Source organism: Meinhardsimonia xiamenensis, assembly GCF_900102905.1.
In the GTDB taxonomy this organism is placed as follows: domain Bacteria; phylum Pseudomonadota; class Alphaproteobacteria; order Rhodobacterales; family Rhodobacteraceae; genus Meinhardsimonia; species Meinhardsimonia xiamenensis.
The window spans coordinates 1-49,459 of the sequence record NZ_FNFV01000010.1; the positions used below are offsets into that span (position 1 = coordinate 1).

Here is a 49,459-nt window from a genome sequence, read left to right on the forward strand (position 1 = left end):
CGCCTCGGTGAAACGGCTTTTCCTCATGTCGTCTGCTCCTTCAGGGTTGAGCAGACTCTACATCATGGTGAGGGATTTTGCGGGGGGCAGGTCAATCAGCACCGAGCCCTCGGGCTTGATCTCGCCGCCGATCACCTCCCAGGCGTTCACCGCGTGCGGACAGGGCGCGCGCTCTTCGAAAAGGGTCGTCGAGGGCAGCCCACCCGTGGCGATGACCACCACATCGGGCGCGTCGGCCAGCACGTCCTCCTCCCCGGCCAGGCGGTTGAAGTGAAAGCGCACCCCGCGCGCCTCGCAGCGTGCCATGCGCCAGTCGATGATGCCGACAAGCTCGCGCCGGCGCGGCAGCCGGCAGGCAAGGGTGAGCTGGCCGCCGGGGCGGGGGGCGGCCTCGAAGACCACCACCTCATGGCCGCGTTCGGCGGCGAGCCGCGCCGCTTCCAGCCCGCCGGGCCCGGCCCCCACGACGACCACCCGCCGGCGCGCCTCGGCGGGCGCGATGACATGGGGGAGCGCAACTTCGCGGCCGGTGGCGGGGTTGTGGATGCACAGCGCCGGCTCGCCCTGATAGATGCGGTCGAGGCAATAGGTGGCCCCGACACAGGGGCGGATCTCGTCTTCGCGCCCCTCGGCGACGAGCCGCGCGATATGCGGCTCGGCGATGTGGGCGCGGGTCATGCCGACCATGTCGAGAAGCCCCGACGCGACCGCGTGCCGTGCGGTCGCCACATCGGCGATGCGCGCGGCATGGAAGGTGGGCAGCCCGATCTCGGCGCGCAGGCGCCCGGCGAAATCGAGATGCGGCGCGCCGGCCATGCCGGCGATGGGGATGACCTCGGTGAGCGCGGCGTCGGAGTGGATGCGGCCCCGGATGACATTGAGAAAATCGACCTGACCGGTCGCCTTCAGACGGCGCGCGATCTCGAGCCCGATTTCGGGGGTGATGCCGCCGGGGTGCATCTCGTCGGCCACGAAGCGCACGCCGACGAGAAAGTCGCGCCGCACGCGGGCCCGGATCGCCGCGATCACATCGAGCCCGAAGCGCATGCGGTCCTCGAGGCTCTCGCCGCCCCAGGGCGGGTCGAGCTCGTTCGTGAGCGGCGAGAAGAACTGGTCGATCAGATGGCCGTAGGCCTCGATCTCAATGCCGTCCATGCCGCCTTCCTGCATGCGCTCGGCGGCGTCCGCGAAATCCTCGACGATGCGGGCGATGTCCCAGTCCTCGATCAGCTTGGGAAAGGCGCGATGGGCGGGCTCGCGGTGGCGCGTCGCGGAGACGACGGGCAGCCAGTCGCCGGTATCCCAGCGCGCACGGCGGCCGAGATGGGTGAGCTGGATCATCACCGCCGCGCCCTCGGCGTGCACGGCATCGGTCAATTGCCGGATCCATGGCACGACCTCGTCCTTCCAGGCGAGAATATTGCCGAAGGCGGGCGGGCTGTCGCGGCTGACCACGGCCGAGCCTGCCGTCATGGTCAGCGCGATGCCGCCGCGCGCGCGCTCCACATGATAGGCGCGGTAGCGCTCCTTGGGCATCCCGTCTTCGGTGTAGGCCGGTTCATGCGCGGTGGTCATCAGCCGGTTGCGCAGCGTGAGCGGGCCAAGCCGGAAGGGCTGGAGGAGGGGATCGGAGCTCATGGCGCCCATTGGTGGCAGGAGGCCGCCGGCTGTCAATCGCCGCCTGCCTGACTGCCGGCCCCTGGTCGCGGGTCGTGCGCCTCTTCGCCCCGACCAGCTTGCCCGCCACGACCTTCGATGTTGCGCAAGGCGTGTCGCTCTGCGCGTCGGAGTGGCCTCTATGAAGTGGCTCCGAAGCTCCCCGAAACGACATCCCCCGCTGCTCGAACACCGAAAATTCCCTTGCCGGGGGGGTCCGACGGCCCGGACACTGCCTCCGGTTGCCCGAAGCCGGGTCACGTCGCGGCGGCGCGCATCAGCATGCCGTAGAGGTCGCGCGGCTCGTCGGGGTCGGCCAGCAGATCAAGCGGCTGGGCAAGTCCGCTCGCCTGCACCTCGCGCCAGGCCCAGTTGAGCGCCGCGAAGTCCTCCACCGCGAATCCGACGCTGTCGAAAAGCGTTATCTCGTCGCGCCGCCTGCGGCCGGGGGCCTTGCCGCTGAGCACCTGCCAGAACTCGGTGACCGGATGATCGGCGGGGAGCTGCTGGATCTCGCCCTCGATGCGTGTCTGCGGCGCGAACTCCACGAAGATGCTGGCACGCGTGAGGATGTCGCGGGCCAGTTCCGTCTTGCCGGGGCAGTCGCCGCCGACGGCGTTGATGTGCACCCCCGCGCCCACGTGATTGTCGGAAAGCACCGTGGCATTGCGCTTGTCGGCGGTGCAGGTGGTGATGATGTCGGCGCCGGCCACCGCCTCGGCGACGTCCGCGCAGGGGATCAGCTTCAGCCCCGAGCCGGCGAGGTTGCGCATTACCTTGGCGGTCGCTTCGGGGTCGATGTCGTAGAGCCGCACCGTGTCGATCCCGCACAGCGTGCGGAACGCCAGCGCCTGGAACTCGGCCTGCGCGCCGTTGCCGATGAGCGCCATGACCCGCGAATCGGGCCGTGCGAGGCGGCTGGCGGCAAGCGCGCTCGTCGCCGCCGTCCGCAATGCCGTCAGGATCGTCATCTCGGTGAGCAGGAGCGGGTAACCGGTGGCCATGTCGGCCAGAAGGCCGAAGGCCACAACCGTCTGGAGCCCCTCCCTGAGGTTCTTGGGGTGGCCGTTGACATACTTGAAGGCATAACGCCGCCCGTCGGAGACCGGCATCAGCTCGATCACGCCGACGGGGGCATGGCTGGCCACGCGCGGGATCTTGTCGAACTCCTCCCAGCGGGCGAAATCGGCCTCGATCTCGGCGGCGATTCCGGTGATCGCAGCCTCGACGCCGATGCCGTTGACGAGCCGCATCATGTTCTCGACGCTGACGAAACTGACCAGCGCGCGTTCGGAGGGAGCGGCGGCGGGGCGCGGTTTGGTCTCTGTCATGCGGCAAAGCTCCTTGTGGGGCGGTCGAAGACCCGGCGGCCGAAGGCCGAGGCGGCAAGATCGACCATCAGCTGCGCGGTGCGGCCGCGCTCATCGAGAAAAGGGTTCAGTTCGACGAGGTCGAGCGAGGTCATCAAGCCAGAGTCGTGAATCATCTCCATGACCAGATGCGCCTCGCGCACGCTCGCCCCGCCCGGAACCGTGGTGCCGACCGCAGGCGCCACCGAGGGGTCGAGGAAATCGACATCGAGCGAGACATGCAGCATCCCGCCCGCGGCGGCCACGCGCTCGAGGAAGGCGGCGAGGGGGCGGGCGATGCCCTCCTCGTCAATCCGCCGCATGTCGACGACGCAGGCGGGGCTGCCCGTGAGCGCCTCCCGTTCGGCCGGATCGACCGAACGCAGGCCGAACAGCGCCACATTGGCCTCCGGCACAGGCGCGACGAGAGGCGGAAAGGCGTCGAAGCCGGCCCGGCCGGTGACGTAGCCAAGGGGCGTTCCGTGCAGGTTGCCGGAGCTCGTGGTCAGTGGCGTGTGGAAATCCGCGTGGGCGTCGAGCCAGAGCACGAAGAGCGGGCGGCCTACCTCGGCGGCATGGGCTGCCGCGCCCGCCACCGTACCGAGCGAGAGGGCGTGGTCGCCGCCGAGAAACACCGGCGTGCCCTCGGCCAGAGCCGCGCGCGCCGCCTCAAAGAGGCGCGTCGTCCAGGCGACGGTTTCGGCGAGGGCGAAGATCCGCGGGTTCGGGCTGGGGATCACCGGCGGCGGCCCGGCTGTCAGGTTGCCGTCATCGCGCGGTGCGAGTCCGAGCTCGGCGAGCGCCTCGGCGAGCCCGGCCGTGCGCAGCGCATCGGGGCCCATAAGGCAGCCGCGGCGGCGCTTGCCGCAGTCGAGCGGCGCGCCAAGCAGGATCACGGGGCGATCGGTCATCGGTGCGTCCTCCGTCTTGCTCTGGCCATTTCCGCGCGTTTTGTGGCAGGGAGAAGCCGATATACTGGCCATTCTGCTTGTCATTTTTGCCATTGTGGCTCATTCATCTGCCGAAATGGACGAAACCGACCGAAAGCTTCTGTCGCTCTTGCGCCGCGACGCGCGCGCATCGCTCTCGGAGCTTGCCGACGCTCTCGGTGTGACCCGGGCCACCGTGCGCGCCCGCATCGACCGGATGCGGGCGCGTGGCGAAATCGAGGGATTTACCGTTGTCACCCGGGGCGGGGACGAGGCCGCGCCGGTGCGCGGGCTGATGATGCTCGCCATCGAGGGGGCAGGGGCGGGACGGTTGACCGAGAGGCTGCTCGGCTGGCCCGAGGTGGTGGCCGTGCACTCCACCAACGGCCGGTGGGATCTGATCGTCGAGATCGGCACCGACACGCTTGCCGCGCTTGACCGGGTTCTTGCCGAGATCCGCGCTCAGCCCGGGGTCCGGTCTTCGGAGACGAGCCTGCTTCTGACCACGCGGCGGGGTGCCGGCGGACGGCCGTGAGCCGTGGGGCGCGGCTGGCGCCGCGTGCCTGCGGCGCGGGTATTTGCACCAGGGTGATGGTGTCAGGAGCGCTCGCGGTAGTGGGCGAGCACGAAGAGGCGGATGGCGGTGGCAAGCCCGGTGTCGAGATCGCGCGCGGCGTCGATCTCGGCGGCGAGCGCGTTGACCGACTGGCCACGCGCGGCGGCGATCTCGCGGAAGGCGTCCCAGAAGGGGTCTTCGAGCGAGACGCTGGTGCGGTGGCCGCGCAGCGTGAGCGAGCGCTTGCGGGGGCGGGCGGCGGTCATTCCTCGTCCCGGCGGTGCGCGTCGAGATGGCGCGCGGCCCGCTCGGCAGCGAGGCGCTCGCCCGCGCGCTCGGCCTTGCTGCGGCCGTGCTTGAGGGCATTCGCCTCGGCCCGCGCGCGCTTCTCGGTGCGCGCCCGGGCCTTGCGGGCCTTCGAGAGCGAGAGAATCTTCGCCATCGCCCCCTCGGCGCTCAGTCGGCGGGGCCGATCATCTTTTCAGGCCGCACCACGCGCTCGAAGGTCTCTTCGTCGACATAGCCGAGGCGGATTGCCTCCTCCTTCAGCGTGGTGCCGCGCTTGTGGGCGGCCTTGGCGACCTCGGCGGCCTTGTCATAGCCGATGACGGGGGCAAGCGCGGTGACCAGCATCAGGCTCTCGCGCATCAGCTGTTCGATGCGCGCGACATTGGCCTTGAGCCCGTCGAGCAGGCGGCGGGTGAAGCTGTCGGTCGCATCGCCCAGAAGCTGGATCGACTGCAAAAGGTTGTAGGCCATCATCGGGTTGTAGACGTTGAGCTCGAAATGGCCCTGGCTGCCGGCGAACCCGATGGCGGCGTCATTGCCCATCACATGAGCGCAGACCTGGGTGAGCGCTTCGCACTGGGTGGGGTTGACCTTGCCCGGCATGATCGAGGAGCCGGGCTCGTTTTCGGGCAGGATCAGCTCGCCAAGCCCCGAGCGGGGGCCGGAGCCGAGGAAGCGGATGTCGTTGGCGATCTTGTAGGCGGCGGCGGCGACCGTCTTGAGCGCGCCCGACAGGAACACCATCGCGTCATGGGCGGCGAGCGCCTCGAACTTGTTCGGCGCGGTGACGAAGGGCAGGCCGGTGATGGCGGCGATGCGCGCGGCCACGGCCTTGTCCCAGCCCTTTTTCGTGTTGAGCCCGGTGCCGACGGCGGTGCCGCCCTGGGCGAGCTCGTAGATGCCGGGCATGGCGGCCTCGACGCGCGCGATGCCGTTGCGGATCTGCTGGGCGTAGCCCGAGAATTCCTGCCCCAGCGTCAGCGGCGTGGCATCCTGTGTGTGGGTGCGGCCGATCTTGATGATGTCCTTGAACTCTTCCGATTTCTTCTCGAGCCCCGCGAGCAGCGTCTTGAGCCCCGGCATCAGCACGTCGCGCACCATGGTGGCGGCGGCGATGTGCATGGCGGTGGGGAAGGTGTCGTTGGAGGACTGGCCCATGTTCACGTGATCGTTGGGGTGAACCGGATCCTTCGAGCCCATCTTGCCGCCGAGCATCTCGATGGCGCGGTTGGCGATCACCTCGTTGGCGTTCATGTTCGATTGCGTGCCCGAGCCCGTCTGCCAGACGACGAGCGGGAAGTGGTCGTCGAGCTTGCCGTCGATGACTTCCTGGGCGGCGGCGATGATGGCATCGGCGATCTTCGGGTCGAGCCGGCCGAGCGCCTTGTTCTCCTCGGCGCAGGCGCGCTTGATGACGCCGAGCGCGCGGATGATCGCGGTGGGCTGCTTTTCCCAGCCGATCGGGAAGTTCATCAGTGAGCGCTGGGTCTGCGCGCCCCAGTAACGGTCGGCGGGCACCTCGATGGGGCCGAAGCTGTCGGTCTCGATGCGGGTGGCGGTCATGCCCTCTGACTCCTGCGAAAAATCCGTCCGCCGTGCTATAGGAAGCACGGCTGCGCTTGGCAATCACCGGGCGTGCCCGCTAACGCTACCGGGAACGCAAACAGGAGCCGGCGGCCGCCTTGTCACCTGCGGAAGCGGTCGAGGCTGACGACCTCGGCCTCGGGGCGGGAGGGCGTGGCGTCATCGCTGGCTTCCTCTACGGGCGCCTCATCTCCCCCGCCATCATCGTCGGGGCCATCGTGGCTTTCGAAGCGCAGGCCGAACTCGACCGAAGGGTCGACGAAGGTGCGGATGGCATCGAAGGGAATGTAGAGCGGCTCGGGCCGGTCGCCGAAATTGAGCGTGACGGCAAAGCCCTCGTCATCCACCTGCAGCCCGTCGAACCAGTGCTGCATCACCACCGTCATCTCCTCGGGGTAGCGGTCCGCGAGCCAGTCGGCAAGCTGCACGCCGCGATGGCGGGTGTCGAAGGTGATGAAGAAATGGTGCTCGCCCGGCAAGCCCTCGGCCTCGACCTGCCGCAGAACCTGCCGGATCAGCCCGCGCATGGCCGCGTGCATCAGTGCGCCGTAATCGATCGAGCGTGCCATGAAACCCTCTTGCCTCGTGCCGCCGGGCCGTGGCCCGATTGGCGCCAGCATAGGAGATTCGCGGCCGTTGAAAACCCCGTGCGATGCCGTTGCCGCCGCCGCCCGTGCCGCGGTGTCGGATGCTGTGTCGGCGCGAGGGCAGGAAGGCGCAAGGGGGGAGACATGCATTTTGCGCGCGAGGAGTATCTAGAGCGCATCGCCCGCGCCCGCGCGGCGATGGAGCGCGCCGGCATCGAGCTTCTGGTCACGGTCGATCCGTCCAACATGGGCTGGCTGACGGGATATGACGGCTGGTCCTTCTACACGCCGCAGGCGGTCCTGCTCGCGCTTGACGGTGACCCGGTCTGGTGGGGGCGGGGGATCGATGCGCCCGGCGCGCGGCGCACGGTGTTCATGGAGGATCACGCCCAAAGCGTCGTCGGCTATTCGGACGACTGGGTGCAGAACCCCCCGCGCCATGCTGCCGAGGAGCTTGCCCGGCTGATCGACGAACGCGGCTGGGGCGGGCTCAGGATTGGCGTGGAGATGGACAACTACTACTACTCCGCTACCATGCATCACCGGCTGGTGGCCGGGTTGCCGCGGGCAAGGTTTCTCGACGCCACGGGGCTTGTGAACTGGTGCCGGGCGGTGAAGTCGTCGGCCGAGATCGAGATGATCCGGCGCGCGGCGCGCATCGTGGAGGCGATGCACGAGCGCATCCTCGCCGTGGCCGAGCCGGGGATGCCGAAGAACGTGCTTGTCGCCGAGATCCAGCATCAAGGCACGCTGGGGGCGAAAGGCTACTGGGGCGATTATCCGGCGATCGTGCCGATGACGCCCTCGGGGCTTGACGCCACGGCCGCGCATCTGACCTGGGACGACCGCCCCCTCAGGCGCGGCGAGGCCACCTTCTTCGAGATCGCCGGCGTGCATTGCCGCTACCATTGCCCGCAGTCGCGCACGCTGTTCTTCGGGCCACCTCCGAAGCATTACCGTCAGGCCGAGCGCGCGGTGCTGGCGGGGCTCGAGGCCGGAATGTCCGCCGCGCGGCCGGGCGCAAGCTGCGAGGATGTGGCCGCGGCGTTCTACGCCGCTCTTGCCGAGCACGGCTTTTCCAAGGACAGCCGCTGCGGCTATTCCATCGGCATGAGCTATCCGCCGGACTGGGGCGAGCGCACCATGTCCTTTCGATGGGGAGACAAGACCGTGCTCAGACCGGGGATGGTCTTCCATTTCATGCCCGCGCTCTGGCTTGATGACGGCGGGCTCGAGATCTCCGAGCCCATTGTCATCACCGAAGACGGTGCCGAGCGGCTCACCCACACGCCGCAGGAGCTATTCGTGAAATGAGCACGAACCCGATCACCGCGACGGTGGATTTCGAGGCGCGCGGCGTCCAGCACGGGTTCCTGCGCCTGCCCGCCAGCCGCGACGAGAGCGCCTGGGGCAACGTGATGATCCCGGTCACGGTGGTCGCGGGCGGCGCGGGGCCGACGGCGCTCATCACCGGGGGCAATCACGGCGACGAATACGAAGGGCCGATCGCGATCATGGACCTTGCCCGGCGCCTGCGCGTCGAGGAGGTGGCGGGGCGGGTGATCCTCATTCCGCAGATGAACGCGCCAGCCTTCCGCGCCGGCCGGCGGACATCGCCGCTCGACGGCGGCAACCTCAACCGCGCCTTTCCCGGTCGCCCCGACGGCAGCGCCACCGAGAAGATTGCCGACTACTTCACGCGCCAGCTTCTGCCCATGGCCGATTTCGTGCTCGACTTCCACTCGGGCGGGCGCACGCTCGACTTCCTGCCCTTTGCGGCGGCGCATGTGCTGGAGGACAAGGCGCAGGAAGAGGCCTGCATGGACGCAATGCGCGCCTTCAACGCCCCCTTCTCGATGCGGCTGCTCGAGATCGACGCGGGCGGCATGTATGACAGCGAGGCGGAGGCACAGGGCAAGGTCTTCGTGACCACCGAGCTTGGCGGCGGCGGCGCGGCGCGGGCCGAGATGGTGGCGGTGGCGCGGAAGGGCTTGCGAAATTTCCTCATCCACGCCGGGATTCTTGATGGAGAGCCTGAAATCGCGCCAAGCGTGATGCTCGACATGCCCGATGCGGACTGCTTCACCTTTGCCGAGACGGCGGGCGTCTTCGAGCCGGCGGTCGATCTTGGCGCGCGCGTCAGGGCCGGCGAGGTGCTGGCGCGCGTCTGGCCGGTGGAGGCGACGGGGCGGGAGCCGGTGGAATACCGCGCAAGGCGCGAGGGCATCTTCGCCGCGCGCCACTGGCCGGGGCTGGTGGGGCAGGGCGACTGCCTTGCGGTGGTGGCGGAGGTGGTTGAGGAGCTTTCGTGAGCGCTTTGCGAAGCGGCGCGCTCAAAGGTCGTCCGCCCCGGTCACGCGCCGGCTGGTGGTGAAGGCGCGGTCGAGCTCGGGGTTCAGCTCCAGCCCAAGCCCCGGCCCCGGCGGCACGGTGATGCGGCCGTTCGCGACCGGCGGCAGGGCGGTGACGAGGTCGCGATACCAGCCCCGGTAATAGGCGCGCACGCTTTCCTGGATGAGCGCGTTGGGTGCGTTGAGCGAAAGATGCGTCGAGGCGGCAAGCACCACCGGCCCGGTGCAGTCATGCGGCGCGATGGGCAGGTGCCAGGCCTCGGCCATGGCCGCGATCTTGCGCGCCTCCGACAGCCCCCCGCACCAGCTGATGTCGAGGTTGAGAATGCCGGCCGCATCGGTCTCGAGCAGGTCGCGAAAGGCCCAGCGGCTGCCGAGCGTCTCGGACGCCGCCACCGGCGCGCGCGAGGCGGCGGCATAGCGCCTGAGGCTTGCGAGGCTGTCCATGCGGATCGGATCCTCGTGCCAGAAGGTGCCGTAGGGCTCTAGGGCGCGGGCGATCTCGATGGCGGGCAGAAGCTGCCACATCAGGTGGAACTCCACCATGATCTGCATGCGGTCACCCACCGCGCGGCGGATCTTCTCGAAGGGCTCGAGCGCGGCCTTCATCTCCTCGGGCGTGATGGCAAGCCCCTCGTTGCGCTCGGCCGCCTCGTCGAAGGGCCAGATCTTCATTGCCGTGATGCCCTCCTCGAGCAGCGAGAGCGCAAGCTCGTCGGCGCGGGTGAGAAAGGCGTCGAGATCGTCAAGCGCGCCCGCCTCGCCGCGCCCGTAATTGGCCGTGGTCTGGCCCTTGGCGCGCTTCATGTAGGCAGGCCCCGCGCAGGTGTTGTAGGTGCGGATGTCGGGCCGCGTGAAGCCGCCCAGAAGCTGGGCAATCGGCTGGCCGGTGGCCTTGCCGAAGAGATCCCACAGCGCGATGTCGAAGGCGGAGGCGGCGCGCGACTCCACGCCGGTGGAGCGGTAGCCGAGATAACCCACCAGATCCTTCGACAGCCGGTCGATGGCCAACGGGTCGCGGCCGATCACCTTTGGCGCGACCGTCTCGTGGATCTGCGCCTCGACGGCGGCGGCGCCGAAGAAGGTCTCGCCAAGGCCGGTGAGCCCCTCATCGGTGTGGACCAGGATCCAGATCAGATTGGGCCGCTCGGCGACGCGGACGGTCTCGATGGCGGTGATCTTCATGGCCGCTCCTCCCGCCGGCAGCATCGGCGCCGGCGGGAGGCGGGTCAAGACGGGTGCGGCGCGCGCGCGCTGCGCGCGCCCGGGCCGGGTTCAGCTCGCCTTGGCGAGGTTTCTCAGCACGTAGTGCAGCACACCGCCGTGCTCGACATATTCCTTCTCCACCTCGGTATCGATCCGGCACTTCAGCTCGATCTCGCGGGTGGAGCCGTCGGCGTAGGTGATGGTGCAGGGCACCAGCGACAGGGGCTGCAGATCGCCCTCGAGCCCGTGGATGGTCACGGTCTCGTCACCGGTCAGCTTCAGCGTCTTGCGATTCTCGCCGCCGGTGAACTCAAAGGGGATCACCCCCATGCCGACGAGGTTGGAGCGGTGGATGCGCTCGAAACTCTCGGCGATCACCGCCTTCACGCCCAGAAGCGCGGTGCCCTTCGCCGCCCAGTCGCGCGAGGAGCCGGCGCCATACTGCTCGCCCGCGATCACCACGAGCGGCACGCCGCGCTCCTTCCAGGCCATGGCGGCATCGAAGATCGGCACCACCTCGCCGTCGGGGCTCTTGGTGTAGCCGCCCTCCACGCCCGGCACCATCTCGTTGCGGATCCGGATGTTGGCAAAGGTGCCGCGCATCATCACCTCGTGGTTGCCGCGCCGCGCGCCGTAGGAGTTGAACTCGCGCGGCGGGACCTGATGCTCGATGAGATACTTCGCCGCCGGCGAGTTGGGCGCGATGGCGCCTGCGGGCGAGATGTGGTCGGTGGTGATCATGTCGCCCAGGAGCGCCAGGATGCGCGCGCCCTCGACATTCTCGATCCGGCCCGGCTCCGGCCCCATGCCCTCGAAATAGGGCGGCTTGCGCACATAGGTCGAGGTCGGCGGCCAGTCGTAGAGCTCGCTCTCGGCCGTCTCGATGGCGCGCCAGCGCTCGTCGCCCTTGAAGACATCAGCGTATTTCTTCTGGAAGGCCTCGCGCGTCACCGTCTTTTCGACGATCGCGGCAATCTCCGCCTGGCTCGGCCAGATGTCCTTCAGGAACACCGGATTGCCGTTCTTGTCGGTGCCGATGGGGTCGACCGCGAGGTTGACGTTCATGTCGCCCACCAGCGCATAGGCCACGACAAGCGGCGGGCTGGCAAGGAAGTTGGCGCGCACGTCAGGGCTGATGCGGCCCTCGAAGTTGCGGTTGCCCGAGAGCACCGAGACGGCGATCAGGTCATTGTCGTTGATGCATTTCGAGATCTCGGGCTGCAGCGGGCCGGAGTTGCCGATGCAGGTCGTGCAGCCATAGCCGACGACGTTGAAACCGATGGCATCGAGATGCTCCTGAAGCCCGGACGCCTCGAGATACTCGCTCACCACCTGGCTGCCCGGCGCGAGCGAAGTCTTCACCCACGGCTTGCGGTTGAGGCCGAGCTCATGGGCCTTCTTCGCGACAAGCCCCGCGCCGATCATCACGTAGGGGTTCGACGTGTTGGTGCAGGAGGTGATCGCGGCGATCACGATCGAGCCGTCGCGCAGCTCGTAATCGGCGCCCTCGACGGGCGCGGACTTGCGCGGGTCGGCCGGGATCGGATCGGCCGCCGGCGCCTCGTCGAGCATCTCCTTGGCATCGAGCGTCTCGTCCTCGCCGCGGAACTCGGAGACCACCTCGAAGAACCGCTCGGCGGCCTTCTCCAGCGGCACATGGTCCTGCGGGCGCTTCGGGCCGGAGACGGCGGGGACCACCTCGCTCATGTCAAGCTCGAGCGTGTCGGAATAGACCGGCGCGTAGTCCGGGCCGCGCCACAGGCCGTTTTCCTTGGCATAGGCCTCCACGAGCGCGATGCGCGCCTCGTCGCGGCCGGTCACGCGCAGGTAGCGCAGCGTCTCCTCGTCCACCGGGAAGAAGCCGCAGGTGGCCCCGTATTCGGGTGCCATGTTGGCAATGGTGGCGCGGTCGGCGAGCGGCAGCCGGTCGAGACCCTCGCCGTAGAATTCCACGAACTTGCCGACCACGCCCTTGTCGCGCAGCATCTTGACCACCTTGAGCACCAGGTCGGTGGCCGTGGTGCCCTCGCGCATCTCGCCGGTGAGCTTGAAGCCGACAACCTCGGGGATCAGCATCGAGATCGGCTGGCCGAGCATCGCCGCCTCCGCCTCGATGCCGCCGACGCCCCAGCCGAGCACGCCAAGGCCGTTGACCATGGTGGTGTGGCTGTCGGTGCCGACGAGCGTGTCGGGGTAGGCAACCGTCTCGCCGTTCTGGTCGGTGTCGGTCCAGACGGTCTGGGCGAGATACTCGAGGTTCACCTGGTGGCAGATGCCGGTGCCGGGCGGCACCACGCGGAAGTTGTCAAAGGCGGTCTGCCCCCATTTGAGGAAGGCGTAACGCTCCATGTTGCGCTGGTATTCGCGCTCCACGTTGAGCTGGAAGGCGCGCGGATTGCCGAACTCGTCAACCATCACCGAGTGGTCGATGACCAGATCCACCGGGTTGAGCGGGTTGATCTTTTCGGGGTTGCCCCCGAGCCCCACGATGCCGTCGCGCATGGCCGCGAGGTCCACCACCGCCGGCACGCCGGTGAAGTCCTGCATCAAGACGCGCGCAGGCCGATAGGCGATCTCGCGGGGGTTCTTGCCCCCGTTCTTCGCCCAGTCGGAGAAGGCGCGGATGTCGTCGGTGGAAACGGTGCGCCCGCCATCCTCGAAGCGCAGCAGGTTTTCCAGCACCACCTTCAGTGCGGCCGGAAGGCGGGAGAAATCGCCAAGGCCCGCGGCCTCGGCGGCCGGAATGGAGTAATAGGCGACGGTGGCGCCGCCGGCGGAAAGCGTCCTGCGGGTGGCTGACGAATCCTGCCCAACGGTGATCGGCATCTCGAGAGTCCTCCGTGCATGGGGTGGAGCGTGTCCAGTCGCAGCCCCTCTATTGCGCGCTCCCCCGGCGCGCAAGGGCTGTCGGCCGCGCTTGTATACCATTGTGCACCATTCCTGCAAGACGCCCACCGGATGGCCGTCCCGGCAGGCGCGACGCCCTGGGGCGCAATCCTGCAGGCCATCTCGCCAATCGTTGATTGGCCGCGAGCGGGGTGGCGGGCTAGGTATGGGGCGTTCTGCAAAGGAGGTCCGAATGCGGGCGGTTCTCATCCTTCTGGCGCTGGTCTCTGCACTCCTGGCATCCTCTCCGGCGCGGGCCGGCGAGGCGCCGCCAGTTTTGGTGGAACTGTTCACCTCGCAGGGCTGCTCGGCCTGCCCGCCGGCCGACGCGCTTCTGGCCGAGCTGGCCGACCGCGACGACGTGATCGCGCTCGCGCTGCACGTGGACTACTGGGACTACATCGGCTGGAAGGACGGCTTCGCCCGGCCCGAGTTCACCGCCCGCCAGAAGGCCTATGCGCGCGCGGCCGGTCATCGCACCATCTACACGCCGCAGATGATCGTGAACGGCACCGAGCACGTCGTCGGTGCCAAGCCGATGCGGCTGGCCGATGCGCTGATGCGCCAACGCGAGCGCGCCCCGCTGGTTGCGCTTGATCTCGCGCGGGCGGGGAGCCGGCTGACCATCACCGCGCGCCCTCTGGCCCATGCGCTGCCGGCGCAGATGGTGGTGCAGCTCGTGCGTTACCTGCCCTCGGCCACCGTGGCCATAAGCCGGGGCGAGAATGCGGGGCGCACCATCACCTATCGCAACATCGTCACCGAATGGATGCACCTTGCCCGCTGGGACGGGCGAAACGCCTTCCAGCTGGAGCTTGCCGTGACCGGACCGGAGCCGGTTGTCGTGGTGATCCAGTCCGATGGGCCGGGCGAGGTGCTGGCCGCGGCGCGGTTGCGCTGAAGCGTCATGGCCCCGGGCGCGGCCCAACGTGCACGGCGCGCGCAGCACGCGTCTCCCGATACCAGACATAGAGCCCTGCACCGGCAATGATCGCCGCGCCGATCACGGTGGGCATGTCGGGGATCTCGCCGAAGAAGACCAGCCCCCAGATGGCCGCGAAGACGAGGCCCGCATACGAGAAGGGTGCGACGGTGCCGGCCTCGGCCAGCGCAAGGGCGCGGATCAGCATCAGTTGCCCGGCCGCACCAACAAGCCCGATCGCGGCCATGAGCGCGAGCGTTACCGCATCGGGCGGGACCCAGAAGAATGGCACGGCGAAGGAAAGCACCACTGCTCCGAAGAGCGCGGTGTAGAGAAGCGATGTCCATGGATCCTCGTCGCGTCCGGCAAGACGGGTGAGAAGTGCATAGGCCGAGTAGAAGATCGCCGCGAGCAGCGGCAGGACGGCATAGGGCGAAAACACCGCCGAGCCGGGGCGGATGATGACAAGCGCGCCCAGAAGCGCCAAGGCGATGGCCGCGAGCCGGCGCGGGCCGAGCCGCTCGCCCAGAAACAGCGCGCCCCCCAGAGTGACGAGCACGGGGTTCACATCCATGATCGCGGTGGCCTCCGCGAGCCCGATATGGGTGAGCCCGGTGAAGAAGCTGATGGTGGCGCCCAGAAGCACGACCGAGCGCAGAAGCTGCAGCCCCGGATGGCGGGTGCGCGCCACGCTGGCGAGACGCGGGGCGACGAGAAGCAGCACCACGAGCGCCTGGCCGGCGTAGCGCGCCCAGAGCGCCATCACCACATCGGCGCGCTGGCCGATGGCCTTGGCGAGAAGATCCATCAGCGAGAAGGCGAAGATCGCCCCGATCATCAGCAGGATGCCGCGGGCGTTGTCGCCCGGCGAGGGCAGGGCGCTCATTCCGGGCGGCGCGGCAGGCCGGTGCCGATCATCGAATCGCGGGTGACAAGCGCGGCAAGCTCACCCTCGCTCATCCCCTCCGTGCCTTCGGGGCGCCGGGGGATGACGATGTAGCGCATCTCGGCGGTGGAGTCGTGGACGCGGATCGTCACATGCTCGGGCAGCTCCACGCCGAATTCCCGCAACACCGCCCGCGGCTCCCTGACCACCCGCGAGCGGTAGGCGCGCGACTTGTACCAGTCGGGCGGCAGGCCGAGGAGGTTGCGCGGATAGCAGGAGCAGAGCGTGCAGACGATGACGTTGTGGACCTCGTCAGTGTTCTCCACCGCGATGAGCCGCAGGGGGCCGATGTCAAAGCCCATCTCGCGCGCGGCGTCCGAGGCATCCGCAAGCACGCGCTCGCGAAAGGCGGGGTCGGTCCAGACGCGGGCGACGAGGGCGGCGCCATTGGCGGGGCTGCGCGCGTCCATCGCCTCGATCTGGCGGGCGATTTCCTCCGGAGTGGTCACGCCCTTCTCGATGAGAAGCTCGCGCATGGCGATCTCCATGCACTGCCAGTAGGTGAGCGGCTCGTCATTGTCGGGCCGGTAGGGATGGCCCGAGGGCGACATGCCGGAGTGCGCGAAAGGGGCGTCGTGGGCCATGGCGTCAGTCCTGATGCGCCACCGGCTCGAGCCAGTGGCCGTAGATCTCGGCCTCGATCAGGTCGTCGGGACGTTCGGCCTCCGCGCCCCAGATGTCGGCGGCACGAAAGCGCACGCGCACAAGCTCGCGCGGCTCGGCCGGCAGCCCGTAGGCCGCCTGCTCGGGGTTGGGGAAGGTGCCAAGCCGGCGCTCGACCTCGCCCACGCGCCCGCGCAGATAGGCCGGGGTGCGCACATGCCCCGGCGGCATCCAGCGCGCCACCCGCACCCGCTCAGCCATCGCCCGCAGCTTCATGCGGCGCGGCGGCCTCGCCATAGGTGGCGCCGCGCGCGCGCACCTCTTCCATGCGCCGGCCAAGCTCTTCGAGGGTGTAGACGCCCGCCTCCACGAGGTTCTGGTTGATCGCCGCCACCCAGCGCTCGTAGTAGCTCATGGTCTCGAAGGCCTCTTCGCCCATGTCCTCGAGCGCGCGCCTGAGCCCGTCGACGGTGAAATGCCCCTTGGAGGAGCAGATCACCATCAGCGCGTCCACCCGCTTTTCCCAGAGCGCGTAGTCATGCTCGCAAAGCTCCACCGGGCCGGCATCCTCGCCGCCCATGTCGTGCCAGCGCCGGCCCTCGGCGCGCGTCGGAATCGGGAGGATCTTCGCGTCGTCGTCCTGCATGGCGTGAGCCTAAGGCGCGGCGCATGGGCTGTCCAGCGTCGCCCGCGCTCACCCCTCCTCGGCCGTCAGCACAATCTCGCCCGCCTCCTCGAGCGCGCGGATGGCTGTCACGACAGCCGTCATTGCCGCCTCGCCCTCCTCGGGGCGCAGCCGGCCGAGCTCCTCCATCTCCTCGCGCAGCTGGCCCGCCATGCGCTGGGACATGTTGGCAAGGATGAATTCGGCCGCTGCCTTTTCCTCCCCCAGCCGTGAGGCGGCAGCGAGAGCGCGCACAAGCTCGGCCGGCTCCACCGCGCGGGTGATTTTCGGCACGTCACGCGGATCGATGCGGGCAGGGATGTTGACAAATGTGAAGATCGCGCGGCGCACGCCCTCGGCGAAGTTCGCGTCTTCCGCCTCGATTTCCTCGAGCACGCGGTTGCGCGTGGCCGCCGGAGAGACGTTGAGAATCGCGCCCAGCCGCTTGACCGGCTCGGCGGTGAAGGCGCTTGGCGGCTCTGCCTCGAGCCGCTCGAGGATGGCCTGACCGATGCGTTGCACCGTCTCGGGGCGCACGGCGGTCGTGCGCGAGACGGCAAGCGAGATGCGGCGGGCGCGTTCGCCGGGGATCCTGCCCAGAAGCTCGGCCGCGCGGGGGACGGGCAGCTTGGAAAGCATCACCGCCCCGACCTCGACGCTTTCCTCCTCTAGCACCCTGGCAAGACGCCCGGGATCGAGCTCGGCCAATCGCGCCCACGGGTCGCGGTCGCGCCCCAGACCCGCCTCGCGGCGCAACGCGGCGGCGGCATGCTCGCTGATCTGCCCTTCGAGCGCGGCAAGGGCGCGGTCGATATCGCCTGGAAAGGCGAGCCCCACGCCCTCAAGCTCGTCGGCGAATTCACGCGCCACAGCATGAAGAGTGGCGCGGTCGATGTATCTCAGCCGCGCCATGTCGCGGGCGAGGGCGGTCTGCTGCGCCTCGGGCAGCTCGGAGAGCGGCAGGCTCATGCCCTCCGCCTGCAGGAGCCGCACGATGATTGCCGCCTTGGTGCGGCGCGAGAGACCGGCGGCGCGCGAGTCTTCGCTCACGCGCGGCGACTGCGTGCGTGGTTCCTGGCTGCCGGTCGTTTCCTGCGCCTCCATCATTTCCCCCGCCAGACCGTTCGGGCGGAGAATTGCAGATGGAAGTTAACGCCCTGCTAGCCGCCGAGCCAAGGCAAGCGGTTCAATGCCCGCGCGGGAGCGCCCCTGGCCGCCCGGCCGCGCCCTCAGCCGGTGACCTTGACGCAGGTGGCCTTTTCCTCGTCCCAGACCGCGTCTTCGGCGCAGCTCATGGCCTGCTTGGCGTCATGCGCCTGACAGGCGAGGGCGAAACTGGTGCCGATGGGGGCGGCGGCGAGAAGGAGCGCGATGAAGAAGGGGCGCAGCATCGGTGCCTTTCTCCCTGTTTGTGACCCCGAGATGCTAGCACATCGGGCCGCCGCCGCCCAGCCGTGGCTCACGCCGCCGCGGCGGCCTCTTCGCCGAAGACGCGGGCAAAGATCGTGTCGACATGCTTGAGGTGATAGTCGAGGTCGAAGTTGGCCTCGATCTCCTCGGGCGTCATCACCGCCGTCACCTCCGGGTCGGCCTTGAGCTCGGTGAGGAAGTCCTTGCCCTCCTCCCACACCTTCATGGCGTTGCGCTGCACAAGCCGATAGGCATCCTCCCGGCTCACGCCCTTCTGGGTGAGGGCCAGCAGCACGCGCTGGGAGTGGATGAGCCCGCGCGTGAGCTCGAGATTGCGGCGCATGTTCTCGGGATAGATCACGAGCTTGTCGATGAGCCCCGTGAGGCGGGCGAGCGCGAAATCGAGCGTCACGGTGGCGTCGGGGCCGATCACCCGCTCCACCGAGGAATGCGAGATGTCGCGCTCGTGCCAGAGCGCGACATTCTCGAGCGCGGGCGTGACAGACATGCGCACGAGGCGGGCAAGGCCGGTGAGGTTCTCGCTCAGGACCGGGTTGCGCTTGTGCGGCATCGCCGAGGAGCCTTTCTGCCCTGGCGAGAAGTATTCCTCCGCCTCCAGCACCTCGGTGCGCTGCAGATGCCGGATCTCCACGGCGATGTTCTCGATCGAGGAGGCGATCACGCCGAGCGTTGCAAAGAACATCGCGTGCCGGTCGCGCGGGATCACCTGGGTGGAGATCGGCTCGGGCTCAAGCCCCATCATCTTGCACACATGCGCCTCGACCGCCGGGTCGATATTGGCGAAGGTGCCGACCGCGCCCGAAATCGCGCCGGTGGCAACCTCGCGCCGCGCCGCCTCGAGCCGCTCGCGCCCGCGCTTCATCTCGGCATAGAAACGGGCGAACTTCAGCCCCATCGTCGTCGGCTCGGCGTGAATGCCGTGGCTGCGGCCGATGCAGACGGTATCCTTGTGCTCGAAGGCGCGGCGCTTGAGCGCGGCAAGAAGCGCGTCCATGTCCTTGAGCAGAAGGTCGGCCGCGCGCACGAGCTGGATGTTGAAGGTGGTGTCGAGCACATCCGACGAGGTCATGCCCTGATGCACGAAGCGCGCGTTCTCCGGCCCGATGATCTCGGCGAGATGGGTGAGAAAGGCGATCACGTCGTGCTTGGTTACCGCCTCGATCTCGTCGATGCGGGCGATGTCGAAGGTGGCGTCCTTCGCCTTCCACACCGCTTCGGCGTTCTCCCTGGGGATCACGCCAAGCGCGGCCTGGGCGTCGCAGGCGTGCGCCTCGATCTCGAACCAGATGCGGAACTTGGTCTCGGGCGACCAGATGGCGACCATCTCGGGGCGGGAGTAGCGGGGGATCATGGGCGCGGGCCTTTCCTCGTCTTCGATCTCGGCGCGGGGGTGATAGACTGGGCAGGCGCGGGCGGCAAGGCGGGCGGGCGATGAGCGGCTGGAAGGAACTGGAGGATTTCGCCGGGCGCTGGCGGCTTGCGCGCGAGATCGAGGATTTCGCCGCCGGCCATGTCGTGCGCTTCTCTGGCGAGGCGCTGTTTGCGCCCGAGGAGGGAGGGGCGCTTGCCCTGACCGAGGAGGGCACGCTGACGCTGCCCGGCGCCACACCGCTCAAGGCGAGCCGCCGCTATCTCTGGCGGGCGGGGCAGGGCGGAGCGATCGAGGTTCTGTTCGCGGATGGCCGCCCCTTTCACGTCATCGCCCCCGGCGCGAAGCCCGAGGCCGAGCATCTCTGCCCGCCCGATCACTACCGCGTGGCCTATGACTTCACCGGCTGGCCCGACTGGCGCGCGGTGTGGCGGGTGAGGGGCCCGCGCAAGGACTACCGGATGCAAAGCCTCTACCGCCGGGGCTGACGGCTCACGCGCGCTGCGGCACCGGCGCAAGCTCGGTCACCACCCGCGCGCCGCGGGTGAGCGTGCGGTGCACGGGGCACCTGTCGGCGATTTCCAGAAGCCGCGCCCGTTGCGCCTCGTCAAGCGCGCCCTCGAGGCGGATCACGCGGCGGAACTCGTCCACCTGTCCCCCGGAGTCTGCCTCCGCGTCCCTTGCATGCACCTTGGCGTGGGTGACATCCACCTCGACATGGGCCAGCGGCCAGCCCTTGCGCCGGGCATACATGCGGATGGTCATCGAGGTGCAGGCGCCAAGCCCGGCGGCGAGAAAGCCATAAGGCGACATGCCGCGGTTGGTGCCGCCGAACTCCACCGGCTCGTCGGCCAGCACATGGTGCCAGGGGCCGTGGGAGATGTCCTGAAGAAAGCCGTTCGCATCGGCCTCGGAGACGCGCACCACGCCTTCGGGCGCGCCGGGCGGCGGCGGCGGCGCCTTGAGGCCGAGATAGCGGCTCGCCCAGGCGGCGATGACTTCGGCGGCATATTCGGCGTCCTCGGCCCGGCTCAGAAGGTGATCGGCGTCATCGAGGGTGACGAAGCTCTTGGGATGTTTGGCCGCCATGAAGATCTTCGCCGCATTGTCGATCGGCACCACCTCGTCACGCGGGGAGTGCAGGATGAGAAGCGCCCGACCGAGCCCGCGGACGTCGGCCTCCAGATTCTCCGCGCAGATGTCACGCAGGAAGTCGCGGCTGATGCGGAAGCTCCTCTCCCCGAGCATCACCTCCGCCGCGCCCTCGGCCTCGATCCGCGGCAGGGCCTCGGCGAAATGTCCGGTCACATGACAGGGGTCGAAGGGCGCGCCAATGGTGGCCACGGCGCGCACCGAGCCGATGCGGGGTGCTGCGCGCAGTGCCGCCGCGCCGCCCAGTGAATGGCCGATCAGGAGGCCCGGTGCCAGCCCGTGCGTGGTCAGATAGCTCGCCGCCGCCTCGAGATCGGCGACATTGGCCGAGAGGCCGGTGTTGGCAAACTCGCCCTCGGAGTGGCCGAGCCCGGTGAAGTCGAAGCGCAGAACGGCAATCCCCATCGCCGCGAGCCGCCCGGCGATGCGCCGCGCTGCGGGGATGTCCTTTCCGCAGGTAAAGCAATGCGCAAAGAGCGCGCTGGCCAGAACCGGCCCCGCGGGCAGATCGAGACGTGCCGCAAGCGCGCTGCCGTCATGTCCGGCAAAGCTGACCTTTTCGCTGGGCATGGGCCTGTTCCTGCTATCGTCTGGCGCGAAGAGAAGAGTGGAGCGCGGGCGCGCGCCGTGCAAGGGGTGCGGCGGTTTCCTTTTCAACGCGCGGCGAGGAAGGAAATTGCGTCTCAGCCCTCGGTGGGGCGGCGATCGGGCAGTGACAGGCGCGCGACCTGCTCGGCGATGGGCTCCACCGAAAGCGGATGGGTTTCGGCCGAATAGCTCTCGGGGTCGCCAAGATCGTGCCACTGTCCCCTGTGGTAGACCTCGAGCGCGGAGAAGCGCGCCTTGTAGCCCATCTTGGGGCTGCCCGGCACCCAGTAGCCCAGATACACATACGGCAAACCCGCCTCGCGGGCGATGCGGATATGGTCGAGGATGATCCAAGTGCCGAGGCTCGTCGCCGGACGGTCGGGGTCGTAGAAGGAGTAGACCATGCTCAGCCCGTCATCGAGCACGTCCGTCAGGCACACGGCCACGAGCTCGGCCCGGCGCCCGGCGCTCGCGTCGCGATACTCGATGACCCGGCTGCGGATGGGCGTCTCCTCGATCATCGCGGCGAATTCGAAGATGTCCATGTCGGCCATGCCGCCATCGGCGTGGCGACAGTCGAGATAGGCTCGGAAGAGCGCATATTGCTCCTCCGTGGCCCAGGGCGAGGTGGCCTGTCGTTTCAGGTGGGCGTTGCGCTTCTCCACCTTGCGCTGGGTGCGCGAGGGGCGGAAATCGGCCACGCGGATGCGCGCCGAGAGGCAGGCAGCGCAATCGGGGCAGGACGGCCGGTAGAGCACGTTCTGCGAGCGCCGGAAGCCCTGCTTGGAAAGCGCGTCGTTGAGCTGTGTCGCGCCCTCGCCGTGCAGCGCGGTGAACAGCTTCCGCTCCATCCGCCCCTCGAGATAGGGGCAGGGCTGGGGGGCCGTCACGTAGAACTGCGGCGCTATGGGCAGGGTATGGCGCATTCCGGCGTGACGTTAGCAAGGCCCGGCCCCGCCGCCAAGCCTCGGCATCACGCAACGCGCCTGGGCCGCTCAAGGCTCGGCGGGTCGGTTGATCATGGCGGTGCCAAGCATCAGGTCGTGCAGTCCCTGCCGGCGCGGGGTGGAGAGCATCAGCGCCACTGACACCCCCTGCACCACCACCGTTGCCAGAAAGAAGCTGTAGAGCAGGGTGTGGGCAATCGCCATGCCCGGATCGAGCCGGCGGCCTGCGCCATCGCGCAGCTCGATGGAGAGAAGCCTCATGCCGGGGGTCGCCGAATTCCGGGCGATGAACGCCGCGCGGTAACCGATCCCCGCGCCAAGCCACAGGAGCGGGAAGAACAGCAGGCCCAGAAATGCGGTGAACGGTAGCGCCAGCACCGTCAGAAGCAGGATCGCCGCCGCATCGACGAGCCAGGCGAAAAAGCGCTTGATCGGCACGTCGGCATAGAATTCGGGCTGAAACAGGGGGTCGGGCAGCCCATCGCCGCCATGCCAAGAGGCGCGCTGCGTGAGCTGATCCGACATGGCGACTTCCTTTTTCCGCCGGCCGCAAGGGCCCGTTCAGTTGCGAGATATGGGCACGCGGTCATCCCCGCGCAAGCCGACCCGCCCGCCGGACGGCGGCAGCGGGTGGCGGGGCAGGCGCGCTCTCAGAGCAGGCGGCGGGCGGCCAGGTTGGTCATGAGCGCGCGCACGCCGAAGGTCCACGGCGGGCAATCGGTGCACAGCCGCACCGTGTTGACCAGTCGCCCGAGACCGGGCGCGGCGATCTCGACCACATCGCCCGGCTTGTGGGTAAAGCCCTGGCCCGGTGCCCCGCGGTCCTCGGTAGGCGCAAACAGCGTGCCCAGAAACAGCATGAACCCGTCGGGATACTGATGATGGGCGCCGATCGTCTGGGCCACGAGGTCTTCGGGGTCGCGGCTGATCTCGTGCATCGATGAACGGCCGTTCAGGACGAAGCCGTCCTCGCCCGTCACGGTCATGTCGAGCTCGGCCACGCGCACATCGTCAAGCGTGAAGTCGCCATCGAACAGCCGGATCATCGGGCCGATGGCGCAGGAGGCGTTGTTGTCCTTGGCTTTCGAGAGAAGCAACGCCGAGCGCCCCTCCACGTCGCGCAGGTTGACATCGTTGCCCAGCGTGGCGCCCACGATCCTGGCCCGCGAGTTGACCGCCAGCACGACTTCCGGTTCGGGATTGTTCCATTGCGACATCGGGTGGATCCCGACCTCCGCACCCCAGCCGACAGCCGAAAGCGCCTGCGCCTTGGAGAAGACCTCGGCATCGGGGCCGATCCCGACCTCGAGATACTGCGACCACATGCCTTCGGCGACGAGTGCCTCCTTCAGCCGGGCCGCCTCCGGCGAGCCGGGGCGGATGTTGCGCAGGCTCTCGCCGATCACCGCCTGCACGCGCCGGCGAATCGCCTCCGCACGGGCAGGGTCGCCAGCGGCCTGCTCCTCGATCACACGCTCGACCATCGAGCGCGCGAACGTCACGCCGCAGGCCTTGACCGGCTGCAGGTCCGAGGGGGCAAGAAAGTGCACCACGCGCCGGTCGCCCGGCCGGTTGGCGGCGATCTCCTCGATGCTGCCCAGATCAACGCCTTCCGCGGTGCGGACGAAACCGGCCGGATCCTCCATCTCGCAGATGTCGCGCACGAGCGGCGCGGTGGGCGAGGTGATGTCCACCACCCGCCCGGCGCGGATCGTCACCACCGACGGCCCTTGCTCGACGGGGTTCCAGACCCGGCCGACCCAGGTTCCGGCCAGCTCTTCGGCGGTGAAAATCGATTTCATGACGATCACGCTCCTCCACGCGGTTCCTTGGCGTCACATTGAGCATGAAGCCCGCGCCCTCCGCAAGGCGCCCGAGCCTGGCCTCATGGGGCCAAGCCTTTGTGTGTTTGCGCTTTTCCCTTTCGCAGACCTGCCCGGTTGCCTAACAAGGGGCGGGTTTCATGACGGAGAGGAAAAGAGATCATGCTCACAGGGAAGCACCTGATCGCCGGCGAATGGGTCGGCGGCGCGGAGACCTTCACCAATGAGCCCGTCTCCGGCGCCCCGGACATCTTTGCGGCGGGCACGCCCGAGCATGTCGCGCGCGCGGCTCAGGCCGCCGAGGAGGCGTTCTGGTCCTTCGGCTATTCGTCGCGCGCCGAGCGCGCCGCCTTCCTGCGCCGCATCGCCGACGAGATCGAGGCGCGCGGCGCCGAGATCACCGCGCAGGGGGAGAAGGAAACCGGCCTGCCCGCCGCCCGGCTCGAGGGCGAGCGCGGGCGCACCACCGGCCAGCTTCGCCTCTTCGCCGACCATATCGAGAAGGGCGACTATCTCGACCGTCGCCACGACCCCGCGCTGCCCGATCGCAAGCCGCTGCCGCGCCCGGACCTGCGGCTGATGCAGCGCCCCGTCGGGCCGGTGGCCGTCTTCGGTGCCTCGAACTTCCCGCTCGCCTTCTCCACCGCCGGGGGTGACACCGCCTCGGCGCTTGCCGCGGGCTGCCCGGTGGTGGTGAAGGGTCACCCGGCCCATCCCGGCGTGTCCGACCTCGTCGCCCAGGCGATCGATGCGGCGCGGCGCGCCTGCGGGCTGCACCCGGGCGTCTTTTCCCAGATCCACGGCCAGAGCCACGAGGTGGGCCAGGCGCTCGTCCAGCATCCGCTGATCAAGGCCGTGGGCTTCACCGGCTCGCTGGCCGGGGGGCGGGCGCTCTTCGATCTGTGCGCGGCGCGGCCCGAGCCGATCCCCTTCTATGGCGAGCTGGGCTCGGTCAACCCGGTCTTCATTCTCGACCATGCGCTCGCGCGGCGCGGCGGCGAGATCGCCGAGGGCTGGGCGGCCTCGCTCACGCTTGGGGCGGGGCAGTTCTGCACCAATCCGGGCATCGTCATCCTGCGCGAGGGCCCCGAGGCCGAGGCCTTCATGGAAGCCGCGCGTGCCGCGCTCGCGGCGGTCGGCGTCCAGACGATGCTGACGAGCGCCATCGCGGCGGCCTTCGCGCGGGGGCGCGAGCGGCTGGCGGCGGGCACGGGGGTGCGCGAACTTCTGACCTCGGTGTGCGACAGGCGTGGCGCGGCGCCCTCGGTATATGTGACCACCGGCGCGGAGTGGCTCGCCAACGCGGAGCTTGGCGAGGAGGTGTTCGGACCACTCGGCCTCATCGTGCTGGTCCGCGACGCCGAGGAGCGGCTTGCGGTGGCGCGCGCGTTTCAGGGTCAGTTGACCTGCACGCTGCAGATGGAGCCGGAGGACACGGCCGAGGCGCAGGCGCTCATGCCGATCCTCGAGCGCAAGGCGGGCCGGGTGCTGGCGAACGGCTTTCCGACCGGCGTCGAGGTGGCCGATGCCATGGTGCATGGCGGGCCCTATCCGGCCTCCACGAACTTCGGCCACACCTCGGTGGGCACGCTCGCCATCCGCCGCTGGCTGAGGCCCGTGTGCTACCAGAACATGCCCGAGGATCTGCTGCCCGAGGATCTGCGCGGCATCTGAGCGCGCCATTCCGCGCGCCGCTGTCCTGTTGCCCTTGCTTCCGCGAAAGGCAATCATGGCAGGCCAGCGGCGGGTGCGGCCTGCCAGCGGGCAGTCGTGAGGGTGGCGGAAGGAAAGCGGGCGCTTGGCACGCGGATGGTTTCTGGCGATGGTAATGGTCGCGGGGGCCGTGCTCGCCCCGGCGGCCGCAAATGCCGCGCGCGCCACGGTCGCCGTGGCGGCAAATTTCCTTGCAACCGCTGAGGACCTCGCGGCGCGCTTCGAGGCGGCCACCGGCCATGAGCTCGTTCTGATCCATGGTGCAACCGGCGCGCTCTATGCGAAGATCCGGGCCGGGGCGCCCTATGATCTCTTCCTTGCCGCTGATGCCGAGCGCCCCCGTCGGCTTGAAGCCGAGGGGCTTTTGGCACCGGGCGGGCGGCGGGCCTATGCGCTGGGACGGCTGGCGCTTGCCGGGCGCGGAGTGGACGCGGGCAGCGACTGGCGCGCACTTCTCGCCGATGCCGGCCGGCGTCTTGCCATCGCCAACCCCGAGACCGCGCCCTATGGCGTTGCCGCGCGCGAGGTGCTCATCGCGCTGCGCGGGCCGGAGCGCTGGAGTGAAGGCGTGATCTTCGGGGAGAGCGTCGGTCAGGCGCTGGCCTTTGTCGTCACCGGCAACGCGCCTTTGGGGCTGGTCTCGCTCGCCCAGGCGCTCGAGGTCGCAGGACGGCTTGGCCATGTGCCGATCCCGCCCGAGCTGCACGCGCCCATCCTCCAGGAGGCGGCGCTGACGCTGAGGGGCGGCAGGAACCCGGCCGCGCGCGCCTTCTTCGACTTCCTGCAGAGCGGGGAGGCGCGGGCCATCATCGCGGCGGCAGGCTACGGCCTGCCGGTGCCGACCGAGGCGATGCGGGAGCCGACAGAAGATGCGGAGGCGGGGCGGTGACCGGTTTCCTCACCCCCGTTCTCATCACGCTCAAGCTCGCCGCGATGACAACGGTGCTGCTGGTGATCTTCTCCCTGCCGCTGGCCTGGTGGCTGGCCACCACGCGCACCCGCCTGCGCCCGCTCGTGGAGGCGGTGGTGGCCTTGCCGCTGGTGCTGCCGCCCACGGTGCTCGGCTTCTATCTGCTGATCTTCCTCAGCCCCGAAAGCCCGCTTGGCGCGGCCTGGGTGCGGCTGACGGGCGAGACGCTGACCTTTTCCTTCTCCGGTCTCGTCGTGGGCTCGTTTCTATACTCGCTCCCCTTCGCGGTGCAGCCGCTGCAGACGGCCTTCCAGTCGGTGGGGACAGGCTACATGGAGGCCGCGGCCACGCTTGGCGCCACGCGGCTTGACGCCTTCCGCTCGGTGGCGCTGCCGCTGGCGCGCCGTGGCGTGCTGACGGCGGCGGTGCTGAGCTTTGCCCACACCCTCGGAGAGTTCGGGGTGGTGCTGATGGTGGGCGGCAACATTCCCGGCAAGACCCGCGTTCTGTCGATCGAGGTGTTCTCGGCGGTCGAGACGCTCGACTACGCCACCGCGCATCTGCTCTCGGCGGGGCTTCTGGTGTTCAGCTTTCTGGTGCTGAGCGCGGTCTACATCCTCAACCGGCGCGACGGGGCGGGGCGGTGACGGGGCAACTCGAGATCGACGTGACCGCGACCCTGCCCGGCTTCACGCTGGAGCTCGCCGAGCGCATCCCCCTTGCCGGCATCACCGTCATCACCGGCCCCTCGGGCGGCGGCAAGACGACGCTCTTGCGAGTGATTGCGGGGCTTGAGCCTGCGGTGCGCGGCACCATCCGTTTCGACGGCGCCGACTGGTCGGGGCTCGCGCCGCACCGGCGGGGGATCGGCTTCGTGTTTCAGGATGTGCGGCTGTTTCCGCACATGGATGTCGCCGCCAATCTCGCCTATGGCGCGCGCCGGCGGGGCGCGGGGCGCGAGATGGTGGCGGCGGTGATCGAGGCGCTCGATCTCGGCCCGCTCCTGCATCGCGCGCCGCAGACGCTCTCGGGCGGCGAGGCGCGGCGGGTGGCGCTCGGCCGCGCGCTTGCCGCAAGGCCGCGGCTTCTGGTGATGGACGAGCCGCTCACCGGGCTTGACCGCGCGCGCAAGGAGCGGCTTCAGCCCTATATCGCCCGCGCCGTGGCCGATTTCGGCGTGCCGCTTCTCTATGTCACCCATGGCGAGGGGGAGATCACCTATCTCGCCGACCGGGTTCTGACCATCGCCGGCGGGCGCGCGGCTGGCTGGCAGCCGCCCGCGCCACGGCTCACCGGCCGGGTGCGCGCCGCGGGCGAGGGCTGGATCGAGCTTGAGCGGGCCGATGCCGTGCTGCGCGTCGAGGGCCAGGGGCGCGTGGGCGAGATCTGGGCGATCCCGCTTGGCCGGGACCTCAGCCTGAGCACCCGCGATCCCGGCGCGACATCGGGGGTTGCGGTGCTCGAGGGGCGCATCCTCGGCCCCGAGCCGGGCGAAGGGGCGCCCGAGACGCGCCCGCACGGGCTCGAGACGGGCGGCGAACGGCTGACGATCCCGGCTTCCTGGGTGCCAGCGCCGCTGCGCGGGGTGGAGGGTGGCGGGCCGGTGTGGCTCAGTCTGGCGCGCATCCGCGCCCGGCCGCTCGCCTCAGCCTGAGCGCCCTGCACGCCAGGCGGCCCATTCCTCCGGCGTGTCGAGATCGGTCAGAGCATGGCGCCCCGGCAAAGGGACGAGGCGCACATGTTCGCCCTTCAGCGCCCGGCGCGCGCCTTCGTCGCCCCTGAGCGCGGCAAGCGCCGGGAAAAGGCGGCGCGGGAAGATCACCGGGTGCCCCGGCGTGCCGTCCTCTCCGGCGCCGCGCATGACGCGCTCGGGCTCCTCGGCGAATGCCTCGGCAAGCAGGGCGAGGTCGGCCGCGTCGATCTCGGGCATGTCGGCGGGCAGGATCATGAGCCCCGCGGGGTCCTCCGGGCAGGCAGCGAGCCCGGCGCGGATCGAGGCGGCCATGCCCTCGGCGGCGTCGGGCACCGGCACGCGGAGCACGTCGAGGCCTGCCAGAGCCTCGCCGCGGGCACCCGCTGGCTCGGGAAGGGTGACGATCACGGTGAGGCCGGCCGCAAGGCCTGCGCGCGCAAGCCGCGTCAGAAGCGGTTCGCCGCCCACCTCTTCGAGAAGCTTGTCGGCCCCGCGCATGCGTGAGGCGCTGCCCGCGGCGGGGAGGAGGAGGGCGAGGGGCCTTGAACGCGCGTCGTTTCGCGCACGCTGTGAAGGCTGAGGCTGTCTTGCCCGGCGCCCCGCGCCGGGCAGCGCCCGACCCGCCCCCCCACGGGGCGGGCGCTGCTCCGCCCACCCCGTCGGGCCGGCCGCTGCCCTTCTCTCTTTGGGGGCTGGCTCGAACACCCTACCGCTCGGGGATCAGCCCGCGCGGGCTGAACCGGAGCACGAGGAGCAGGATGACCCCCATCGTCAGCAGACGCATGTGCGCCGCGCTCTCCAGAAGATGGTCCTTCAGCCAGAAGCCTTCGGGCATGGGCGCGGTGACGAGCTCCATCAGGAGCCGTCCCAGGGGCTCCACCTCGACCCAGAGAAACCAGACCAGAAAGCCGCCCAGCACCGCGCCCCAGTTGTTGCCCGAGCCGCCAACGATCACCATCACCCAGATGAGGAAAGTGAAACGCAGAGGCTGGTAGCTTCCGGGCGTCAGCTGCCCGTCGAGCGTGGTCATCATCGCGCCTGCGAGCCCGCAGACCGCCGAGCCGATGATGAAGATCTGCAGATGCCGCAGCGTGACATCCTTGCCCATCGCCTCGGCGGCGATCTCGTTGTCGCGGATCGCGCGCATCATCCGCCCCCAGGGCGAGTTGAGCGCAAGCTCCGCGAGCCACACCAGCGCCAGCAGCACCACGACGAACAGCCCCGCATAGGCGAGCTTCACCGCGATCGAGGAGAAGGTGACCGGATCAAGCCCCCAGGCTTGCGCGCGCTCCACGAAGCCGGGGTCGTTCTGCAAGTCGATCTCGTAGGGCACGGGGCGGGGGATGCCGATGACGTTTTTCACGCCGCGCGAGAGCCAGTCCTCGTTCTTCAGCACGGCGATGATGATCTCGGCGATCCCCAGCGTGGCGATGGCGAGATAGTCCGAGCGCAGGCCCAGCGCCACCTTGCCCACGATCCAGGCCGCTCCGGCAGCGAGAAGCCCGCCCACGACCCATCCGAGAAGCACCGGCAGCCCGAGCCCGCCAAGATAGCCCTCGCGCGCGGGGTTCACCGCCTCGATCGCGGCCACCGCCGGGTCGAAGAGCCAGCGATAGACGAAGAAGCCCACGACCAGAATCGCCGTGACCGCAAGCCCGCGGTGGCGCTTGAGCCGCTTCCAGGCGAGGATGGCGGCGGCGATGGTGCCCGCGCCGGTGAGAAGCGCGACGATCACGCGCAAGCCCCCCGCCGCCCAGGCCTCGCCCACCGGCGCCATCGAGGTGATCACCACCCCAAGCCCGCCGAGGGCGACAAAGCCCATGACGCCGACGTTGAAGAGCCCGGCATAACCCCACTGCATGTTCACCCCGAGCGCCATGATCGCCGAGATGAGCCCCATGTTGAGGATGCCGAGCGCCACGTTCCAGCTCTGCAGAAAGCCGGTGGCGAGGATCAGCCCGAAGACCAGGGCGAAGAGGGCGGTGTTCTTGATCGCAGGTGTCATACCGCTTTCCCCCGGAAAAGCCCTGTCGGGCGCACGAGAAGCACGATGATCAGGATCGCGAAGGAAACCGCGAACTTGTAGTCGGTGGACAGAAGCTGCAACAGCCCCTCGGGCTCCAGCGCCTCGGGCAACAGATAGCCCGCGACCTTCTTGAAGGCGTAGGTCACGGTGACCTCGGAGAAGGCGATCAGGAAGCCGCCCGCGATGGCGCCCACGGGGCTTCCGAGCCCGCCGACGATGGCCGAGGCGAAAATGGGCAGCAGAAGCTGGAAGTAGGTGAAGGGCTTGAAGGACTTGTCGAGCCCGTAGAGCACGCCGGCGACGGTGGCGAGCGCGGCGACGATCATCCAGGTGATGGTCACCACCCGATCGGGGTTGATGCCGGAGAGCAGCGCCAGATCCTCGTTGTCGGAGAAGGCGCGCATCGACTTGCCGGTGCGGGTGCGCATCAGGAACCAGAAGAGCAGGGCGACGACGATCACCGCGGTGACGATGGTGATCGCCTGGCTCGTGCGCAGTGCCAGCCCCTCGTCGAGCCCCGACCATTGCTTGAATTCGCGCGCATTGATCACGAAGCGCGCGCCGTCGGCGAAGCGCTGGTCATCGGGGCCGATGATGAAGCGCACGAGCCCGTTCATGATGAACATCACGCCCATCGACACGATCACCAGCACCACCGGCTTGGCCTTGCGAGCGCGGTAGAATCGGTAGACCACGCGGTCGGTGCCCAGAAGCAGCGCCGCCGTCACCACGATCCCCACGGGCAGCGCCAGAAGCGCCGTGGGCAGCGGCGCAATGGACACCCCCCAGCCCTGCAGCGCCCAGGTCATCAGCACCGTGACCATGGTGCCGAAGGCCATGGTGTCGCCATGGGCGAAGTTGGAAAAGCGCAGGATGCCGTAGATCATCGTCACCCCCAGCGCGCCGAGCGCAAGCTGGGCGCCATAGGCGGTGGCCGGGATGATGACGAAATTGAGAAGCGCCACGATGGCGTTGAGCAGATCCATTACAGGCCTCCCCAGGCCGGCAGCGAGAAATTCTCTGAAATCGCCTTGGTGTCAGTTATTTGCATGGCGATCCTCATCCTCCGAGGAAGGTGCGGCGCACTTCCGGGTTGGCCAGAAGCGCCTGGCCCGTGTCGGTATAGGCGTTGCGGCCTTGCACGAGCACGAAGCCGCGGTCGGCAATCTCGAGCGCCTGGCGGGCGTTCTGCTCGACCATCAGGATCGAGATGCCCGTGCGCGCGACCTCGATGATGCGGTCGAAGAGCTCGTCCATGACGATGGGCGAGACGCCGGCGGTGGGCTCATCAAGCATCAGCACCTGCGGCTCGGTCATCAGCGCGCGCCCCACAGCCACCTGCTGGCGCTGCCCACCTGAAAGCTCGCCGGCCGGCTGGCGGCGCTTTTCCTTCAGGATCGGGAACAGCTCATAGACCTGTTCCATGGTGCGCGAGATGTCGTCGCGGCGCAGGAAGGCGCCCATCTCGAGGTTTTCCTCCACCGTCAGCGAGGTGAAGATGTTGTTGGTCTGCGGCACGAAGGCCATGCCGTGGGCCACCCGGTCCTGCGGGGTCAGCGCGGTGATGTCGAGCCCGTCGAGCTTCACCCGACCGCTGCGCAGATCGAGCATGCCGAAGATCGCCTTCATGGCGGTGGACTTGCCCGCGCCGTTGGGCCCGACGATGACGGCGATCTCGCCCTTCTCCACCCAGATGGTGCAGTCATGCAGGATGTCCGCGCCGCCATAGCCGCCGGTCATCTTCTCGCCGATCAGGAACGGCCCGCCGTTTTCGACCGGCACCGCCGGGCCGCCTTGGCGCGCCGGAATCGTGCCCTGATGTTCGGGGTCGCCGATCGACCGGTCCATGTTGCCGCGGTCTTCCGCCCAGGGGTTGTCGCTCATCGCTCCGCTCCCCTCATGCCTCGGCCTTCGCGGCGCGGGCCTTGTTCCTGAGGCCGCGGCCGAGATAGGCCTCGATCACCGCCTCGTTCGACATGATCTCTTCGGCCGAGCCCTCGGCCAGCACCTTGCCCTCGGCCATCACGATCACCGGGTCGCACAGCCGCTTGATGAAATCCATGTCGTGCTCGATCATGCAGAAGGTGTAGCCGCGTTCGCGGTTGAGCCGCACGATGGCGTCGCCGATGGTGTTGAGAAGCGTGCGGTTCACGCCCGCGCCCACCTCGTCGAGAAACACCACGCGCGCATCGACCATCATGGTGCGGCCGAGCTCGAGAAGTTTCTTCTGCCCGCCCGAGAGGTTGCCGGCCTTCTCGTCGGCGAGATGGTCGATGGTGAGGAATTCCAGCACCTCGTCGGCCTTCTTCGCGATCGCGCGTTCCTCCGCCGCCACGCGGCCGCGGCGGAACCAGGCGTTCCACAGCGTCTCGCCGGACTGGTGGGGCGGGACCACCATCAGGTTTTCTCGCACCGTCAGCGACGAGAACTCGTGCGCGATCTGAAAGGTTCTGAGCAGCCCCTTGTGAAACAGCGTGTGGGGCGGCAGGCCGGTAATGTCCTCGCCCTCCATGTAGACCCTGCCCGAGGTGGGGGGCAGGACGCCGGCGACGACGTTGAAGAGCGTGGTCTTGCCGGCGCCGTTGGGGCCGATCAGCCCCGTGATGGTGCCCTTCTCGATGCTGAGCGAAGCGCCGTCCACGGCATGGAAGCCGCCGAAATGCTTGTGCAGGTTTTCCACCCGGATCATGGGCTCGGCCATGGGTCCGTTCTCCCCTCTCTCCGCGCTCCCCCTCGCGGATTTCGCGGGCGCTTAAACCATCACGGCCCGGCCATGCAAGGGCCGGGCCGCGGGTTTCGCTGCGTCAGGCGGGTGTCACCGGTATCTGACCGTGGTGATCTTGCCGTCCTTGATGACGATCTCGCGGTAGTTGCCCGCCGACTCGCCGGGGCCGATCAGCTCCACGGCACTCGCGCCGACATAGTCGATGTCACCGCCCTCGGCGATGATCTTCAGCGCCTTGTCGAGCTCGCCGGGATAGATCTTCTCACCCGGCGCGTTGGCGACGTCCATGACCTTGGTCTTGAAGACATTCGGGTCGTCGCTGCCAGCCGCCTGCATCGCCAGCATGATCAGCGCCGCGGCGTCATAGGACTCGGGCGTGAAGGGCGAGGTGGCGTCGAACTTGTCGCCCACGAGCTCGGCGAACCTCGCCACGCCGGGGCTGTCGGTGCCGGGGTGCTGGCCGGTGGAGCCGTCGATCTCGCTGCCGAAGTTCTCCTCGAGCTTCGCCGAGATCATCCCGTCGGGGAAGTGGAAGGTGTCGAAGGCGCCGGTGTCGAGCGCGGCGCGCACGATGCCCGAGCCGCCCTGATCGACATAGCCCGCCACCACGAGACGTTGACCGCCGGCCGCGGCCAGCGCGCCGACCTCGGCGGAGTAGTCGGCCTTGCCGTCCTCATGCGGCACGGAGATGGTCACCTTGCCGCCGCGCGCCTCGAAGGCGGCCTGGAAGCTGTCGGCAAGCCCCTTGCCGTAGTCGTTGTTGGTGTAGGTGAGGGCGACCTCGGTGATCCCCTGCTCGAGCAGGATCTCGGCCATGACCTCGCCCTGGCGCGCGTCCGACGGCGCGGTGCGGAAGAACAGGCCGTTGTCCTCGTTGTTGTGGTGGCTGAGGCCGGGCGAGGTGGCCGAAGGCGAAATCATCACGATGCCGTTGGGCAGGGCGACGTTCTGCAGGATGGCGCCGGTCACGCCCGAGCAGTCCGCACCCATGATCGCCTTGATGCCTTCGGCGGTGACGAGGCGCTCGGCCGCGGCAACGGCGGCGCCGGCGTCGATGCAGGTGGAGTCAGCGCGCACGGGCGCGACCTTCGTGCCGCCCAGAAGCAGGCCGGAGGCGTTGACCTCCTCGATGGCGAGCTCGGCGCCCGCGGCCATGTGCGGGGTCAGCGATTCGATCGGCCCGGTGAAGCCGAGGATGATGCCGATCTTGACTTCCTTCATGTGGCTGCCGGCCATCGCGGGCGCCGCGGCCATCGCGGCCACGGCCGCGGAGGCGAGAAGCAGTTTCTTCATGTCACTCTCCCTGAATGGACATTGTCCCCGACGGAAGCTAGCCGCGAGGGCGCCAAAAGGGAAGTGCGCCGATGCGGTGGAAGCCGCGTGAGTTGGCCCTATCGTTGCGTCAGGCGCGGTGCGGGCGATCGCGCGGTGCCCGCGCGATGCCTCCGGCGGGGGTATTTGCCCCAGGGTGAAGGCCGGGATGTCTCACGGCTCGGCGTGGCGCTGCGCCTGGGTGCCGCGTTCGCGATAGGGCGTCGTGTTGTAATGGGCGCGGTAGCACTTTGAGAAGTGGCTTGGCGAGGCAAAGCCGCAGGCGAGCGCCACGTTGATGACGCTCATGTCGGTCTGCATCAGCAGGTTGCGCGCCTTCTGCAGGCGCAGCTCCATGTAGTAGCGCTTGGGGCTGCGGTTGAGGTAGCGGCGGAAGAGCCGCTCGAGCTGGCGGGTGGACAGCCCGACCTCGCTCGCGAGCAGCGAGGGGCTCACCGGCTCCTCGATGTTGGCCTCCATCATCTGGATCACGCGGGCGAGCTTGGGGTGGCGTACCCCGATGCGCGTCGGCACCGAGAGCCGCTGGATGTCCTGATCCGTCCGGATCGAGGAATAGATGAGCTGGTCGGCCACCAGATTGGCGAGGTCGGCGCCGTGATCCTCGGCGATGAGCCTCAGCATCAGGTCGATCGAGGCGGTCCCGCCGGCGGTGGTGATGCGGTTGCCGTCGATCACGAAGACCGACTTGGTGAGCTGCACCGTGTCGAATTCCTCGGCGAAACTGTCCTGGTTTTCCCAATGGATGGTGGCGCGCCTGCCGTCGAGCAGACCGGCCCGCGCAAGCGTGTAGCCGGCGGTGCACAGACCGCCGACCGCCGAACCCTTGCGCGCCTCGCGCCTGAGCCAGTTGAGGATGCGGCGGGTGGTCGCCTTCTGCACCTCGATCCCGCCGCACACGAGTATGGTGTCGTCCCGCTCCAGCTCCTCAAGCCCGCCGTCAACGCGAAACTCGATGCCGGCCGAGCAGGTGACGGTCTGGCCATCTTCGCTCAGCAGGCGCCAGGAATACAGCTCGCGGCCGGCCATGCGGTTGGCGATGCGCAGGCTCTCGACCGCCGCCGAAAAGCTCAGAAGCGTGAACTTGTCGAGCAACAGAAACACGAAGCGGCGCGGCTTGTCGGGCCGTACCTCCTCTGACGCTGCCGCTTGCGCCGGCAGCCGACTCGTCTTTTCCATTCGGCCAAACCCCTCAGGCCATGGAACATTCCCTCGCCACATCAGCGAAGCAGCTTTGCCGCGACAGCGCAAGGCATGTCGCGTGCCGCGCGGTTTGCAGTGCCGCGTTGCAGCGCCTATAACCATGGCCCGGAACAGCCTCGAGACAAGGTCCCGGCACAGGGGCCTCGAGACAGGCGCGAGCATGAGCGGAGCGACGAAGATGAGCGAATGGACGAAATCGGGATGGCGCGACAAGCCACGGATCCAAATGCCGGACTATCCCGACAAGGAGGCGCTGGCGCGCGTCGAGGCGCAGCTTGCAAGCTTCCCGCCGCTCGTCTTTGCCGGCGAGACGCGCAAGCTCAAGGCCGAGCTTGCCGCGGCCGCGCGGGGCGAGGCATTTCTGCTTCAGGGTGGCGACTGCGCCGAGAGCTTTGCCGAGTTCTCCGCCGACAACATCCGCGACACCTTCAAGGTGCTCCTGCAGATGGCGATGGTGCTGACCTGGGGGGCGAAGGTGCCGGTGGTCAAGGTCGGCCGCATGGCCGGGCAGATGGCCAAGCCGCGCTCCTCGCCGACCGAAGTCGTGAACGGGGTCGAGCTGCCGAGCTATCGGGGCGACATCATCAACGGCTTCGAGTTCACCCCCGAGGCGCGAACCCCGGACCCTAACCGGATGCTGCAGGCCTACACCCAGTCGGCGGCAACGCTGAACCTTCTGCGCGCCTTCTCCACCGGCGGTTTCGCCGACCTGCACCGCGTGCATGCCTGGACGCTCGGCTTCACCAAGAGCGCGGAAGCGGCGCGTTACCGCGACATGGCCAATCGCATTGCCGACGCGCTCGATTTCATGACGGCCGCCGGCATCACGCCCGAGAACAACCCCGAGATCACCTCGGTCGATTTCTACACCAGCCATGAGGCGCTGCTTCTGGAATACGAGGAGGCGCTGTGCCGGATCGACTCGACCACGGGCAAGCCCGTGGCCGGCTCGGGCCACATGATCTGGATCGGTGACCGCACGCGCCAGCCCGACGGCGCCCATGTCGAGTTCGCCCGCGGGGTGCAGAATCCGATCGGGCTCAAGTGCGGCCCGTCGCTGACCACGGACGATCTGAAACGGCTGATCGAGAAGCTCAACCCCGAGAACGAGCCGGGCCGGCTGACGCTGATTGCCCGTTTCGGAGCGGGAAAAGTGGGCGAGCATCTGCCGCGGCTGATCCGCGCCGTTCAGGAGGAGGGCGCGGTCGTGGTGTGGTCCTGTGACCCGATGCACGGCAACACCATCAAGTCGGCCACCGGCTACAAGACCCGCCCCTTCGAGGCGGTGCTGCGCGAGGTGCGCGAGTTCTTCGCCGTGCATCAGGCCGAGGGCACCATTCCGGGCGGCGTGCACTTCGAGATGACGGGCCGCGACGTGACCGAGTGCACCGGCGGGGTGCGCGCGCTGACCGACGAGGACCTCTCCGACCGCTACCACACCGCCTGCGACCCGCGGCTCAATGCCAGCCAGGCGCTGGAGCTTGCCTTCCTCGTGGCCGAGGAGCTGAGCAACCTGCGCAAGCCCCGTCAGCAGGCCGCCGGCGGGGCGGGGGCCTGAGCGGCGCGCGAGCGGTCAGTCCGAGCTCCTGACGAGGCGCAGATGGCCTCGCCGGGCTCCGGTCGCGTGGCGAAAGACCGCGGCGCCATCGGCCATCCCCGGTATGGCCGGAGCGTCCGCAGGCGCGCGCCGGGGGTCGGCCTGCGCCGGCAGATCGGGGAGCGAGGCGCGCGCGGACGCCCCGGTACGGCGGATCGAGACGCTGGCAATGGTGAAACGGCGCGGCGTGCGGCCAATGGCGCCGCGCGCCTCGAGGCACCCGAGAAAACGGCGCGCGGGCGCACCGGCTTCGCTGAGCGGCGCCAGGAACAGGCGGGCGTCAAGTGGCGGACGCCCCGTGCCACGGTCGGAATCGAGATCGAGCAGCGCGGCGCCGGGGCCCGCCTCGAGCGCGGCGATCACGCGCGCCAGCGCATCGCGCGCGTCCGGGCGGATCAGGGCGGAGAGCGGCATGCCCCGCACTTCCATGCCCATGAGGTCGCAGATCTGGCGTCCGGCAAGACGAAAGCGGATGACACCCGGCGCCACGGGCTGGGCGAGGAAGGCATGGCCAAGCGCCGCTTCGAGCCCGCGCGGGTCGATCTCGGCGCGTTCCGGCATCGCCCGGCCCGCCCGCAGCGCTTCCCAGTAGGCCTCGACCTGGGCGATGGCCGGAAAGCTCACCCCTGCGCTCCCCTCCCCACCGCGGCGGGAATCGAGCCGGATGACCTTTGCGCCGGCAAGACTGTTGCGCACTCCATTCCACAGACCTTCCTGCATGTCCCTCTCCCGGCCTCTCCACCGCATCGAACCCGCCGCCGGCGCCGGACGTTGCCGCTGGAGAAACCTGATGTTAACCCTACGCCCCAATTCGTTACCCGGCCGTTAACATGCCATGAAACCGGGCGCGGCTGTGCAAACAAAACGTTAAAGGGTAAATGCCATGGTCCAGTCGATGACCGGCTATGCCGCGCGCAGCGGCGTGGGCGAGGGCGCCTGCGAGGGGTGGAGCTGGTCGTGGGAGATCCGCTCGGTGAACGGGCGGGGGCGTGACATCCGCCTTCGGCTGCCCGACTGGATCGAGGGGCTGGAGCCCGCCGTGCGCGAGGCGGTGAGCGCGCGCATCAGCCGTGGCAGCGTGACCGTGAGCCTCAGGCTCGAGCGCACGGGCGCGGCACAGGCGCTCCAGCTTGACCGGGAGGCGCTTTCCCGGACGCTCACCCAGCTCGGTGAGATCGCCGCTGCGGCGGCGGCGGCGGGCATCCCGCTTGCGCCGGCGAGTGCGGCGCAGATCCTCACCCTGCCCGGTGTTCAGAAGCCTGCACAGGGGGCCGAGGACAGCGAAGCGCTCAAGGCCGCGCTTCTTGCCGATCTCGCGGCCGCGCTCGATGCGCTCGAGGCCGCGCGCAAGGCCGAGGGCGAGGCGCTGAAGGCGGTGATCGCCGCGCAGCTCGACCGGATCGAGGCGTTCTCTGAGAAGGCCGCGCAGCTTGCCGAGGAGCGCGCCCCCCGGCAGGCCGAGGCGATGCGCGCCGCGCTCCAGCGCGTGATGGCCAATATCGAGGGTGCCGACCCCGCCAGGCTCACGCAGGAGCTCGCGCTGATTGCGGTCAAGTCCGATGTGACCGAAGAGATCGACCGGCTGCGCGCCCATGTCGCCGCCGCGCGCAAGCTCCTTCAGGCCGAGGGTCCGGTGGGGCGCAAACTTGATTTCCTCACCCAGGAATTCAACCGCGAGGCCAACACGCTCTGCGCCAAATCGGGCTACGCGCCGCTTACCGCCGTCGGGCTTGACCTCAAGGCGGTCATCGATCAGATGCGCGAGCAGGTGCAGAACCTGGAGTAGGCCATGGCGATGAGGCGCGGACTTCTCATCATCCTGTCCTCGCCCTCGGGCGCGGGCAAGTCCACGCTCGCGCGGCGCCTGCGCGAGTGGGATCCCTCGATCCGCTTTTCCGTCTCGGCCACCACCCGTCCGCCGCGGCCCGGTGAGGTGAACGGGCGCGACTACTGGTTCCTGACGCGCGCGGAGTTCGAGGCCAAGGTCGCCGCGGGCGAGATGCTGGAACACGCCGAGGTTTTCGGCCATCTCTACGGCACCCCGCGCGCGCCGGTGGAAGAGGCCATCGCCGAAGGCTGCGACGTGCTCTTCGACATCGACTGGCAGGGCGGCCAGCAGATCCGCAACTCCGCGCTCGGCAAGCATACGCTGTCGATCTTCATCCTGCCGCCCTCGATTCCCGAGCTCTACCGCAGGCTCGTCAGCCGCGCCTCCGACCCCCCCGAGGTGATCGCGCGGCGCATGCAGAAGAGCCGCGACGAGATCAGCCACTGGCCGGAATATGACTATGTGCTGGTCAATGACGATCTCGACGTCACCGCCGGCCGGCTCGAGACCATCGTCACCGCCGAGCGCATGCGGCTCTCGCAACAGCCCGGCATTGTCGATATCGTGCGCCGGCTGAATGCCGAATTCGAGGAGTGGCAGAAATCCCATGCCGATCTACGAGCTTGACGGTCACGCACCGGAATTTCCGCAAAATGGCGACTATTGGGTCGCCCCCGACGCCAATCTGATCGGCCGGGTGGTGCTGGAGGAGGGCGCCTCGGTCTGGTTCGGGGCGACGCTCAGGGGCGACAATGAGCCGATCGTGATCGGCGCGGGCTCGAATGTGCAAGAGAACACGGTGATGCACACCGACATGGGTTATCCGCTCACCGTGGGCCGGAACTGCACCATCGGCCACAAGGCCATGCTGCACGGCTGCACCATCGGTGACGGCACGCTGATCGGGATGGGGGCGACGGTGCTCAACGGCGCGAAGATCGGCCGCAACTGCCTGATCGGCGCCTGCGCGCTGATCACCGAGGGCAAGGAAATCCCCGACGGCTCGCTGGTGATGGGCGCGCCGGCGCGGGTGGTGCGCGCGCTCGACGGGCGGGCACTCGAGATGCTGGCGGCCTCGGCGCGTCACTATCAGGAGAGGATGCGGCTCTTCCGCGCGCGGATGAGGCGGGTCGATGGCTGAGCGCCCGCTGACCCCGCGCAGCCTTCCCTGGCCGGAGAGTGCTGCGCGGCCCATCGGTGCGCCGATCCAGCCCTCGGTCGTCTATGCCGCCGAGAGCCCCGATGCGCTCGATGCGCAATACGAGGGGCGTGCGCACGGTTACACCTACGCCCGCGAGGGGCATCCCAACGCCGACCGGCTGGCTGCGCTCATCAGCGCGATGGAGAGGGTAGAGGGCGGGCTTGTCACCGGCTCGGGGATGGCGGCGGTGGCGGCGGTGCTGATGGGGCTGACCCGCGCCGGCGACCATGTGCTGGGCGGCGATCAGCTCTATGGCCGCTCGCTCAGGATGATGAGCGAGGAGCTGCCGCGCCTGGGCATCAGCACCTCGCTTGCCGATCCCACGGACGCAGAGGCCTTCGCCGCGGCGATCACGCCCCAAACGCGGCTCATCCTGATCGAGGCGGTCTCGAACCCCACGCTGCGGGTGGCCGATCTCGAGGCGATTGCGCGCATGGCGCGCGAGCGGGGCATCCTGCTGGCCGTGGACAATACCTTCACCACGCCGCGCGCGCTCAGGCCCTTCGATCTCGGGGCCGACATCGTCATCCACTCCGTCACCAAGCTCATGGCCGGGCATTCGGATGCCACGCTCGGCTGGGTGGGCGCGCGCGATGCGGCGCTCCTTGAGCGGATGCGCGCCTTCGCGGTGACGCTGGGGCTCACCCCGAGCCCGTTTGACTGCTGGCTGGCCGAGCGCGGGCTGATGACCTTCGAGCTGCGCCACGAGCGCGCCGAGGCCAATGCCGCAAGGCTTGCCGAGGCGCTCGCCGGGCATCCGGGCGTCAGGCGCGTGCTCTATCCCGGCCGGGCCGATCACCCCGACCATGCGCGCGCCCGCGCGCTTCTGGGCGGGCGCTGGGGCAACATGGTCTCCTTCGAGATCGCCGGCGGGCGGGCGGCGGCCAATGCGCTGGTGCGCGCCGCGCCCGAAATCGCCTTTGCACCCACGCTGGGGGATGTGGCGACCACGCTGTCGCATCCGGCAAGCTCCTCGCACCGCGCGCTCGGCCCCGAGGCGCGCGCCGCGCTCGGCATCTCGGAGGGCTTCTTCCGGGTCTCGGTGGGCGTGGAGGATCCGCAGGCGCTCATTTCCGCCTTCGGGCGCGCCATCGACGCCGCAGCGGAGGCCGGGGAGCGGGCATGACGCCGCAGGAGGCACGCGCGCTCATCGCCGCGGTGCCGATGCCGCTGCTCCTTGTCGGGCCAGACGGGCGCATCGTCGCCGCCAACCCGCGCGCCGAGGCGCTGTTCGGCACCTCCTTGGCCGGGCGGCTCTATGGCAGTGTGCTGCGCCGGCCGGGGCTCCTTTCGGCCATCGAGGCGGCGCTGGCCGGGCGCGCGGCACCGGGCACCCCTGCGACCGGAGCGTTCACGGTGAGCGCCGCTTCAGGCGACATGCGCTACCGCGTCACCGCCGAGCCGCTCGAGGGCGGGCAGGGGGTGCTGGTGGCTGCGGAGGATGTCAGCCACCTCTCCGAGGTCGTCCAGCAGCGGCGCGACTTCGTGGCCAATGTCAGCCACGAGCTGCGCACGCCGCTCACCGCGCTTCTCGGCTTCATCGAGACGCTGCGCGGCCCCGCCCGCGACGATCCGGCCGCGCGCGAGCGCTTCCTTGCCACCATGGCGCGGGAGGCGGAGCGGATGAACCGGCTTGTCTCCGACCTTCTTTCGCTCTCCCGCGTGGAGGCGGAGGAGCGCATCCGCCCGACCGCGCCGGTCGATCTCACCGCCGTGCTGAGGGCGGTGCGCGCCTCGCTGGCGCCCGCGGCCGAGGAGGCGGGTGTTGCGCTCGAATTCGTGTTGCCGGATGCGCGGGTAGTGGTGCCGGGCGACGCGGACCAGCTGACACAGGTGTTCATGAACCTCGCGGAGAACGCCGTCAAGTACGGGGGGCGGACTGTCCGGGTGGTGATGCACCCACCGGCGCCGGAGACAGCCCTGCGGGGCGAGGCGGTGCGCGTGGACGTCGTGGACGATGGCGAGGGAATTGCCCCCGAACACATTCCCCGCATCACCGAGAGGTTCTACCGCGTCGATTCGCACCGATCGCGCGAAAAGGGCGGCACGGGCCTTGGCCTTGCCATCGTCAAGCACATCGTCAGCCGCCATCGGGGCCGGCTGCGCATTGCCAGCCAGCCGGGCAAGGGAAGCGAGTTTTCCGTTTATATACCAGCAAGTTAGACGAAAATGCTGAAGCTGCGTGGGGCCTCGTGGGTCAAAATTCCTTCCCGAGCCGGGGCACTGTCATCAAACTGTTACGTCTCTGTCACAAAAGCTTGGCGGCCCGCCACTAGCACAGGCGCCGGGAAACGCCCGCTACGGGCGCCCGAAGCTGACAGGAGTTGAACATGAGACTTGCGACACTGGCCGTCTCCGCGCTTTCCGTCGCGGCGCTCTCGGCCTCGGCCGCGGCAGCGCGCGATGCCATCCGCGTCGTCGGATCTTCCACCGTCTTTCCCTACACCCAGGCGGTGGCGGAGCAGTTCGTCAACAACACCGGCGCGCCTTCGCCGATCGTGGAGTCGACCGGCACCGGCGGCGGCATGAAGATCTTCTGCGCGGGCATCGGCGAGGCCCATCCCGACGTCACCGGCGCGAGCCGCGCCATGAAGCGCTCGGAGTGGGATCTGTGCATCTCCAATGGCGTCGATGACATCTCGGAGGCGCTGATCGGCTATGACGGGCTGTCCATCGCCATCTCGCGCCAGAACGACTTCGACTGGGATCTGACGCTGGGCCAGGTGTATCTGGCGCTCGCTGCGCAGGTGCCGGTGAACGGTGAATGGGTGGACAACCCCTATCGCAAGTGGTCGGAGATCGACCCCTCGCTGCCGGATGTGGAGATCCTCGCCTTCGGCCCGCCGCCGACCTCGGGCACCCGAGATGCCTTCGTGGAGCTTGCCATGCACGCGGGCTGCGAGGAGCTCGACTATGTGAAGAACGGCGGCTTCGACTCGAAGTGGGTCAAGGAAAACTGCTCGCGCATGCGCACCGACGGCCCCTTCGTGGAGGCGGGCGAGAACGACAACCTCATCGTTCAGCGGCTGGAGGCCGACCCCCATGCTATCGGCATCTTCGGCTACTCCTTCCTCTATGAAAACCTCGACCGGCTGAAGCCGGTGAATATCGAGGGCGTGGAGCCGAGCCTCGAGACCATCGCCGACAAGTCCTACCCCATTTCGCGGCCGCTCTACATCTACGTCAAGAACCCGCATCGTGGGGTGATCCCCTACCTCGAGGAGTTCATCGAGGAATACATGTCGGAAGAGGCGCTTGGGCCGGACGGCTACCTTGCCGAGCGCGGTCTGGTGACGCTCCCCGACGATCTGCGCGCTGAGGTGCAGGATCGGGTGCTGAACGCCGAGCCGATGGAGCCTCCGGCCGAATGATTTCGGTGGCGCGCCCGCCGCGCCCGTGACAAACACGCGCCGCTCCGGCCGCCCTCGGGCGCCGGGGCGGTCTGCAGAATGAAGGACGATGCTCGCCATGCCGCTTCTGGCCTTTCTCGTTCTCCTGGGGCTCTCGGTTCTGGGCTACATCTGGAACCGCCAGGCCGCCGCGGCGCTTGCCCGGCGGGGGGAGAGGCTGCACTCGCTCGAAAGCTTCCACGGCGCCTATGCCTTTCTGACCGCCTTCGTGCCGGTGACGATCCTCCTGCTCGTCTGGCTTCTGGCGCAGGGGCCGGTGATCGACTGGCTGGTGATGCGCTCGCTGCCCGAGGCGGCGCTCACGGGGGCGGACGAGGGCGCGCGTCAGCTCATCCTCGCCGAGATCAAGTCGATTGCGGGCGGGCGCGTCTTCGGCACGCCCGAGCCGTGGAAGGTGGAGGCGGCGGAGCGGCTTCTGGCGATACGCGCGGCCTCGGGTTGGGCGCTTGTCTCGGTGGTGGCGGTCCTTGCCGCGGCGCTTACCTTGCGCGCGCGTGCCCGCGTGGCGCCGGAGTTCCGGGCCCGTCACCGGGTGGAACGCATCGTGCTGTGGCTGATGGTTGCCTGCGCGACGGTGGCGATCTTCGTGACCATCGGCATCGTCGCCTCGCTGATGATCGAGACCTCGCGCTTCTTCGCCAAGGTGCCCTTCACCGAGTTCTTCTTCGGCCTGAACTGGGAGCCGCAGATTCCGCTGCGCGAGGACCAGATCGCCGCCGAGGGCGCCTTCGGCTGGATTCCGGTGATCTGGGGGACGCTGATGATCACCGTCATCGCGCTCGTGGTCGCGGTGCCGGTGGGCTTGATGAGCGCGATCTACCTCAACGAATTCGCCCCCGCGCGGCTGCGCGCGGTCGCCAAGCCGGTGCTGGAAATTCTCGCGGGCGTGCCGACCGTCGTCTACGGCTTCTTCGCCATCCTCGTGGTGGCGCCGGCGCTGCGGACGGCGGGGCAGGGGGTGGGGCTCGACGTCTCGCCCAACACCGCGCTCGCGGCCGGTTCGGTGATGGGGATCATGCTCATTCCCTTCATCTCCTCCTTTGCTGATGATGCCCTCTCGGCGGTGCCGCAGGCGCTGCGCGACGGCGCGCTCGGGCTCGGGGCGACGCGGGCGGAGATGATGACGACGGTGCTGTTTCCGGCCGCCATTCCGGGCATCGTCGGCGGCGTGCTGCTTGCGGTGAGCCGCGCCATCGGCGAGACGATGATCGTGGTGATGGCCGCGGGGCTCATTGCCAAGCTCACCCTCAACCCGCTCGACTCGGTCACCACCGTGACGGTGCAGATCGTCACGCTCCTGATCGGCGATACCGCCTTCGACAACCCCAAGACGCTCGCCGCCTTCGCGCTTGGCATGATGCTCTTTGTCATCACGCTGGGCATCAACGTTCTGGCACTCAGGATCGTCCGCAAGTACCGGGAAGCCTATGACTGACACCACCCCCACGCTGCACGGCATCGCCCGGCCCTCTGCGCAGGAGGCCGCGCGCCATCTCGCCCGCCGCAAGCGCCGGCAGAGGCGCCTTGTAGCCTATGGGCTTGCGGCCATTGCCTTTGCCTTCCTGATGCTGGCCATCCTCGTGGGCTCGCTTGTGGTCTCCGGCGCCAAGGCCTTCGTGCAGACCCATGTCACGCTCGAAGTCTTCGTCGATCCGGCCGAGATCAGGGCCGACCGGCTGCCGCGCGGGGGCTTCAAGGACGTCCTGCAAGCCGCTCTCCAGAAACAGATTCCCGGTATCGAGGACAGGAAGGACGCGAAGCGACTTCTGGGCATTCTCTCGAACGGCGCGCAGTTCATGCTGCGCGACATGGTGGTGGCCGACCCTTCGCTCATCGGGGAGACGATCAAGCTGACGGTGCCGGTCTCCGACCCCTATGACCAGCTTGCCAAGGGCGAGATCGACCCCGAGACACCGGAGGAGTTCCGCCGGCTGAAGGATGACGAGATCGCCTGGTTCCGCACGCTTGAGGAGAAGGGGCTTGTCTCGATGCCCTTCAACTGGGCGCTCTTCACCAACGCCGACAGCCGCTTTCCCGAGCTTGCGGGGCTCAAGGGGGCGCTCATGGGCTCCTTCTGGGCGCTTCTGGTATGTTTCGTGATCTCCTTTCCCCTCGGGATCGGTGCGGCGATCTATCTCGAGGAGTTCGGGCGCAAGAACCGCGTCGCCGACATCATCGAGGTCAACATCAACAACCTCGCCGCCGTGCCGTCGGTGGTGTTCGGGCTTCTGGCGCTGGCGGTGTTCCTCGGCTGGTTCGGCCTGCCGCGCTCGGCCCCGCTCGTGGGCGGCATGACGCTGGCGCTGATGACGCTGCCCACCATCATCATCGCCACGCGCGCCGCCCTCAAGGCGGTGCCGCCCTCGATCCGCGAGGCGGCACTGGGGGTAGGGGCCTCGAACCAGCAGGTGGTCTTCCACCATGTGCTGCCGCTTGCCATGCCCGGCATTCTCACCGGCACCATCATCGGGCTTGCGCAGGCGCTTGGCGAGACGGCGCCGCTGCTGCTGATCGGCATGAACGCCTTCATCACCTCCGCGCCCGCCTCGCCGATGGATGCAGCCACCGCCCTGCCCACCCAGATCTTCATCTGGGCCGACAGCCCCGAGCGCGGCTTCGTTGCGCGCACCTCGGCGGCGATCCTGGTGCTTTTGGGCTTTCTCATTGCAATGAACGCGCTCGCCATCTTCCTGCGGGCAAGGTTCGAGCGGAAATGGTAGGATGACCGAGATGGATGCAAGCAACCCCGCGACCGCCCTTGCCATCGACGAGACGGCAGAGGCCGAGGGCCGCGTCAAGATCATGGCCCGCGGGGTGAACGTCTGGTATGGCGACACCCACGCGATCAAGGATGTGAGCGTGGACATCCTCGACCGCACGGTGACCGCCTTCATCGGGCCGTCGGGCTGCGGAAAATCGACCTTCCTGCGCTGTCTCAACCGGATGAACGACACCATCGACGTGGCGCGGGTCACGGGCGAGATCCGGCTTGACGGCGAAGACATCTATGCCCCCGGCGTCGATCCGGTGCAGCTCAGGGCGCGGGTGGGGATGGTGTTTCAGAAGCCCAACCCCTTCCCGAAGTCGATCTACGACAACGTCGCCTATGGCCCCCGCATCCATGGGCTCGCGCGCACGCGGGCCGATCTTGACCGTATCGTGGAAGACAGCCTGCGCCGCGCCGCGCTGTGGGACGAGGTGAAGGACCGGCTCAACGAGCCCGGCACGGGGCTTTCGGGCGGCCAGCAGCAGCGACTGTGCATTGCCCGGGCGATCGCCACCTCGCCGGAGGTGCTCCTGATGGACGAGCCGGCCTCGGCGCTCGACCCCATCGCCACCGCCCAGATCGAGGAGCTCATCGACGAGCTCAGAGAGAATTTCTCGGTGGTGATCGTCACCCATTCGATGCAGCAGGCCGCGCGCGTGAGCCAGCGCACGGCCTTCTTCCACCTGGGCGAGCTCGTCGAGTTCGGCGAGACGCCGCAGATCTTCACCAACCCGCGCGATCCGCGCACCGAGAGCTACATCACGGGCCGGATCGGTTAACGCAAGCGCAGGGGCCAGATCATGACCGAACATCACATCCAGCGCGCCTTCGACCGCGACCTCGAGGCCATGCAGGCGCTCATCATGCGCATGGGCGGGCTTGTCGAGGACGAGATCCGCGAAGCCACGCGCGCGCTGATCGAGCGCGACCTCGAGCTTGCCGCCAAGGTCCGGGCCGACGACAAGACGGTGGATGCGCTCGAACACCAGGTCAACGAGGCGGCCGCGCGCATCATCGCCCTGCGCGCCCCCGCGGCGAGCGACCTCAGGACGGTACTGACCTCCATGAAGATCGCCACCGCGCTCGAACGCTGCGGCGACTACGCCAAGAACTTGGCCAAGCGCACCTCCGTTCTCGTGGAGATGCCGCCGATCGAGGGGGCGGACAAGGCTCTCGGGCGCATGGCGCGCGAAGTCGAGCTGATGCTGAAGGATGCCCTCGACGCCTATCTGCGGCGCGACGCGGAACTTGCCAATCAGGTGCGCGAACACGATGCCGAGGTGGATCAGATGTACAATGCGCTGTTCCGCCAGTTTCTGACCTACATGATGGAAGATCCGCGCAACATCTCGGCCTGCATGCATCTGCACTTCATCGCCAAGAATCTCGAGCGGATGGGCGATCTGATCACCAACATCGCCGAACAGACCATCTATCTCGTCACCGGCGAGATGCCCGAGGAGCCGCGCCCGAAGGAGGACTGGGTGAAGGTCGCGCGGGCCGTGGCCAGCGGGGCCGCCCAGCCCGACGCCGGGGAGGCCAAGGGGGAGGGCGGGGCATGAGTCTCGCAGCTCCGCGTGTTCTGGTGGTCGAGGACGAGGCGGCACAAGGCGAGATCCTCGCCTACAATCTCGAGGCGGAGGGCTTCTCGGTCGGGCGCGTCGCCTCTGGCGACGAGGTGATGCGCGCGGTGCTCGAGGAGGAACCCGACCTGATCCTCCTTGACTGGATGCTGCCCGGCGTCTCGGGCATCGAGTTGTGCCGCCAGCTGAAGGCCAGGGCCGAGACCCGAGCGATTCCGGTTATCATGCTGTCGGCACGCTCGGAGGAAATGGACCGGGTGCGCGGGCTCGAGACGGGCGCGGATGATTATGTGACCAAGCCGTATTCGGTGGCCGAACTCATGGCGCGGGTACGCAATCAGCTGCGCCGCACGCGCGCCGCGGCCATCGGCGAGCGGCTGGAGTTTGGCGACATTCAGCTCGATGCCGAGTCGCATCGTGTAACCCGTCGGGGCAGGGAGGTGCGGCTCGGGCCGACCGAATTCCGCCTTCTGGCAACGCTCATGGAAAAGCCTGGCCGGGTCTGGAGCCGCGAGCAGTTGCTCGACAGGGTCTGGGGCCGCGACATCTATGTGGAGACGCGAACGGTCGATGTGCATATCGGACGCTTGCGAAAGGCGCTTTGCGCCGGGGGTGAAAGCGACCCGATCCGCACTGTCCGCGGCGCGGGATACGCGCTCGGGTAGCTTCCGCGGCGTACGAGCTTCGTCCGGCACGGCATTGACCCTTGGTCATTTTTCCGTCTCGCAGAACCATGTCGGAAGGCGCTGGTGGCTGCGAATTCCAACCGAGGTGCCACTTCTGCTTGGCATAGACTATCCGCCGCCACGTGCGATCTCCATGAGCTTCTCACGGAATACCTCGGCGGGCGTTCTGAAGCCGAGGCACTTGCGGGGCTGGGCGTTGAGGCGGTCGCAAATCGACCTCAAATATCGATTTGTGAACGCCGACGGATCGGCCTGGCGCGGCAGATAGCGTCGGAGCCGCCGATTGGTGTTCTCCACAGTGCCTTTCTGCCAGGGCGCCTGCGGGTCGCAGAACCAAGTGGCCACGCCGATCCCGGCCTTCAGATGCGCCCAGGCGGTGAACTCAGTGCCGCGGTCGAAGGTGATCGAACGCCGCGCCGGTTGGGGCAGGGGTGCCAACCCGTCGATAAGAGCATCCATCACCGGCTTCGACCGCCGATCTCGGTTCTTCAGCGTGACCGTGAAGCGGCTCACCCGCTCGACGAGCGAGGTCACGTTGGCGTGCCCGTGCTCCTTGCGGAACATCATCAGATCGCACTCCCAGTGACCGAACTCCATGCGTTTGTGCACCGTGCCGGGGCGGCGAGAAATGCCGTTTTCCGCGGAAAAGCGCGCCGCGTGGGGCTTTCGGCCGACCCGCGGCCTGCGCCGCCGGCGATGCTCGGGCAGGTGGCGGAACAGCCCCAGCGCGCGGCCGGTCTTGGAATAGACAAAACGGTAGATCGTCTCGTGGCTGACCCGCACCGGATGATCCTCGAGCTTCATCCGCCCGGCGATCTGTTCAGGAGACCAGCCAGCTTTGAGACGGTCCAGCACCGCGTCTCTGACCTCGGCGTGACGCACCAGCTTGCGATGGATCGCACGGCGGCCTTCGTACATCGCCTGAGCGTTCACGGCATGATAACCGTTCAA

The 49,459-nt window shown here is 68.6% G+C and carries 48 protein-coding genes and 2 pseudogenes; 21 read left to right on the plus strand and 29 right to left on the minus strand.

All coding sequences use genetic code 11. The features are described 5' to 3' along the window. Nucleotides 1-93 precede the first annotated feature (93 nt). The 3 genes and pseudogenes from BLQ14_RS14255 to rocF form a co-directional block, all read right to left on the minus strand. A pseudogene (locus tag BLQ14_RS14255) lies at nt 94-1,638 on the minus strand (oxidoreductase); the annotation flags it as partial. A 275-nt stretch (nt 1,639-1,913) separates the two neighbouring features. Next, nucleotides 1,914-2,987, minus strand: coding sequence for an ornithine cyclodeaminase (locus BLQ14_RS14260; RefSeq protein WP_092501247.1), 1,074 nt, complete (start codon nt 2,985-2,987; stop codon nt 1,914-1,916). After that, entirely contained in the window at nt 2,984-3,916 is a 933-nt protein-coding gene (rocF, locus tag BLQ14_RS14265) for an arginase (protein WP_092501248.1), read from the minus strand. The genes BLQ14_RS14260 and rocF overlap by 4 nt, the downstream gene beginning before the upstream one ends. Before the next feature lie 115 nt (nt 3,917-4,031). Here rocF and BLQ14_RS14270 point away from each other — a divergent pair, with 115 nt between their 5' ends. Further along, the gene (locus BLQ14_RS14270; protein WP_092501249.1) at nt 4,032-4,469 is read left to right on the plus strand and encodes an Lrp/AsnC family transcriptional regulator; all 438 of its coding nucleotides are present in this window, start codon (nt 4,032-4,034) and stop codon (nt 4,467-4,469) included. Between the two features lie 62 nt (nt 4,470-4,531). Here BLQ14_RS14270 and BLQ14_RS14275 read toward each other — a convergent pair whose 3' ends face one another. The 4 genes from BLQ14_RS14275 to BLQ14_RS14290 all read right to left on the minus strand — a co-directional run bounded on the left by BLQ14_RS14275 (nt 4,532) and on the right by BLQ14_RS14290 (nt 6,931). Next, nucleotides 4,532-4,756: a ribbon-helix-helix domain-containing protein gene (locus tag BLQ14_RS14275; RefSeq protein WP_092501250.1), complete on the minus strand. Its 225-nt coding sequence runs from the start codon at nt 4,754-4,756 to the stop codon at nt 4,532-4,534. Next, nucleotides 4,753-4,932 (minus strand): DUF4169 family protein, encoded by a 180-nt coding sequence (locus tag BLQ14_RS14280; RefSeq protein ID WP_092501251.1) that lies wholly within the window; start codon nt 4,930-4,932, stop codon nt 4,753-4,755. Before BLQ14_RS14280 ends, BLQ14_RS14275 begins: the two co-directional genes overlap by 4 nt. A gap of 14 nt (nt 4,933-4,946) precedes the next feature. Further along, nucleotides 4,947-6,341: a class II fumarate hydratase gene (fumC, locus tag BLQ14_RS14285; RefSeq protein WP_092501252.1), complete on the minus strand. Its 1,395-nt coding sequence runs from the start codon at nt 6,339-6,341 to the stop codon at nt 4,947-4,949. A 122-nt stretch (nt 6,342-6,463) separates the two neighbouring features. After that, nucleotides 6,464-6,931 (minus strand): SspB family protein, encoded by a 468-nt coding sequence (locus BLQ14_RS14290; protein ID WP_092501253.1) that lies wholly within the window; start codon nt 6,929-6,931, stop codon nt 6,464-6,466. Nucleotides 6,932-7,093: 162 nt separating this feature from the next. On the opposite strand from BLQ14_RS14290, the gene BLQ14_RS14295 reads away from it, so the two are divergent. Together BLQ14_RS14295 and doeB are read left to right on the plus strand one after the other, a co-directional pair. Next, entirely contained in the window at nt 7,094-8,263 is a 1,170-nt protein-coding gene (locus tag BLQ14_RS14295; protein WP_092501254.1) for a M24 family metallopeptidase, read from the plus strand. Next, nucleotides 8,260-9,261: a N(2)-acetyl-L-2,4-diaminobutanoate deacetylase DoeB gene (doeB, locus tag BLQ14_RS14300; protein WP_092501255.1), complete on the plus strand. Its 1,002-nt coding sequence runs from the start codon at nt 8,260-8,262 to the stop codon at nt 9,259-9,261. The genes BLQ14_RS14295 and doeB overlap by 4 nt, the downstream gene beginning before the upstream one ends. A 21-nt stretch (nt 9,262-9,282) precedes the next feature. On the opposite strand, the gene BLQ14_RS14305 is transcribed toward doeB, so the two are convergent. Continuing rightward, nucleotides 9,283-10,485: a mandelate racemase/muconate lactonizing enzyme family protein gene (locus tag BLQ14_RS14305; RefSeq protein ID WP_092501256.1), complete on the minus strand. Its 1,203-nt coding sequence runs from the start codon at nt 10,483-10,485 to the stop codon at nt 9,283-9,285. Nucleotides 10,486-10,575: 90 nt separating this feature from the next. Then, on the minus strand, nt 10,576-13,332 hold the full coding sequence (acnA, locus tag BLQ14_RS14310) for an aconitate hydratase AcnA (protein ID WP_092501257.1): 2,757 nt from the start codon (nt 13,330-13,332) through the stop codon (nt 10,576-10,578). Between the two features lie 253 nt (nt 13,333-13,585). Between acnA and BLQ14_RS14315 the strand changes: the two genes are divergently transcribed. Beyond that, nucleotides 13,586-14,293 carry a DUF1223 domain-containing protein gene (locus tag BLQ14_RS14315; RefSeq protein WP_092501258.1) on the plus strand — a complete coding sequence of 236 codons (708 nt, stop codon included), beginning with the start codon at nt 13,586-13,588 and terminating at the stop codon, nt 14,291-14,293. 4 nt (nt 14,294-14,297) lie between these two features. Here BLQ14_RS14315 and BLQ14_RS14320 read toward each other — a convergent pair whose 3' ends face one another. The 7 genes from BLQ14_RS14320 to purB form a co-directional block, all read right to left on the minus strand. Next, complete coding sequence (locus tag BLQ14_RS14320) at nt 14,298-15,200, minus strand: DMT family transporter (protein WP_092501259.1); 903 nt, start codon at nt 15,198-15,200, stop codon at nt 14,298-14,300. After that, nucleotides 15,197-15,844 (minus strand): nitrile hydratase subunit alpha, encoded by a 648-nt coding sequence (gene nthA / locus BLQ14_RS14325; protein WP_245657124.1) that lies wholly within the window; start codon nt 15,842-15,844, stop codon nt 15,197-15,199. The genes BLQ14_RS14320 and nthA overlap by 4 nt, the downstream gene beginning before the upstream one ends. A 4-nt stretch (nt 15,845-15,848) precedes the next feature. Beyond that, nucleotides 15,849-16,124, minus strand: coding sequence for an SH3-like domain-containing protein (locus BLQ14_RS14330; protein WP_342670251.1), 276 nt, complete (start codon nt 16,122-16,124; stop codon nt 15,849-15,851). Beyond that, the gene (locus tag BLQ14_RS14335) at nt 16,117-16,443 is read right to left on the minus strand and encodes an SH3-like domain-containing protein (RefSeq protein WP_092501291.1); all 327 of its coding nucleotides are present in this window, start codon (nt 16,441-16,443) and stop codon (nt 16,117-16,119) included. The genes BLQ14_RS14330 and BLQ14_RS14335 overlap by 8 nt, the downstream gene beginning before the upstream one ends. A 114-nt stretch (nt 16,444-16,557) precedes the next feature. Next, the gene (locus tag BLQ14_RS14340) at nt 16,558-17,577 is read right to left on the minus strand and encodes a flagellar motor switch protein FliG (RefSeq protein ID WP_245657126.1); all 1,020 of its coding nucleotides are present in this window, start codon (nt 17,575-17,577) and stop codon (nt 16,558-16,560) included. A 179-nt stretch (nt 17,578-17,756) separates the two neighbouring features. Next, nucleotides 17,757-17,918: a hypothetical protein gene (locus tag BLQ14_RS15465; protein ID WP_170068474.1), complete on the minus strand. Its 162-nt coding sequence runs from the start codon at nt 17,916-17,918 to the stop codon at nt 17,757-17,759. 68 nt (nt 17,919-17,986) lie between these two features. Further along, nucleotides 17,987-19,309, minus strand: coding sequence for an adenylosuccinate lyase (gene purB / locus BLQ14_RS14345; RefSeq protein ID WP_092501262.1), 1,323 nt, complete (start codon nt 19,307-19,309; stop codon nt 17,987-17,989). Nucleotides 19,310-19,389: 80 nt separating this feature from the next. Here purB and BLQ14_RS14350 point away from each other — a divergent pair, with 80 nt between their 5' ends. Beyond that, nucleotides 19,390-19,815 (plus strand): DUF6314 family protein, encoded by a 426-nt coding sequence (locus tag BLQ14_RS14350; RefSeq protein WP_092501263.1) that lies wholly within the window; start codon nt 19,390-19,392, stop codon nt 19,813-19,815. 4 nt (nt 19,816-19,819) lie between these two features. On the opposite strand, the gene BLQ14_RS14355 is transcribed toward BLQ14_RS14350, so the two are convergent. From BLQ14_RS14355 to BLQ14_RS14370, 4 genes are all read right to left on the minus strand, one after another. Beyond that, nucleotides 19,820-21,049 carry a bifunctional alpha/beta hydrolase/OsmC family protein gene (locus BLQ14_RS14355; protein ID WP_092501264.1) on the minus strand — a complete coding sequence of 410 codons (1,230 nt, stop codon included), beginning with the start codon at nt 21,047-21,049 and terminating at the stop codon, nt 19,820-19,822. Between the two features lie 113 nt (nt 21,050-21,162). Further along, nucleotides 21,163-21,993: an arginyltransferase gene (locus tag BLQ14_RS14360; protein WP_092501265.1), complete on the minus strand. Its 831-nt coding sequence runs from the start codon at nt 21,991-21,993 to the stop codon at nt 21,163-21,165. A 69-nt stretch (nt 21,994-22,062) separates the two neighbouring features. Continuing rightward, nucleotides 22,063-22,539, minus strand: coding sequence for an RDD family protein (locus BLQ14_RS14365; protein WP_092501266.1), 477 nt, complete (start codon nt 22,537-22,539; stop codon nt 22,063-22,065). Nucleotides 22,540-22,664: 125 nt separating this feature from the next. Further along, nucleotides 22,665-23,816, minus strand: a complete 1,152-nt coding sequence (locus tag BLQ14_RS14370; protein WP_092501267.1) for a fumarylacetoacetate hydrolase family protein — start codon at nt 23,814-23,816, stop codon at nt 22,665-22,667. A gap of 183 nt (nt 23,817-23,999) precedes the next feature. On the opposite strand from BLQ14_RS14370, the gene BLQ14_RS14375 reads away from it, so the two are divergent. The 4 genes from BLQ14_RS14375 (at nt 24,000) to BLQ14_RS14390 (ending at nt 28,114) form a co-directional block, all read left to right on the plus strand. Beyond that, on the plus strand, nt 24,000-25,511 hold the full coding sequence (locus tag BLQ14_RS14375) for an aldehyde dehydrogenase (NADP(+)) (RefSeq protein ID WP_092501268.1): 1,512 nt from the start codon (nt 24,000-24,002) through the stop codon (nt 25,509-25,511). Between the two features lie 124 nt (nt 25,512-25,635). Further along, complete coding sequence (gene modA, locus BLQ14_RS14380; protein WP_211295366.1) at nt 25,636-26,439, plus strand: molybdate ABC transporter substrate-binding protein; 804 nt, start codon at nt 25,636-25,638, stop codon at nt 26,437-26,439. Then, nucleotides 26,436-27,107, plus strand: coding sequence for a molybdate ABC transporter permease subunit (modB, locus tag BLQ14_RS14385; RefSeq protein ID WP_092501270.1), 672 nt, complete (start codon nt 26,436-26,438; stop codon nt 27,105-27,107). The genes modA and modB overlap by 4 nt, the downstream gene beginning before the upstream one ends. Next, nucleotides 27,104-28,114, plus strand: coding sequence for an ATP-binding cassette domain-containing protein (locus BLQ14_RS14390; protein ID WP_211295367.1), 1,011 nt, complete (start codon nt 27,104-27,106; stop codon nt 28,112-28,114). The genes modB and BLQ14_RS14390 overlap by 4 nt, the downstream gene beginning before the upstream one ends. Here BLQ14_RS14390 and BLQ14_RS14395 read toward each other — a convergent pair. From BLQ14_RS14395 to BLQ14_RS14425, 7 genes and pseudogenes are all read right to left on the minus strand, one after another. Further along, nucleotides 28,106-28,684, minus strand: a pseudogene (locus tag BLQ14_RS14395) (nucleotidyltransferase family protein); the annotation flags it as partial. The gene BLQ14_RS14390 and the pseudogene BLQ14_RS14395 sit on opposite strands and share 9 nt — an antisense overlap. 175 nt (nt 28,685-28,859) lie before the next feature. After that, nucleotides 28,860-30,158: a branched-chain amino acid ABC transporter permease gene (locus tag BLQ14_RS14400; protein WP_092501272.1), complete on the minus strand. Its 1,299-nt coding sequence runs from the start codon at nt 30,156-30,158 to the stop codon at nt 28,860-28,862. Further along, nucleotides 30,155-31,165, minus strand: a complete 1,011-nt coding sequence (locus BLQ14_RS14405) for a branched-chain amino acid ABC transporter permease (RefSeq protein ID WP_092501273.1) — start codon at nt 31,163-31,165, stop codon at nt 30,155-30,157. Before BLQ14_RS14405 ends, BLQ14_RS14400 begins: the two co-directional genes overlap by 4 nt. A gap of 73 nt (nt 31,166-31,238) precedes the next feature. After that, nucleotides 31,239-32,063 (minus strand): ABC transporter ATP-binding protein, encoded by an 825-nt coding sequence (locus BLQ14_RS14410; protein WP_092501274.1) that lies wholly within the window; start codon nt 32,061-32,063, stop codon nt 31,239-31,241. Between the two features lie 13 nt (nt 32,064-32,076). Further along, complete coding sequence (locus BLQ14_RS14415; RefSeq protein ID WP_092501293.1) at nt 32,077-32,868, minus strand: ABC transporter ATP-binding protein; 792 nt, start codon at nt 32,866-32,868, stop codon at nt 32,077-32,079. 126 nt (nt 32,869-32,994) lie between these two features. Then, entirely contained in the window at nt 32,995-34,197 is a 1,203-nt protein-coding gene (locus BLQ14_RS14420; protein ID WP_092501275.1) for an ABC transporter substrate-binding protein, read from the minus strand. A gap of 192 nt (nt 34,198-34,389) precedes the next feature. Beyond that, a complete protein-coding gene (locus BLQ14_RS14425) occupies nt 34,390-35,412 on the minus strand; it encodes a GlxA family transcriptional regulator (RefSeq protein WP_092501276.1) in 1,023 nt (340 codons plus the stop codon). Nucleotides 35,413-35,614: 202 nt separating this feature from the next. On the opposite strand from BLQ14_RS14425, the gene BLQ14_RS14430 reads away from it, so the two are divergent. Next, the gene (locus tag BLQ14_RS14430) at nt 35,615-36,994 is read left to right on the plus strand and encodes a class II 3-deoxy-7-phosphoheptulonate synthase (protein ID WP_092501277.1); all 1,380 of its coding nucleotides are present in this window, start codon (nt 35,615-35,617) and stop codon (nt 36,992-36,994) included. Between the two features lie 15 nt (nt 36,995-37,009). On the opposite strand, the gene BLQ14_RS14435 is transcribed toward BLQ14_RS14430, so the two are convergent. After that, on the minus strand, nt 37,010-37,753 hold the full coding sequence (locus BLQ14_RS14435) for a PAS domain-containing protein (protein WP_170068476.1): 744 nt from the start codon (nt 37,751-37,753) through the stop codon (nt 37,010-37,012). Between the two features lie 163 nt (nt 37,754-37,916). On the opposite strand from BLQ14_RS14435, the gene BLQ14_RS14440 reads away from it, so the two are divergent. The 11 genes from BLQ14_RS14440 (at nt 37,917) to phoB (ending at nt 48,487) form a co-directional block, all read left to right on the plus strand. After that, nucleotides 37,917-38,819, plus strand: a complete 903-nt coding sequence (locus tag BLQ14_RS14440; RefSeq protein WP_092501279.1) for a YicC/YloC family endoribonuclease — start codon at nt 37,917-37,919, stop codon at nt 38,817-38,819. Nucleotides 38,820-38,822: 3 nt separating this feature from the next. After that, entirely contained in the window at nt 38,823-39,488 is a 666-nt protein-coding gene (gene gmk / locus BLQ14_RS14445; RefSeq protein WP_092501280.1) for a guanylate kinase, read from the plus strand. Beyond that, on the plus strand, nt 39,469-40,002 hold the full coding sequence (locus BLQ14_RS14450) for a gamma carbonic anhydrase family protein (protein ID WP_092501281.1): 534 nt from the start codon (nt 39,469-39,471) through the stop codon (nt 40,000-40,002). Before gmk ends, BLQ14_RS14450 begins: the two co-directional genes overlap by 20 nt. Continuing rightward, a complete protein-coding gene (locus BLQ14_RS14455) occupies nt 39,995-41,188 on the plus strand; it encodes a trans-sulfuration enzyme family protein (RefSeq protein WP_092501282.1) in 1,194 nt (397 codons plus the stop codon). Before BLQ14_RS14450 ends, BLQ14_RS14455 begins: the two co-directional genes overlap by 8 nt. Continuing rightward, nucleotides 41,185-42,225: an ATP-binding protein gene (locus tag BLQ14_RS14460; protein WP_092501283.1), complete on the plus strand. Its 1,041-nt coding sequence runs from the start codon at nt 41,185-41,187 to the stop codon at nt 42,223-42,225. Before BLQ14_RS14455 ends, BLQ14_RS14460 begins: the two co-directional genes overlap by 4 nt. Before the next feature lie 167 nt (nt 42,226-42,392). Next, the gene (locus tag BLQ14_RS14465) at nt 42,393-43,433 is read left to right on the plus strand and encodes a substrate-binding domain-containing protein (protein WP_092501284.1); all 1,041 of its coding nucleotides are present in this window, start codon (nt 42,393-42,395) and stop codon (nt 43,431-43,433) included. Between the two features lie 88 nt (nt 43,434-43,521). Further along, entirely contained in the window at nt 43,522-44,907 is a 1,386-nt protein-coding gene (gene pstC / locus BLQ14_RS14470; protein WP_342670252.1) for a phosphate ABC transporter permease subunit PstC, read from the plus strand. Beyond that, a complete protein-coding gene (gene pstA / locus BLQ14_RS14475) occupies nt 44,900-46,192 on the plus strand; it encodes a phosphate ABC transporter permease PstA (RefSeq protein ID WP_092501285.1) in 1,293 nt (430 codons plus the stop codon). The genes pstC and pstA overlap by 8 nt, the downstream gene beginning before the upstream one ends. 82 nt (nt 46,193-46,274) lie before the next feature. Continuing rightward, nucleotides 46,275-47,018, plus strand: coding sequence for a phosphate ABC transporter ATP-binding protein PstB (gene pstB / locus BLQ14_RS14480; RefSeq protein WP_245657127.1), 744 nt, complete (start codon nt 46,275-46,277; stop codon nt 47,016-47,018). 21 nt (nt 47,019-47,039) lie between these two features. Then, entirely contained in the window at nt 47,040-47,801 is a 762-nt protein-coding gene (phoU, locus tag BLQ14_RS14485) for a phosphate signaling complex protein PhoU (RefSeq protein WP_092501286.1), read from the plus strand. Next, nucleotides 47,798-48,487 carry a phosphate regulon transcriptional regulator PhoB gene (gene phoB, locus BLQ14_RS14490; protein ID WP_092501287.1) on the plus strand — a complete coding sequence of 230 codons (690 nt, stop codon included), beginning with the start codon at nt 47,798-47,800 and terminating at the stop codon, nt 48,485-48,487. The genes phoU and phoB overlap by 4 nt, the downstream gene beginning before the upstream one ends. Nucleotides 48,488-48,616: 129 nt before the next feature. Here phoB and BLQ14_RS14495 read toward each other — a convergent pair. Then, nucleotides 48,617-49,459, minus strand: an 843-nt coding sequence (locus BLQ14_RS14495; protein WP_092501288.1) for an IS30 family transposase, incomplete at its 5' end; no start/stop codon positions are given.

Coding starts and splice junctions, on each gene's coding strand:
- BLQ14_RS14435 (WP_170068476.1), bottom strand. CDS start 37,753: ATGCAGGAAGGTCTGTGGAATGGAGTGCGCAACAGTCTTGCCGGCGCA.
- gmk (WP_092501280.1), top strand. CDS start 38,823: ATGGCGATGAGGCGCGGACTTCTCATCATCCTGTCCTCGCCCTCGGGC.
- BLQ14_RS14375 (WP_092501268.1), top strand. CDS start 24,000: ATGCTCACAGGGAAGCACCTGATCGCCGGCGAATGGGTCGGCGGCGCG.
- BLQ14_RS14460 (WP_092501283.1), top strand. CDS start 41,185: ATGACGCCGCAGGAGGCACGCGCGCTCATCGCCGCGGTGCCGATGCCG.
- BLQ14_RS15465 (WP_170068474.1), bottom strand. CDS start 17,918: ATGCTGCGCCCCTTCTTCATCGCGCTCCTTCTCGCCGCCGCCCCCATC.
- BLQ14_RS14280 (WP_092501251.1), bottom strand. CDS start 4,932: ATGGCGAAGATTCTCTCGCTCTCGAAGGCCCGCAAGGCCCGGGCGCGC.
- pstB (WP_245657127.1), top strand. CDS start 46,275: ATGGCCCGCGGGGTGAACGTCTGGTATGGCGACACCCACGCGATCAAG.
- BLQ14_RS14270 (WP_092501249.1), top strand. CDS start 4,032: ATGGACGAAACCGACCGAAAGCTTCTGTCGCTCTTGCGCCGCGACGCG.
- BLQ14_RS14425 (WP_092501276.1), bottom strand. CDS start 35,412: ATGGAAAAGACGAGTCGGCTGCCGGCGCAAGCGGCAGCGTCAGAGGAG.
- BLQ14_RS14405 (WP_092501273.1), bottom strand. CDS start 31,165: ATGGATCTGCTCAACGCCATCGTGGCGCTTCTCAATTTCGTCATCATC.
- BLQ14_RS14365 (WP_092501266.1), bottom strand. CDS start 22,539: ATGTCGGATCAGCTCACGCAGCGCGCCTCTTGGCATGGCGGCGATGGG.
- nthA (WP_245657124.1), bottom strand. CDS start 15,844: ATGGCCCACGACGCCCCTTTCGCGCACTCCGGCATGTCGCCCTCGGGC.
- BLQ14_RS14260 (WP_092501247.1), bottom strand. CDS start 2,987: ATGACAGAGACCAAACCGCGCCCCGCCGCCGCTCCCTCCGAACGCGCG.
- BLQ14_RS14330 (WP_342670251.1), bottom strand. CDS start 16,124: ATGGCTGAGCGGGTGCGGGTGGCGCGCTGGATGCCGCCGGGGCATGTG.
- BLQ14_RS14440 (WP_092501279.1), top strand. CDS start 37,917: ATGGTCCAGTCGATGACCGGCTATGCCGCGCGCAGCGGCGTGGGCGAG.
- BLQ14_RS14410 (WP_092501274.1), bottom strand. CDS start 32,063: ATGAGCGACAACCCCTGGGCGGAAGACCGCGGCAACATGGACCGGTCG.
- BLQ14_RS14315 (WP_092501258.1), top strand. CDS start 13,586: ATGCGGGCGGTTCTCATCCTTCTGGCGCTGGTCTCTGCACTCCTGGCA.
- BLQ14_RS14350 (WP_092501263.1), top strand. CDS start 19,390: ATGAGCGGCTGGAAGGAACTGGAGGATTTCGCCGGGCGCTGGCGGCTT.
- BLQ14_RS14335 (WP_092501291.1), bottom strand. CDS start 16,443: ATGGGCGGCGAGGATGCCGGCCCGGTGGAGCTTTGCGAGCATGACTAC.
- BLQ14_RS14305 (WP_092501256.1), bottom strand. CDS start 10,485: ATGAAGATCACCGCCATCGAGACCGTCCGCGTCGCCGAGCGGCCCAAT.
- purB (WP_092501262.1), bottom strand. CDS start 19,309: ATGATCCCCCGCTACTCCCGCCCCGAGATGGTCGCCATCTGGTCGCCC.
- BLQ14_RS14370 (WP_092501267.1), bottom strand. CDS start 23,816: ATGAAATCGATTTTCACCGCCGAAGAGCTGGCCGGAACCTGGGTCGGC.
- rocF (WP_092501248.1), bottom strand. CDS start 3,916: ATGACCGATCGCCCCGTGATCCTGCTTGGCGCGCCGCTCGACTGCGGC.
- BLQ14_RS14320 (WP_092501259.1), bottom strand. CDS start 15,200: ATGAGCGCCCTGCCCTCGCCGGGCGACAACGCCCGCGGCATCCTGCTG.
- BLQ14_RS14400 (WP_092501272.1), bottom strand. CDS start 30,158: ATGACACCTGCGATCAAGAACACCGCCCTCTTCGCCCTGGTCTTCGGG.
- fumC (WP_092501252.1), bottom strand. CDS start 6,341: ATGACCGCCACCCGCATCGAGACCGACAGCTTCGGCCCCATCGAGGTG.
- BLQ14_RS14455 (WP_092501282.1), top strand. CDS start 39,995: ATGGCTGAGCGCCCGCTGACCCCGCGCAGCCTTCCCTGGCCGGAGAGT.
- pstC (WP_342670252.1), top strand. CDS start 43,522: ATGCTCGCCATGCCGCTTCTGGCCTTTCTCGTTCTCCTGGGGCTCTCG.
- BLQ14_RS14465 (WP_092501284.1), top strand. CDS start 42,393: ATGAGACTTGCGACACTGGCCGTCTCCGCGCTTTCCGTCGCGGCGCTC.
- BLQ14_RS14275 (WP_092501250.1), bottom strand. CDS start 4,756: ATGACCGCCGCCCGCCCCCGCAAGCGCTCGCTCACGCTGCGCGGCCAC.
- pstA (WP_092501285.1), top strand. CDS start 44,900: ATGACTGACACCACCCCCACGCTGCACGGCATCGCCCGGCCCTCTGCG.
- BLQ14_RS14430 (WP_092501277.1), top strand. CDS start 35,615: ATGAGCGAATGGACGAAATCGGGATGGCGCGACAAGCCACGGATCCAA.
- BLQ14_RS14415 (WP_092501293.1), bottom strand. CDS start 32,868: ATGATCCGGGTGGAAAACCTGCACAAGCATTTCGGCGGCTTCCATGCC.
- BLQ14_RS14360 (WP_092501265.1), bottom strand. CDS start 21,993: ATGCGCCATACCCTGCCCATAGCGCCGCAGTTCTACGTGACGGCCCCC.
- BLQ14_RS14355 (WP_092501264.1), bottom strand. CDS start 21,049: ATGCCCAGCGAAAAGGTCAGCTTTGCCGGACATGACGGCAGCGCGCTT.
- BLQ14_RS14295 (WP_092501254.1), top strand. CDS start 7,094: ATGCATTTTGCGCGCGAGGAGTATCTAGAGCGCATCGCCCGCGCCCGC.
- acnA (WP_092501257.1), bottom strand. CDS start 13,332: ATGCCGATCACCGTTGGGCAGGATTCGTCAGCCACCCGCAGGACGCTT.
- phoU (WP_092501286.1), top strand. CDS start 47,040: ATGACCGAACATCACATCCAGCGCGCCTTCGACCGCGACCTCGAGGCC.
- BLQ14_RS14290 (WP_092501253.1), bottom strand. CDS start 6,931: ATGGCACGCTCGATCGATTACGGCGCACTGATGCACGCGGCCATGCGC.
- BLQ14_RS14450 (WP_092501281.1), top strand. CDS start 39,469: ATGCCGATCTACGAGCTTGACGGTCACGCACCGGAATTTCCGCAAAAT.
- BLQ14_RS14420 (WP_092501275.1), bottom strand. CDS start 34,197: ATGAAGAAACTGCTTCTCGCCTCCGCGGCCGTGGCCGCGATGGCCGCG.
- phoB (WP_092501287.1), top strand. CDS start 47,798: ATGAGTCTCGCAGCTCCGCGTGTTCTGGTGGTCGAGGACGAGGCGGCA.
- doeB (WP_092501255.1), top strand. CDS start 8,260: ATGAGCACGAACCCGATCACCGCGACGGTGGATTTCGAGGCGCGCGGC.